General features: G+C 62.9%; 46 protein-coding genes and 1 pseudogene. 22 read left to right on the top strand and 25 right to left on the bottom strand.

The genetic code is table 11. The features are described from left to right. Window positions 1-135 precede the first annotated feature (135 nt). From purE to IAE33_RS04965, 4 genes are all read left to right on the top strand, one after another. Complete coding sequence (purE, locus tag IAE33_RS04950; RefSeq protein ID WP_028632858.1) at window positions 136-627, top strand: 5-(carboxyamino)imidazole ribonucleotide mutase; 492 nt, start codon at window positions 136-138, stop codon at window positions 625-627. Between the two features lie 10 nt (window positions 628-637). Beyond that, complete coding sequence (locus IAE33_RS04955; protein WP_201162589.1) at window positions 638-1,720, top strand: 5-(carboxyamino)imidazole ribonucleotide synthase; 1,083 nt, start codon at window positions 638-640, stop codon at window positions 1,718-1,720. Between the two features lie 108 nt (window positions 1,721-1,828). After that, a complete protein-coding gene (locus tag IAE33_RS04960; RefSeq protein WP_028632860.1) occupies window positions 1,829-2,074 on the top strand; it encodes a GlsB/YeaQ/YmgE family stress response membrane protein in 246 nt (81 codons plus the stop codon). Between the two features lie 42 nt (window positions 2,075-2,116). Continuing rightward, on the top strand, window positions 2,117-2,650 hold the full coding sequence (locus tag IAE33_RS04965) for a DUF3299 domain-containing protein (RefSeq protein WP_201162591.1): 534 nt from the start codon (window positions 2,117-2,119) through the stop codon (window positions 2,648-2,650). Window positions 2,651-2,788: 138 nt separating this feature from the next. Here the strand turns inward: IAE33_RS04965 and IAE33_RS04970 are convergent, their stop codons facing one another. Together IAE33_RS04970 and IAE33_RS04975 are read right to left on the bottom strand one after the other, a co-directional pair. After that, a complete protein-coding gene (locus tag IAE33_RS04970; protein WP_201162593.1) occupies window positions 2,789-3,685 on the bottom strand; it encodes a D-hexose-6-phosphate mutarotase in 897 nt (298 codons plus the stop codon). Window positions 3,686-3,756: 71 nt separating this feature from the next. Next, window positions 3,757-4,155, bottom strand: a complete 399-nt coding sequence (locus IAE33_RS04975; RefSeq protein ID WP_003253317.1) for an acyl-CoA thioesterase — start codon at window positions 4,153-4,155, stop codon at window positions 3,757-3,759. 362 nt (window positions 4,156-4,517) lie between these two features. On the opposite strand from IAE33_RS04975, the gene IAE33_RS04980 reads away from it, so the two are divergent. The 8 genes from IAE33_RS04980 to IAE33_RS05015 all read left to right on the top strand — a co-directional run bounded on the left by IAE33_RS04980 (window position 4,518) and on the right by IAE33_RS05015 (window position 14,986). Continuing rightward, a complete protein-coding gene (locus IAE33_RS04980) occupies window positions 4,518-5,807 on the top strand; it encodes an MFS transporter (RefSeq protein ID WP_201162595.1) in 1,290 nt (429 codons plus the stop codon). A 129-nt stretch (window positions 5,808-5,936) separates the two neighbouring features. Beyond that, window positions 5,937-6,935, top strand: a complete 999-nt coding sequence (locus IAE33_RS04985) for a phosphate ABC transporter substrate-binding protein PstS (protein WP_060480924.1) — start codon at window positions 5,937-5,939, stop codon at window positions 6,933-6,935. Window positions 6,936-7,070: 135 nt separating this feature from the next. Continuing rightward, window positions 7,071-9,359: an ABC transporter permease subunit gene (locus IAE33_RS04990; protein ID WP_201162597.1), complete on the top strand. Its 2,289-nt coding sequence runs from the start codon at window positions 7,071-7,073 to the stop codon at window positions 9,357-9,359. A 71-nt stretch (window positions 9,360-9,430) separates the two neighbouring features. Beyond that, window positions 9,431-11,047 (top strand): phosphate ABC transporter permease PstA, encoded by a 1,617-nt coding sequence (gene pstA, locus IAE33_RS04995; RefSeq protein ID WP_201162640.1) that lies wholly within the window; start codon window positions 9,431-9,433, stop codon window positions 11,045-11,047. Window positions 11,048-11,149: 102 nt separating this feature from the next. Beyond that, on the top strand, window positions 11,150-11,983 hold the full coding sequence (gene pstB / locus IAE33_RS05000) for a phosphate ABC transporter ATP-binding protein PstB (RefSeq protein WP_201162599.1): 834 nt from the start codon (window positions 11,150-11,152) through the stop codon (window positions 11,981-11,983). 152 nt (window positions 11,984-12,135) lie between these two features. After that, on the top strand, window positions 12,136-12,906 hold the full coding sequence (gene phoU / locus IAE33_RS05005) for a phosphate signaling complex protein PhoU (protein WP_201162601.1): 771 nt from the start codon (window positions 12,136-12,138) through the stop codon (window positions 12,904-12,906). 164 nt (window positions 12,907-13,070) lie between these two features. Further along, window positions 13,071-13,967, top strand: a complete 897-nt coding sequence (locus tag IAE33_RS05010) for a response regulator (protein ID WP_201162608.1) — start codon at window positions 13,071-13,073, stop codon at window positions 13,965-13,967. A 122-nt stretch (window positions 13,968-14,089) separates the two neighbouring features. Next, window positions 14,090-14,986 carry a M23 family metallopeptidase gene (locus IAE33_RS05015; protein WP_201162609.1) on the top strand — a complete coding sequence of 299 codons (897 nt, stop codon included), beginning with the start codon at window positions 14,090-14,092 and terminating at the stop codon, window positions 14,984-14,986. Window positions 14,987-15,020: 34 nt separating this feature from the next. Here IAE33_RS05015 and IAE33_RS05020 read toward each other — a convergent pair whose 3' ends face one another. From IAE33_RS05020 to IAE33_RS05040, 5 genes are all read right to left on the bottom strand, one after another. Further along, window positions 15,021-16,361 carry a hemolysin family protein gene (locus tag IAE33_RS05020; RefSeq protein WP_028632871.1) on the bottom strand — a complete coding sequence of 447 codons (1,341 nt, stop codon included), beginning with the start codon at window positions 16,359-16,361 and terminating at the stop codon, window positions 15,021-15,023. Between the two features lie 134 nt (window positions 16,362-16,495). After that, window positions 16,496-17,803 (bottom strand): phosphate regulon sensor histidine kinase PhoR, encoded by a 1,308-nt coding sequence (gene phoR, locus IAE33_RS05025; protein ID WP_268933242.1) that lies wholly within the window; start codon window positions 17,801-17,803, stop codon window positions 16,496-16,498. Between the two features lie 112 nt (window positions 17,804-17,915). Then, window positions 17,916-18,605, bottom strand: coding sequence for a phosphate regulon transcriptional regulator PhoB (gene phoB / locus IAE33_RS05030; RefSeq protein ID WP_003253341.1), 690 nt, complete (start codon window positions 18,603-18,605; stop codon window positions 17,916-17,918). 147 nt (window positions 18,606-18,752) lie between these two features. Further along, window positions 18,753-19,643: a 4-hydroxybenzoate octaprenyltransferase gene (ubiA, locus tag IAE33_RS05035; RefSeq protein WP_201162611.1), complete on the bottom strand. Its 891-nt coding sequence runs from the start codon at window positions 19,641-19,643 to the stop codon at window positions 18,753-18,755. After that, entirely contained in the window at window positions 19,643-20,200 is a 558-nt protein-coding gene (locus tag IAE33_RS05040; RefSeq protein ID WP_201162613.1) for a chorismate--pyruvate lyase family protein, read from the bottom strand. The genes ubiA and IAE33_RS05040 overlap by 1 nt, the downstream gene beginning before the upstream one ends. 139 nt (window positions 20,201-20,339) lie before the next feature. On the opposite strand from IAE33_RS05040, the gene IAE33_RS05045 reads away from it, so the two are divergent. The 4 genes from IAE33_RS05045 (at window position 20,340) to IAE33_RS05060 (ending at window position 22,678) form a co-directional block, all read left to right on the top strand. After that, complete coding sequence (locus tag IAE33_RS05045; protein WP_028632875.1) at window positions 20,340-20,507, top strand: rubredoxin; 168 nt, start codon at window positions 20,340-20,342, stop codon at window positions 20,505-20,507. A gap of 15 nt (window positions 20,508-20,522) precedes the next feature. Continuing rightward, window positions 20,523-21,671, top strand: a complete 1,149-nt coding sequence (locus IAE33_RS05050; protein ID WP_201162615.1) for an NAD(P)/FAD-dependent oxidoreductase — start codon at window positions 20,523-20,525, stop codon at window positions 21,669-21,671. A 186-nt stretch (window positions 21,672-21,857) separates the two neighbouring features. Then, the gene (locus IAE33_RS05055) at window positions 21,858-22,157 is read left to right on the top strand and encodes an HU family DNA-binding protein (RefSeq protein ID WP_028632877.1); all 300 of its coding nucleotides are present in this window, start codon (window positions 21,858-21,860) and stop codon (window positions 22,155-22,157) included. 146 nt (window positions 22,158-22,303) lie between these two features. After that, the gene (locus IAE33_RS05060) at window positions 22,304-22,678 is read left to right on the top strand and encodes an SCP2 sterol-binding domain-containing protein (RefSeq protein WP_060480916.1); all 375 of its coding nucleotides are present in this window, start codon (window positions 22,304-22,306) and stop codon (window positions 22,676-22,678) included. Window positions 22,679-22,712: 34 nt separating this feature from the next. Here IAE33_RS05060 and IAE33_RS05065 read toward each other — a convergent pair whose 3' ends face one another. The 6 genes from IAE33_RS05065 to exbB form a co-directional block, all read right to left on the bottom strand. Beyond that, entirely contained in the window at window positions 22,713-24,116 is a 1,404-nt protein-coding gene (locus IAE33_RS05065; protein WP_028632879.1) for an aminoacyl-tRNA deacylase and HDOD domain-containing protein, read from the bottom strand. Between the two features lie 78 nt (window positions 24,117-24,194). Beyond that, complete coding sequence (gene recG / locus IAE33_RS05070; protein ID WP_201162617.1) at window positions 24,195-26,273, bottom strand: ATP-dependent DNA helicase RecG; 2,079 nt, start codon at window positions 26,271-26,273, stop codon at window positions 24,195-24,197. A 3-nt stretch (window positions 26,274-26,276) separates the two neighbouring features. Then, window positions 26,277-27,203, bottom strand: a complete 927-nt coding sequence (locus IAE33_RS05075; RefSeq protein WP_028632881.1) for a hydrogen peroxide-inducible genes activator — start codon at window positions 27,201-27,203, stop codon at window positions 26,277-26,279. A 94-nt stretch (window positions 27,204-27,297) separates the two neighbouring features. Then, window positions 27,298-28,029 carry an energy transducer TonB gene (locus tag IAE33_RS05080; protein ID WP_201162619.1) on the bottom strand — a complete coding sequence of 244 codons (732 nt, stop codon included), beginning with the start codon at window positions 28,027-28,029 and terminating at the stop codon, window positions 27,298-27,300. Next, window positions 28,026-28,454 carry a TonB system transport protein ExbD gene (gene exbD / locus IAE33_RS05085; RefSeq protein WP_028632883.1) on the bottom strand — a complete coding sequence of 143 codons (429 nt, stop codon included), beginning with the start codon at window positions 28,452-28,454 and terminating at the stop codon, window positions 28,026-28,028. Before exbD ends, IAE33_RS05080 begins: the two co-directional genes overlap by 4 nt. 3 nt (window positions 28,455-28,457) lie before the next feature. Next, a complete protein-coding gene (gene exbB, locus IAE33_RS05090; protein ID WP_060480912.1) occupies window positions 28,458-29,423 on the bottom strand; it encodes a tonB-system energizer ExbB in 966 nt (321 codons plus the stop codon). 165 nt (window positions 29,424-29,588) lie between these two features. On the opposite strand from exbB, the gene IAE33_RS05095 reads away from it, so the two are divergent. Then, complete coding sequence (locus tag IAE33_RS05095) at window positions 29,589-30,452, top strand: NAD-dependent epimerase/dehydratase family protein (RefSeq protein ID WP_201162621.1); 864 nt, start codon at window positions 29,589-29,591, stop codon at window positions 30,450-30,452. 186 nt (window positions 30,453-30,638) lie between these two features. On the opposite strand, the gene IAE33_RS05100 is transcribed toward IAE33_RS05095, so the two are convergent. The 5 genes from IAE33_RS05100 to IAE33_RS05120 all read right to left on the bottom strand — a co-directional run bounded on the left by IAE33_RS05100 (window position 30,639) and on the right by IAE33_RS05120 (window position 35,315). After that, the gene (locus IAE33_RS05100) at window positions 30,639-31,370 is read right to left on the bottom strand and encodes a hypothetical protein (RefSeq protein ID WP_028632886.1); all 732 of its coding nucleotides are present in this window, start codon (window positions 31,368-31,370) and stop codon (window positions 30,639-30,641) included. A 55-nt stretch (window positions 31,371-31,425) separates the two neighbouring features. Continuing rightward, window positions 31,426-31,806: a RidA family protein gene (locus IAE33_RS05105; RefSeq protein WP_009684531.1), complete on the bottom strand. Its 381-nt coding sequence runs from the start codon at window positions 31,804-31,806 to the stop codon at window positions 31,426-31,428. Window positions 31,807-31,829: 23 nt separating this feature from the next. Continuing rightward, window positions 31,830-33,938 carry a bifunctional GTP diphosphokinase/guanosine-3',5'-bis pyrophosphate 3'-pyrophosphohydrolase gene (gene spoT, locus IAE33_RS05110; RefSeq protein WP_201162623.1) on the bottom strand — a complete coding sequence of 703 codons (2,109 nt, stop codon included), beginning with the start codon at window positions 33,936-33,938 and terminating at the stop codon, window positions 31,830-31,832. A gap of 59 nt (window positions 33,939-33,997) precedes the next feature. After that, on the bottom strand, window positions 33,998-34,261 hold the full coding sequence (gene rpoZ, locus IAE33_RS05115; protein WP_012312123.1) for a DNA-directed RNA polymerase subunit omega: 264 nt from the start codon (window positions 34,259-34,261) through the stop codon (window positions 33,998-34,000). Window positions 34,262-34,442: 181 nt separating this feature from the next. Further along, window positions 34,443-35,315, bottom strand: a complete 873-nt coding sequence (locus IAE33_RS05120) for a LysR family transcriptional regulator (RefSeq protein WP_201162625.1) — start codon at window positions 35,313-35,315, stop codon at window positions 34,443-34,445. 443 nt (window positions 35,316-35,758) lie between these two features. Between IAE33_RS05120 and IAE33_RS05125 the strand changes: the two genes are divergently transcribed. Further along, complete coding sequence (locus tag IAE33_RS05125; RefSeq protein WP_201162627.1) at window positions 35,759-37,300, top strand: APC family permease; 1,542 nt, start codon at window positions 35,759-35,761, stop codon at window positions 37,298-37,300. Window positions 37,301-37,342: 42 nt separating this feature from the next. Here IAE33_RS05125 and gmk read toward each other — a convergent pair whose 3' ends face one another. Both gmk and IAE33_RS05135 read right to left on the bottom strand, forming a co-directional pair. After that, window positions 37,343-37,963 (bottom strand): guanylate kinase, encoded by a 621-nt coding sequence (gene gmk / locus IAE33_RS05130; protein WP_201162628.1) that lies wholly within the window; start codon window positions 37,961-37,963, stop codon window positions 37,343-37,345. 12 nt (window positions 37,964-37,975) lie between these two features. Then, window positions 37,976-38,839, bottom strand: a complete 864-nt coding sequence (locus IAE33_RS05135; protein WP_028632891.1) for a YicC/YloC family endoribonuclease — start codon at window positions 38,837-38,839, stop codon at window positions 37,976-37,978. 226 nt (window positions 38,840-39,065) lie between these two features. Between IAE33_RS05135 and rph the strand changes: the two genes are divergently transcribed. Beyond that, window positions 39,066-39,788 carry a ribonuclease PH gene (rph, locus tag IAE33_RS05140; RefSeq protein WP_028632892.1) on the top strand — a complete coding sequence of 241 codons (723 nt, stop codon included), beginning with the start codon at window positions 39,066-39,068 and terminating at the stop codon, window positions 39,786-39,788. Window positions 39,789-39,867: 79 nt separating this feature from the next. Here the strand turns inward: rph and IAE33_RS05145 are convergent, their stop codons facing one another. After that, window positions 39,868-40,647, bottom strand: coding sequence for an exodeoxyribonuclease III (locus IAE33_RS05145; protein WP_003253401.1), 780 nt, complete (start codon window positions 40,645-40,647; stop codon window positions 39,868-39,870). Window positions 40,648-40,727: 80 nt separating this feature from the next. On the opposite strand from IAE33_RS05145, the gene pyrE reads away from it, so the two are divergent. Further along, complete coding sequence (gene pyrE / locus IAE33_RS05150) at window positions 40,728-41,369, top strand: orotate phosphoribosyltransferase (protein ID WP_028632893.1); 642 nt, start codon at window positions 40,728-40,730, stop codon at window positions 41,367-41,369. Window positions 41,370-41,448: 79 nt separating this feature from the next. Here the strand turns inward: pyrE and argB are convergent, their stop codons facing one another. Together argB and IAE33_RS05160 are read right to left on the bottom strand one after the other, a co-directional pair. Beyond that, window positions 41,449-42,357, bottom strand: coding sequence for an acetylglutamate kinase (argB, locus tag IAE33_RS05155; protein ID WP_028632894.1), 909 nt, complete (start codon window positions 42,355-42,357; stop codon window positions 41,449-41,451). Window positions 42,358-42,387: 30 nt separating this feature from the next. Continuing rightward, window positions 42,388-43,758, bottom strand: a pseudogene (locus tag IAE33_RS05160) (phosphomannomutase/phosphoglucomutase); the annotation flags it as partial. Window positions 43,759-43,777: 19 nt separating this feature from the next. On the opposite strand from IAE33_RS05160, the gene IAE33_RS05165 reads away from it, so the two are divergent. Then, window positions 43,778-43,918 (top strand): hypothetical protein, encoded by a 141-nt coding sequence (locus tag IAE33_RS05165; protein WP_201162631.1) that lies wholly within the window; start codon window positions 43,778-43,780, stop codon window positions 43,916-43,918. On the opposite strand, the gene dut is transcribed toward IAE33_RS05165, so the two are convergent. Both dut and coaBC read right to left on the bottom strand, forming a co-directional pair. Further along, window positions 43,900-44,355 carry a dUTP diphosphatase gene (gene dut / locus IAE33_RS05170; protein ID WP_028632896.1) on the bottom strand — a complete coding sequence of 152 codons (456 nt, stop codon included), beginning with the start codon at window positions 44,353-44,355 and terminating at the stop codon, window positions 43,900-43,902. The genes IAE33_RS05165 and dut overlap by 19 nt on opposite strands. A gap of 5 nt (window positions 44,356-44,360) precedes the next feature. Next, a complete protein-coding gene (coaBC, locus tag IAE33_RS05175; RefSeq protein WP_201162633.1) occupies window positions 44,361-45,572 on the bottom strand; it encodes a bifunctional phosphopantothenoylcysteine decarboxylase/phosphopantothenate--cysteine ligase CoaBC in 1,212 nt (403 codons plus the stop codon). Between the two features lie 126 nt (window positions 45,573-45,698). Between coaBC and radC the strand changes: the two genes are divergently transcribed. Further along, the gene (gene radC / locus IAE33_RS05180; RefSeq protein WP_201162635.1) at window positions 45,699-46,379 is read left to right on the top strand and encodes a RadC family protein; all 681 of its coding nucleotides are present in this window, start codon (window positions 45,699-45,701) and stop codon (window positions 46,377-46,379) included. The last annotated feature ends 105 nt before the right edge of the window (window positions 46,380-46,484 follow it).

Consider the following 46,484-nt stretch of genomic DNA (forward strand, 5'->3'; position numbering starts at 1 on the left):
CCTGCTTACGGTATACTGCGCGGCCTTCTGACCGGATGCGTCCGGTCCTGATCAGCAAACAAGCCACGCCGGTCGTCCCGCGTGGCTTGTTGTTTTTTGACGCGCCTGCGGGCGCACAAGCGAAGAGGCTCGACGATGAGTGCACTGGTTGGCGTGATCATGGGCTCCAAGTCCGATTGGTCCACCCTTAGCCACACCGCCGATATGCTGGAAAAACTCGGCATTCCCTACGAGGTGAAGGTGGTTTCCGCCCACCGTACCCCGGATCTGCTGTTCCAGTACGCTGAAGAGGCCGATGGCCGTGGCATCGAGGTGATCATCGCCGGTGCCGGTGGTGCCGCGCACCTGCCAGGCATGTGCGCCGCCAAGACCCACCTGCCGGTGCTGGGTGTACCTGTGCAGTCGTCGATGCTGTCGGGTGTCGATTCGTTGCTGTCGATCGTGCAGATGCCCGCTGGCGTCCCTGTCGCCACCCTGGCCATTGGCCGGGCCGGTGCAGTCAACGCTGCCCTGCTGTCGGCCAGCATCCTCGGTGCCAGGCACCCGCAGTTCCACGCCGCGTTGAAGCAGTTCCGCACGGAACAGACCGACACCGTGCTGGACAACCCAGACCCGCGTCAGGCTTGAGGCCCAACCCATGAAGATCGGTGTTATCGGTGGCGGCCAGCTGGGCCGTATGCTGGCTCTGGCGGGTACCCCGCTGGGCATGAACTTCGCCTTCCTCGACCCGGCGCCAGATGCCTGCGCCGCGCCGCTGGGCGAGCACCTGCGGGCAGACTACGGCGATCAGGAGCACCTGCGCCAGCTGGCCGACGAGGTCGACCTGGTCACCTTCGAGTTCGAGAGCGTTCCGGCCGAGACCGTGGCGTTTCTTTCGCAGTTCGTGCCGGTGTACCCCAGCGCCGAGGCGCTGCGCATCGCCCGTGACCGCCTGTTCGAAAAGAGCATGTTCCGTGACCTGGGCATCCCCACCCCGGCCTTCGCCGATATCCTGTCGCAGGCAGACCTGGACGCGGCAGTTGCCAGCATCGGCCTGCCGGCGGTGCTGAAAACCCGCACGCTGGGTTACGACGGCAAGGGCCAGAAGGTGCTGCGCACGCCCGAAGACGTCGTGGGTACGTTCGCCGAACTGGGCAGCGTGCCCTGCCTGCTGGAAGGCTTCGTGCCGTTCACGGGTGAAGTATCGCTGGTCGCCGTGCGCGCCCGCGACGGCGAAACGCGCTTCTACCCGCTGGTGCACAACACCCACGAGAGCGGCATCCTGCGCTTGTCGGTGGCCAGCCAGGTGCACCCGTTGCAGGCGTTGGCCGAGGATTACGTTGGCCGCGTATTGCAGCAACTGGACTACGTCGGCGTCATGGCCTTTGAGTTCTTCGAGGTGGACGGTGGCCTCAAGGCCAATGAAATCGCACCCCGGGTACACAACTCCGGCCACTGGACCATCGAAGGTGCCGAGTGCAGCCAGTTCGAGAACCACCTGCGTGCCGTCGCCGGCTTGCCGCTGGGCTCCACCGCCAAGGTGGGGGAGAGCGCGATGCTCAACTTCATCGGCGAAGTGCCTGCTGTGGATAAAGTGATCGCCATCGATGATTGCCACCTGCATCACTATGGCAAGGCGTTCAAGGTCGGGCGCAAGGTCGGCCACGCGACCCTGCGTTGCAGCGACATGGCTACCCTGGAGCGCAAGATCGCCGAAGTGCAAGCACTGATCGGCGAGTGATCACGCGCAGGTATCGAACTTCTGCAGGCGTCAGGCCCTCTGAAGAGGCAACACGTCAACGCGCACCCATGCGTTGACGTGCTTCATCTTCACTGCAGAGGGATTGCCATGGGCATCATCGGAACCATCTTCATCGGCCTCATCGTCGGCCTGCTGGCCCGCTTCCTCAAGCCGGGTGACGACAGCATGGGCTGGATCATGACCATCCTGCTGGGTATCGCAGGCTCGCTGCTGGCCACGTATGGCGGCCAGGCGCTGGGTATCTACCAGGCCGGGCAAGCGGCTGGCTTCTTCGGTGCACTGGTCGGTGCCATCATTCTTCTGGTGATCTACGGATTCATCAAGAAACGCTGAATTCTGGTTAGAATGCTCGGCAATTCTTCCGAGTTGCCGAGCATGCGTGCGTTTTTCCTCTTCCCCCTGTTGCTGGCCAGTGCCCTAGCCCATGCCGAGCTGCCCGAGACCGATTGGCTGGAGCTGATGCCCAAGTCGGACCAGAAGGCGCTCGAAGCGATGCCCGAAATCGACCACAACTCACCCGAAGCCATGGGGACCTTCACGGCCAAGGGCGGGATGAAGCAGAGCAAAGGCCTGCCTGCGGTGATGTATTCCACCAAGACCGTAGCGGCCATGAATGGCAAGGACATACGCCTGGGCGGTTACCCGGTGCCGTTGGAAAGCGACGCCAAGGGCAACAGCACGCTGTTTTTCCTGGTGCCATACCCTGGCGCGTGCATCCATGTACCGCCGCCCCCACCCAACCAGCTGGTGCTGGTGCGCTACCCCAAGGGGTTGAAGATCGACGATATCTACACACCGTTGTGGGTCAGCGGCAAGCTGAAGGTGGAAAAGGTCAGCAATGACCTTGCCGATGCCGCCTACGCCCTGGATGCGGGGAAAGTAAGAGTGGTGGTAGATGCGGACCTTTGATTGCCTGTGCGGGCCTCTTCGCGGGTAAATCGGATCGCCGCACCGCCGCTCCCACAAGCGCTTCATTCATTTCAAGTCTGATGCGGTAAGGGTGGGAGCGGGTTTACCCGCGAAGAGGCCCGCAGCCCACTGCAATATTCAGATCACTTCGCAACCGACCCTGAAGCCCAGCGAATGGCTCGCCCCCGGCTGCAACGTCACCACGTCATCCCACACATTGGCTGTTTCGATACACAGCATCCGCTGCCAGCCGTCATCGGCCATGTCTGGCAGTTCCCTGGCTCGGTCCGTCCAGGGGTTCCAGATAACGGCAGAACGTGAGCCGCTGCTAGTCAGGTTGATGCGCCGGTTCCATTGCGGGTCGACGATACTCAGCGTGTTCGGGGTGCCCAGGTAGATGCGGTCGGTTTCACCGGTAAACGTCAGGGCGCCTTGCTGTTGACGCTGCTCCCAGTCGGCCAGGGTTTCGATATACCCCAACCCTTCGACGCCTTCTACACGCGCCTGGCGTACATCGCTGACGGCAAGGTAGCTGTGCAGGGCCTGGCTGATGGTCACCGGGGTACTGCCAGTGTTGCGGCTTGTGAGCGTGAGGCCAAGGTCATTGCCCAACTGCACCACCAGTTTCAGCTCTACCTTGTGGGGCCAGCCGGGGAGCTGCCCCTGCGCTTCGGGCAATTGCAGCTCGATGCGCAGGCCCTCACCCGCTTCCTCGATACCCAGCAATTGCCAGTCGCGGGTGCGCGCCAGGCCGTGGGCAGGGGCTTGTTCACCCTGGTACATGGCCTGAACGGCAGTGGGATTTCGCTGCAGGTTGCCGAACCATGGCCAGCACACCGGCACCCCGGCGCGTACCGACTTACCCTGTCGGAAGATGGCCTGGTCGCTCAGCCACAGCAGCGGCGGTTCGCCGAGCCGCTGGTAGCTGAGGATCTGTGCGCCCTGCTGGGCGATCAGGAGTTCGGCGTGGTCACTGCTGATCCGCCAGCAGCTCAGTTCGCCATGTTGCTCGGTTACGACCTGGAAGGTAGCCATTGCATTCATCTCGTTGATTGCCAGTGGGCCTTGGACCCGGGCACAGGCAACGAGTTTACCGCCGGCAGGGCTCAGCGACGAGGGACGGAGCGGGTACGGCCACTGCCGTCGATGGCGACGAATACGAAGACGGCTTCGGTGACCTTGCGCCATTCGCTGGACAACGGGTCGTCACTCCACACCTCGACCATCATCTGGATCGAGCTGCGGCCGATCTCCAGGGTCTGGGTATAGAAGGACAGCTGCGCACCGACGGCGACCGGTACCAGAAACGCCATGCGGTCGATGGCCACGGTGGCAACGCGCCCACCGGCCACGCGGCTGGCCATGGCGGTGCCGGCCAGGTCCATCTGCGCGACCAGCCAGCCGCCGAAGATGTCGCCGAAGCCGTTGGTTTCGCGCGGCAGGGCCGTGATCTGCAAGGCCAGGTCGCCTTGGGGGATTGGATCTTCTTGTTCGAGCTCAATCATGCGGTGGGGCCTCTGACCCGTGACGCTTTTCGTTGGTGTGGCGCAAAGGCCGGGTAGACGATTCAGCTGACAACATACTACGCCGATTTCGTATAACGGGGCGGCCGTAGGGAAACTCTGCGAAACCGCCTGAGTATAGTGACCGGCGTTTTCGCACAACATCCCACGCTAGCAGCACACTTTTCCTACGAAACGCCAGTATATAGAGCATCATCCCAAGCGACGACCGTGCATTCGTGAATATCTGTATGGTTTTTGTATCGCTTTCGGCCTGGCCAGGCAATTTGCTATCTTCGCCTGTCCCCACATCAAGAAGCTGCATGCCAAGCGGCCCGCACGCCTTATAAAGAGAACGCCCCGCAATGACTTCCGTGCCCAGTAGTATCGAGCAGGCCCCACGGCCGCTGACCCGCAATGACTACAAGACCCTTTCGCTGTCTGCATTGGGCGGGGCGCTGGAGTTCTACGACTTCATCATTTTCGTGTTCTTCGCCACCGTGGTGGGCAAGTTATTCTTCCCTGCCGACATGCCGGAGTGGCTGCGCCTGATGCAAACCTTCGGCATCTTTGCCGCAGGTTACCTGGCGCGCCCGCTGGGCGGCATCATCATGGCCCACTTCGGCGACCTGCTGGGGCGCAAGAAGATGTTCACCCTGAGCATCTTCATGATGGCCTTGCCCACGCTGATCATGGGCCTGTTGCCTACTTATGCGCAGATTGGCTTGTGGGCGCCGATTCTGCTGTTGCTCATGCGCGTCGTGCAGGGTGCAGCCATTGGTGGCGAGGTGCCTGGCGCCTGGGTATTCGTGTCCGAGCACGTACCCGCCCGCAACACTGGCTATGCCTGCGGCACGCTCACCGCCGGCCTGACGGCGGGCATTCTGCTCGGTTCGCTGGTGGCGACGCTGATCAACAGCGTGTACAGCGTGGAGGAAGTCGCCGATTACGCCTGGCGAATCCCGTTCCTGCTCGGTGGCGTGTTCGGCCTGTTCTCGGTTTACCTGCGCCGTTGGCTGCATGAAACCCCGGTATTCGCCGAGATGCAGCAGCGCAAGGCACTGGCCGAAGAGCTGCCACTGCGCGCCGTACTGCGCGACCACCGCGGCCCGATCCTGCTGTCGATGCTGCTCACCTGGCTGCTGTCAGCCGGCATCGTGGTGGTCATCCTGATGACACCAGCGCTGCTGCAGAGCCTCTACCACATCAGCCCCACCGACTCGCTCAAGGCCAACAGCCTGGCCATCGTGCTGCTCAGCGTCGGCTGTATCGGCGCGGGCAGCCTGGCTGACCGGTTTGGCGCGGGCCGGGTGTTCGTGGTCGGCAGCCTGCTGCTGCTGGCCAGCTCCTGGACGTTCTACCACAGCCTGCCCACCCGGCCTGAGCTGCTGTTCCCGCTGTATGCGCTGACCGGCCTGTGCGTGGGGGTGATCGGCGCGGTGCCGTATGTGATGGTCAAGGCGTTCCCGGCCGCTGTGCGTTTCAGCGGCCTGTCGTTCTCGTACAACGTGGCCTACGCGATCTTCGGCGGGCTCACCCCGATGGCGGTGACCGGCTTGCTGAAAGTCAGCCCGATGGCGCCTGCCTATTATGTAGCGGTGTTGTGCGGGGTAGGGCTGGCAGTGGGGGTGTATCTGCTTGCCAACAAGCGCTGATGAAGGGGCAGGTTGCAATGATGGCATTTCATCCAACTGTCACAATCGGGTCATATGCTGTTCATGCGAGCTGCTGATACTGGGCCCCGTTCCACTGCTGCATACCCCTATTCCTGCTAGGAGCAAGGCATGAAACTGAAGCGTTTGATGGCGGCCCTCACCTTTGCCGCCGCTGGCGTTGCAACCGCCAACGCGGTAGCTGCTGTCGACCCTGCAATCCCGACCTACACCAAGACCACCGGTGTTTCGGGCAACCTCTCCAGCGTTGGTTCCGATACCCTCGCGAACCTGATGACCTTGTGGGCCGAGGCCTACAAAAAGGAATACCCGAACGTCAACATCCAGATCCAGGCTGCTGGCTCCTCCACCGCGCCACCTGCGCTGACCGAAGGCACCGCCAACCTCGGCCCGATGAGCCGCAAGATGAAGGACGTGGAGCTGCAGGCGTTCGAGCAGAAGTACGGCTACAAGCCAACTGCCATCCCTGTGGCTGTCGACGCCCTGGCCGTGTTCGTGCACAAGGACAACCCGATCAAAGGCCTGACCATGGCCCAGGTTGACGCAATCTTCTCCTCCACCCGCCTGTGCGGCGCCAAGGCTGACATCAAGACCTGGGGCGACGTGGGTGTAACCGGCGACCTGGCCAACAAGCCAATCCAGCTGTTCGGCCGCAACTCGGTTTCCGGCACCTACGGCTATTTCAAGGAAGAAGCCCTGTGCAAAGGCGACTTCAAGCCTAATGTGAACGAGCAGCCTGGCTCGGCTTCGGTGGTGCAGTCGATCAGCTCGTCGCTGAACGGCATCGGCTACTCGGGTATCGGCTACAAGACCGCCAGCGTGAAGACCGTAGCCCTGGCCAAGAAAGAAGGCGGGGAGTTCATCGAAGACAACGAGACCAACGCCCTGAACGGCAGCTACCCGCTCTCGCGCTTCCTGTACGTCTACGTCAACAAGGCGCCGAACAAGCCGCTGGCGCCGCTGGAAGCCGAGTTCGTCAAGCTGGTGCTGTCGCAGGCCGGTCAGCAGGTGGTGGTGAAGGACGGCTACATTCCGCTGCCCGCCAAGGTGGTCGACAAGACCCTGGCTGACCTGGGCCTGTCCCACGCCGGTAATGTTGCCAAGCAGTAATTGACCGATGAAGGGGCCGGGGTAAACCGGCCTCTTTCACCACTCCCAGCCCGAAGCCAGGCTTACTGTGCGTCGGGCTTCCGTGCGTCATCGCATTGTCATGTTTTTGTCATACGGGACCGCTAGGGTGTGCCCATGAATGATCTGGCCAACTCCACAATGACCCAAAATTCCCAGCCTGTGCGCATTGATTTCAATACGCCGGAGCTTCAACGCAAGCGGCGCATTCGCGCTTTGAAGGACCGCCTGACCCGCTGGTACGTACTGGTGGGCGGGCTTGCTGTGCTGGCCGCCATCACGTTGATCTTCTTCTACCTGGCCTACGTGGTGCTGCCGTTGTTCCAGGGCGCCGAGCTGACCAAAAAGCAAGCCCTGGCGCCGGCCTGGCTGCAGCAGGATGCCGGCAAGCCGCTGATGATCGCACTTGAAGAGCAGAACCTGGTTGGAATGCGCGTTTCGGACAAAGGCCAGGCGCTGTTCTTCGACACCAAGACGGGTAATGAACTCAAGCGTGTGGACTTGCCCGTGCCCACCGGCACCCAGGTTACATCCATTGGTGCCGACCAGCCGGGCAGCCCGGTGGTGGTATTGGGCCTGTCCAACGGCCAGGCGCTGGTGTTCCACCACAGCTACAAGATCACCTACCCGGACAACCACAAGACCATCACCCCCGGCATCGACTACCCGTATGGGGAACAGCCCTTTGTGCTGGACGAGCAGGGCCGTGGGCTGGACCACGTCAGCGTCAACGTCAATGGTGATACCCTGCTGCTGGCCGGCTCGACCGGGGCCCAGTTGCAGGTACTGGCGCTGACCCGTAGCGAAAACATGATGACCGGTGAGGTCACCACCGAGCAGAACCGTATCGCCCTGCCGCAAATGACCGAAACGGTGAAGAACATCTTCATCGACCCCCGTCAGCAGTGGTTGTACGTGATCAACGGCCGCGCCAGCGCGGACGTGTTCAGCCTGCGCGACAAAAGCCTGAATGGCCGCTACAAGCTGTCTGAAAACGCCGGCACCGAAGTGACCGCGACCACCCAGCTGGTCGGTGGCATTTCGCTGATCGTGGGTAACTCAGAAGGCGGCCTGGCCCAGTGGTTCATGGCCCGCGACCCGGATGGCGAGTCGCGTTTCAAACAGATTCGGACGTTCCAGATGGGCACGGCGCCTATCGTGCAGATTGACGCCGAGGAGCGCCGCAAGGGCTTCATCGCCCTGGATGCAGACGGCAAGCTGGGCGTGTTCCACAGCACCGCACACCGCACCTTGCTGGTGGAACCCGTAGCCCCTGGCGCGGGTATCCTCGCCCTGTCGCCCCGGGCCAACCGCATCATCATCGAAGAAGCGGGCAAGCTGCTGCCGCTGAGCCTGCGCAACCCGCACCCAGAGGTATCCTTCAGCGCGCTGTGGGGCAAGGTGTGGTATGAAAACTACGATGAGCCCAAGTACGTATGGCAGTCGACGGCTTCGAACACCGACTTCGAGCCCAAGCTCAGCCTGTCTCCGCTCACCTTCGGTACGCTGAAGGCGGCGTTCTACGCCATGATCCTGGCGGCCCCGCTGGCCATCGCTGCTGCCATCTATACGGCCTACTTCATGGCCCCGGGCATGCGCCGCAAGGTCAAGCCGGTGATCGAGCTGATGGAAGCCATGCCCACGGTCATTCTCGGGTTCTTCGCCGGCCTGTTCCTGGCGCCGTACCTGGAAGGTCACCTGCCAGGCGTGTTCAGCCTGTTCCTGCTGATGCCGCTGGGCATCTTGCTGGCAGGGTTCACCTGGAGCAGGCTGCCCGAGTCCCTGCGCCTGCGTGTGCCCGATGGCTGGGAAGCCGCGATCCTGATCCCGGTCATTCTGCTCACCGGTTGGTTCGCCCTGACCATGAGCCCGCACCTGGAAAGCTGGTTCTTCGGCGGCGACATGCGGTTGTGGATCACCAACGACCTGGGCATCACCTACGACCAGCGCAACGCCATGGTGGTGGGCATCGCCATGGGCTTTGCGGTTATCCCGAACATCTACTCCATTGCCGAAGACGCCGTGTTCAGCGTGCCACGCAGCCTCACCCTGGGCTCGCTGGCCCTGGGTGCCACGCCCTGGCAAACCCTGACCCGCGTGGTCATCCTCACCGCCAGCCCGGGTATCTTCTCGGCGCTAATGATCGGTATGGGCCGGGCGGTAGGCGAAACCATGATCGTGCTGATGGCCACTGGCAACACCCCAGTGATGGAAATGAACCTGTTCGAGGGCATGCGCACCCTGGCGGCCAACGTGGCCGTGGAGATGCCGGAGTCGGAAGTCGGCGGTAGCCATTACCGGGTGCTGTTCCTGGCCGCCCTGGTGCTGCTGATGTTCACCTTCGTCATGAACACCTTGGCCGAGCTGATTCGCCAGCGTCTGCGCAAGAAATACTCGTCGCTTTGATAGAAAGGTAGCGATCCGTGAAAAAGGATTCCCTCAAAGGCTGGTTCAAGAGCGGCGCCCCCGGCGTATGGATGAGCGGCGGCGCGGTGGCCATGGCGGTGATCATGACCGTCGGGCTGCTGGCGGTCATTGCCGTACGCGGGCTGGGCCACTTCTGGCCGGCAGACCTGGTTCAGGCCACCTACAAGGTGCCGGGCCAGGTGCAGCAGACGGTCATCGGCGAGGTGGTGCAGCAGGAAGAAGTGCCGCGTGCGCGCCTGAAGGGCGCCGGCCTGCCGGTGCCCGACCAGGGCCCGGAGTTCATGACCCGCGAGTTGATCAAGGTAGGTAACCGCGACCTCAACGGCAGCGACTTCACCTGGGTGGTGGGCGAATGGCTGGTCGATGAAAAACGCCCGTCCGAGCTGATGGCCCTTGAGCGTCGCGAGTGGGGCAACTTCTACGGCTACCTGGTCAGCGTCAAGGAAGAAGGCCGCGTGGTCGCCCAAGGGCCCGCTGCCTGGGGTGAGCTGCAGGCTCGCTTGCAGCGCGCCAACACGCTCAACAGGCAGCTGCAGGCGCTGGAAAAGAAAGACATCGGCGCCATCAACCATGGCCTGGAACGTCTGCGCCTGCAGGCCCGCAAGCTTGAGCTGGAAGGCAAGCTGGACGCCGCGGCCCAGGCTGACATGGACGCAGACCGGGCCGAGCTGAACAGCCGCTACAAGGCCGTGGAAGAGCGCCTGACCGGCCTGCACCAGGCCTTCGCCCGCGACAGCCTGGTGGCGCGTGATGGCAATGGCCGGGAGGTTGAAATCAACCTGAGCAAGGTGGTGCACGCCATCCAGCCCAACGCCATGTCCGGCTTCACCAAGCTGGGCACCTACTTCGGTAAAGTCTGGGAATTCCTCAGCGACGACCCGCGTGAAGCCAACACCGAAGGCGGGATTTTCCCGGCTATCTTCGGCACCGTGATGATGACCCTGATCATGGCGGTGATCGTCACCCCGTTCGGTGTACTTGCGGCGGTGTACCTGCGTGAGTACGCGCGCCAGGGCCCTGTGACGCGCCTGATTCGCATCGCGGTGAACAACCTGGCCGGTGTGCCGGCGATCGTCTACGGTGTGTTCGGGCTGGGCTTTTTTGTCTACGTGCTGGGCGGGTCGATCGACCGCCTGTTCTTCCCAGAGGCCCTGCCGGCACCTACCTTGGGTACGCCCGGCCTGCTGTGGGCATCGCTGACCCTGGCGCTGCTGGCGGTGCCAGTGGTGATCGTGGCCACGGAAGAAGGGCTGGCACGCATCCCGCGTACGGTACGTGAAGGCTCGCTGGCGCTGGGCGCCACCAAGGCCGAGACGCTGTGGAAGATCGTCCTGCCCATGGCCAGCCCGGCCATGATGACCGGCATGATCCTGGCGGTGGCACGCGCTGCCGGTGAAGTCGCGCCGCTGATGCTGGTAGGTGTAGTGAAGCTGGCGCCCTCGCTGCCGGTGGATGGCAACTATCCATACCTGCACCTGGACCAGAAGATCATGCACCTGGGCTTCCATATCTACGACGTGGGCTTCCAGAGCCCCAACGTGGAGGCGGCCCGCCCGCTGGTGTACGCCACCGCGCTGTTGCTGGTGCTGGTGATTGCGTCGCTGAACCTTTCGGCAGTGTGGATTCGTAACCACCTGCGCGAGAAGTACAAGGCGCTCGACAGCTAATTCAAGCCTTAAGCCACAAGCGGCAAGCTTCAAGCTGATTGCCGCTTTGCTCAAACTTGCAGCTTGCAGCGCGAAGCTTGCAGCTTCGAATGGAGTGAGACGATGCAACACGATAATCACGCCCACGGCATCGACATGTCTGCCTTGGGCCGCGACAAGCAGAGCCTGCGCCTGGCCGAAGAAACGGTCGCCATCGAAGTACCGGGCCTGAGCCTGTTCTACGGTGACAAACAGGCCCTGTTCGATGTCAGCCTGAACATCCCCAAGCAGCGCGTCACCGCCTTCATTGGCCCGTCAGGCTGCGGCAAGTCCACGCTGCTGCGCACCTTCAACCGCATGAACGACCTGGTCGACGGTTGCCGGGTAGAGGGTGCAATCAACCTCTACGGCAACAACATCTACCGCAAGGGCGAAGACGTGGCCGAGCTGCGTCGCCGGGTGGGCATGGTGTTCCAGAAGCCCAACCCGTTCCCCAAGACCATCTACGAGAACGTGGTGTACGGCCTGCGCATTCAGGGCATCAACAAAAAGCGCGTGCTCGATGAAGCCGTGGAGTGGGCGCTGAAGGGCGCTGCGTTGTGGGATGAGGTGAAGGACCGCCTGCACGAATCGGCGCTGGGTTTGTCCGGTGGCCAGCAGCAGCGCCTGGTGATTGCCCGTACCATCGCCGTCGAACCCGAGGTACTGCTGCTCGATGAACCTTGCTCGGCGCTGGACCCGATCTCGACGCTGAAAGTCGAAGAGCTGATCTACGAACTGAAAGCCAAGTACACCATCGTCATCGTCACCCACAACATGCAGCAGGCCGCGCGGGTATCGGACTACACGGCGTTCATGTACATGGGCAAGCTGGTGGAGTTCGGCGACACCGACACCCTGTTCACCAACCCTGCGAAGAAGCAGACCGAAGACTACATCACCGGTCGCTACGGCTAGCAGCGGCAAGCAGCAGCTAGCTGCAAGCGGCAAGCGGCAAGCGGCAAGCGGCAAGCTGCAAGTCAAAGCGGCTGCGGCTAGCACTGAGCTAGTGAACAACACGAACTACTTGAAGCTTGCAGCTTGAAGCTTGCAACTTCGCGGAGCGACCCATGATCAACAAAGAAAGCCTTACCCACCATATCTCTCAGCAGTTCAACGCCGAGCTCGAAGAAGTGCGCAGCCATCTGCTGGCCATGGGCGGGCTGGTGGAAAAGCAGGTCAATGATGCCGTGACGGCCCTCATCGAGGCGGACTCCGGGCTGGCCCAGCAAGTGCGCGAGGTGGATGAGCAGATCAACCAGATGGAGCGCAACATCGACGAAGAGTGCGTGCGCATTCTGGCCCGTCGTCAGCCCGCTGCCTCCGACCTGCGCCTGATCATCAGCATCTCCAAGTCGGTGATCGACCTGGAGCGCATCGGCGATGAATCCACCAAGATCGCTCGCCGGGCCATCCAGCTGTGCGAGGAGGGCGAGTCGCCCCGTGGCTACGTCGAAGTGCGACACATCGGTGACCAGGTGCGCAACATGGTGCGCGATGCCCTGGATGCCTTTGCCCGGTTTGATGCCGACCTGGCCTTGTCGGTGGCTCAGTACGATAAGACAATCGATCGCGAATACAAGACGGCGCTGCGCGAGCTGGTGACCTACATGATGGAAGACCCGCGGTCGATCTCCCGGGTACTCAGCGTGATCTGGGCGCTGCGCTCGCTGGAGCGCATCGGCGACCACGCGCGTAACATCTCCGAACTGGTCATTTACCTGGTACGCGGCACCGATGTGCGCCACATGGGCCTCAAGCGCATGACTGCAGAAGTGCAGGGCAGCGCGGCGGTGGATGGCGAAAAAGCTAATGTTCCGGGTGAAACGGACGATAAATAAGGTTGCTCCCGAGCATCGACGCCCGGCCTCTGCCGGGCGTTTTCGTTTGTGGTCGTAGGGCCAGCAGGGCCGTGGCGAACCGTTGGAAAAGTCCCGACGTTGGATAGGCAGTAGCAAGTGGCCAGCAATTGGCAGTAGGCTAGTCGGGATCAGAAGGAGTATCGATGAGTAAAGTGAATGTGCTGGTCGTGGATGACGCCCCGTTTATCCGCGACCTGGTCCGCAAGTGCCTGCGCAATGCCTTCCCCGGCATGACCATAGATGACGCTGTGAATGGCCGCAAAGCCATGGCTCTGCTGGGCAAGGAGCCTTTCGACCTGGTGCTCTGCGACTGGGAGATGCCAGAGATGTCTGGCCTTGAACTGCTCACCTGGTGTCGCCAGCAACCGGAGCTTAAACACCTTCAGTTCATCATGGTGACCAGCCGCGGCGACAAGGAAAACGTGATCCAGGCGATCCAGGCAGGGGTTTCCGATTTTGTCGGCAAGCCGTTCACCAACGAACAACTGCTGACCAAGGTGAAAAAGGCCTTGGCCAAGATCGGCAAGCTCGACAGCCTGATGGCGCCTGCGCCGGCACGCTCCAGCGGGGCATTCGCCAACGACTCGCTCAACGCTCTCACTGCCGGTAGACCTGAGGCGGTGAAGGTTACCGCGCCAGCGCCAGCCAAGCCGATGCCCAGCGCAGCCAGGCCTGCAGCCGCTGCACCTGCCGCTGCACCCAGTGGCCGCGGGCAGGGCCAGCTGCGCCTTGCCAGCGGCGCTCAGCCTTGTGTGATCAAGGCGCTGAGCCTGAAGGAGGCGCTGCTGGTGGTGCGGCGCAGTGAAACCCTGCCCCAGGTGCTCGAAGGGGCCGTGCTGGACCTGGAGCAAGGCGAGAACGCCGAGGTCGCCCGCTTGAACGGCTACCTGCACGCGATCGTTGCATTCGAGCCGAAACCTGACAGCGACTGGCTGCAACTCACGTTCAAATTCGTCGACCAGGACGCCCAGAAGCTCGACTACCTGTCGCGGCTGATTGCCCGCGGCACTGCCCAGAAACACTTCACCCCGGGCGCGTGACGCACGGTTCGGCGGGTGGCGGGCTTCGCCAAGGGGCTTGTGCCATCCGACCAGCTGCAATGGTCATGGCGTCACCCGCTGCTAGGCTTCGACAGATCGCCAACTGTCAAAAAGCCACTATCATGCCTGCACGCCTGCTGCTTGTTTGCGCGTTGCTCCTGGCCTCGGCGTCGAGCCTGGCGGTGACGCTGCACCCTGTCACCGATGCATCGGGTGCGGTGTCTTATGCCGACCGCCCAGGGCCTGGGGTGAAGCCCATGCTGCCGGACGAATCCATGATCGAGATCCAGCCCGAAGACGTGCGCCTCAACGCCATCGTGTTTCAGGGCGGGGTCAGTTTTTCGGCGCGCAACGAGCTGCCGGTAGCGGTGCAGGTAGAGCTGCGCCTGGACAACCTGGTGAACGCGCAGGGTGGCAATGCACCGCGAATCGTGCGGCGTGTGCTGCCGCCGCGGTCAACGCAAATGCTCAGCGTGCTGCGGGGCCGGCCCGGTACCCTGCTCAATTATCGCTCCACCCTGCTGCAGGCCATGGGCGACCCCGGGGCACGCCCGCAGGGCTATCGCTATGCTTTCCCCTGGGTGGGTGGGCCCTTTCGCATAAGCCAGGGGCCAAACGGGCGGGTCAGCCATTTCGGGCCAAAGGGGCGCTACGCCATGGATATCGCCATGCCTGAAGGCACCACTATCGTGGCTGCGCGGGAAGGGGTGGTGGTGAGCCTGCAGAACAGCCAGAGCGGGCGGGGCGAGAACCCGTCGGGCAACTTTGTGCGGATCCTGCACCCGGACGGGACGATGGGCGTGTACCTGCACCTGATGCGCGGCTCGGTGGTGGTTACCCCTGGCCAGCGGGTGCGGCAGGGGCAAGTGCTGGCCAGATCAGGCAACACCGGCAACAGCACCGGCCCGCACCTGCATTTTGTGGTGCAACGCAACGTGGGGCTGGCTGTGGAATCGATACCCTACCGGTTCGACAAGCCCATCAGCGGGTCGCCTGACTACACCGCAGGCAACCCGTGAGGGCATAAGGGGCTGACGCACAGCCCGGTTAGCTTCAGTCCAGCTTGAGCACCTTGGCCAGCACGATCTTCGGCCCTTTCATCTTCTTGATGATGATGCGCAACCCTTCGACCTCCAGCACTTCTTCCTCTTCGGGCACCCGCTTGAGCGTTTCATAGATCAACCCGGCCAGCGTCTCGGCCTCGATATGGTCCAGGTCCACACCCAGCAGGCGTTCCACCTTGAACAGCGGGGTGTCGCCACGTACCAGCAGCTTGCCCGGCTGGTAGGCCAGGATGCCGCGTTCGGTCTTGCGGTGCTCGTCCTGAATGTCGCCGACCAGCACTTCCAGAACGTCCTCCATGGTCAGGTAGCCGATGACCTTGCCGTCGGCCTCTTCCACCAGCACAAAGTGGGCACCACCCTTGCGGAACTGCTCCAGCAACTGGGACAGCGGCATGTGCCGCGAGACGCGCTCCAGCGGGCGAGCCAGGTCTTCCAGGTCGATGGTTTCTGGCAGCTGTTCCAACTCGGCCAGCTCCAGCAGCAGGTCCTTGATGTGCAACAGGCCGGTGAATTCCTCGCGCTCGGCATCGTACACCGGGTAGCGGCTGAACTTGTGGCGGCGTATCAGCCCCAGAATCTGCTTCAGCGGGGCATGGGCATCGATGCTGACCATGTCCTCGCGGGAGTTGGCCCAGTCCACCACCTCCAGCTCGCCCATTTCCACGGCCGAGGCCAGCACGCGCATGCCCTGGTCGCTGGGGTCCTGGCCACGGCTGGAGTGCAGGATCAGCTTGAGTTCTTCACGGCTGTAATGGTGTTCGTGGTGGGGCCCGGGCTCACCCTGGCCGGCAATGCGCAAAATGGTATTGGCGCTGGCGTTGAGCAGGTAGATGGCCGGGTACATCAGCCAGTAGAACAGGTACAGCGGCACCGCCGTCCACAACGACAGCAACTCAGGCTTGCGGATGGCCCAGGACTTCGGCGCCAGCTCACCGATCACGATGTGCAGGTACGAAATCACGAAGAAGGCGACAAAGAACGACACCGCCTTGATCAGCTCGGGCGTATCCACGCCCATGTAGGCCAGCAACGGCTCGAGCAGGTGGGCAAAGGCCGGCTCGCCCACCCAGCCCAGGCCCAGCGAGGCGAGGGTGATACCCAGCTGGCAGGCCGAGAGGTAGGCGTCGAGCTGGTTGTGCACTTTGCGAAGGATGCTGCCGCGCCAGCCGTGCTGCTCGGCAATGGACTCCACACGCGTGGCACGCAGTTTGACCATGGCGAACTCTGCCGCAACGAAGAAGCCGTTGAGCAGTACCAGGAGCAAAGCAAAGATGATCATGCCGAAATCGGCGAACAGAGAGGTGAGGCTGATACCAGGGGAAGGGTCCATGATGGAGTTTTTACGGAGTCCGTCTTTGAGGTAGGAAGAAAAATGCCGGCTCCAGCCGACACTGGAGGTCCAATGTAGCGGCTGGTGCTGCAAAAGCAAAGGGTGACGGGTCATCTGCCTGTGAGGCAGCCGCATCAGCCTTTGTCGCTGGCCAATTGTACCGGCGCAAAATGACAGGTGAAGGTGCTGCCGTGGCCAGGCACGCTGCTGATCTCAAGCTTCCCGCGGTGGCGCATCAGCACATGCTTGACGATCGCCAGGCCAAGTCCGGTGCCGCCGGTGTTGGAGGCACGGCTGGAGTCCACGCGGTAGAACCGCTCCGTCAGGCGAGGCAAGTGCTTGGCGTCGATGCCCACCCCCGAGTCCTGCACCGACAGGTGCGCACCCTGGGCATCGACCCACAGGCGGATACGGATGTTGCCTTCGTCCTGGGTGTACTTGACGGCGTTGAACACCAGGTTGGAAAACGCGCTGCGCAGCTCCGATTCGCTGCCTTTGAGCCGCACCCCTGGCGTTGCGTCCAGGGTAATGCGCTGGTTGCGCCCGCCGGACAGTGCCTGGGCATCGTTCCTGATCGCGGCGAGTAGGGCATCGACCGCCACGGGCTGGTTGTCTGAGGGGTAGTCGGTGGCCTCCAGCTTGGCCAGCAGCAGCAGGTCGTTGAGCAGGGTCTGCATGCGCGAGCCCTGTTGGCTCATCTGCTGCAAAGCGCGGCGCCAGCGTGGGTTCACGTCTTCGACGTTGTCCAGCAGGGTTTCCAGGTAGCCGGTGATCACAGTCAGTGGCGTGCGCAGTTCGTGGGAAACGTTGGCGACGAAATCCTTGCGCATCTGTTCAAGCTGATGAATACGGGTCACATCACGCACCAGCATGAGGTGTTCGTTGTTGCCGTAACGGGTGATGTGCAGCTGCACCCGCATGCGGTCGTTGATCGGTGAAGGGATTTCCAGGGGCTCAAGGTAGTTTTCGGCCTCGAAGTACTCCTTGAAGCGCGGGTGGCGCACCAGGTTGGTCACCTGCTGGCCGCCATCCTGGGGGGTCTTGAAGCCCAGCAGGGTTTCGGCAGCACGGTTCCACCATTCAAGGTTGCCGTGGCTGTCGAGCATGATCACGGCGTCGCGCAGCGCCGCGGTGGACTCCTGCACCCTGTCGATCACAGCCTGCAGCCTGCCGCGTACACGCTGATCGCGGCGCTGCAGGTGGTAGATGCTGTCGAACACTTCGCCCCACAGGCCGTAGCCATCGGGGGGAGCCTCATCGGGCTGATGGTTGCGCAGCCAGTCGTGCAGGCGCAGCAATTGCTTGAGCGTCCAGCCCAGGTAGAGCGCAAGGCCGATGGCCAGGCTCCAGCCGTAGTAGCCACTGACCAGCCCGCCGATCAGGCAGAGCGTCATCAGCAGCAGCAGGTGGCGAATCAGCGTCGCGTGCCAGTTCTGGTTCAATTTGGGGGGAATCCTTCGGATCCGGCGGCACGTTGCGAGCTTCAAGCTGCAAGATGAAGCGGATCTGTGATGCTGATAGTCCTTTTTCTAGCTTGAAACGAATGGCTTGCAGCTAGCTCTTGGTGGAGAAGCGGTAGCCGGTACCGCGTACGGTTTGTACCAGATTTTCGTAGGCCTCACCCAGGGCTTTGCGCAGGCGGCGGATATGCACATCGACGGTGCGTTCTTCCACATACACATTGCCACCCCAGACCTGATCGAGCAGTTGGCCGCGGGTGTAGGCACGTTCCTGGTGGGTCATGAAGAATTGCAGCAGGCGGTATTCGGTAGGGCCCATTTCAGCGGGCTTGCCATCGATAGTGACGCGGTGGCTGATGGGGTCGAGCAGCAGGCCGCCGACTTCAATCGGTGCTTCGCTGTCGCTCGGGCCGGTGCGGCGCAGCACGGCCTTGAGGCGCGCCACCAGCTCACGCGGCGAGAATGGCTTGGTGATGTAGTCGTCTGCACCCACCTCCAGGCCCTGGATCTTGTTGTCCTCTTCACCTTTGGCGGTGAGCATGATGATCGGGATGTCACCGGTCAGCTCATCGCGCTTCAGGCGCCGGGCGAGCTCGATACCCGAGGTACCGGGCAGCATCCAGTCGAGCAGGATCAGGTCTGGTTTGCGATCGACGATGATCGCGTGGGCCTGTTGCGAGTTTTCTGCCTCCAGGCAGTCGTAACCGGCCATTTCCAGGGCGACGGCAATCATCTCGCGAATAGGCGCTTCGTCGTCGACGATCAGAATGTTTCTGCCAACCATGCTCAAAACCTCTCCTGGATTCGCTGTCTTGGCCCCGCATTAGATAACGGAATTATTGCAGCTGTGTGACAGGGTATTGGCGGTTCTGACTACATTCCATGACTGGGCCAGGGCGGGCGGGGCCGTAGCGGTGAGCGGCCCACGCTTTCAGCGCAGCGCATAATCCAGCACCACGCCGATAAAGATCAGCATGCCCGCCCAGTGGTTGTGCAAGAACGCCTTGAAGCAGGACTCGCGGTCCAGCTTGCGGGTAGACCAATATTCCCAGGCAAAGCACACAGCCGCGCCCAGCAAGCCCAGTTGGAACCAGCCGCCCAGGTCGAACTGGCTGCCCGCCAGCAACAGGCACCCCAGCGACAGCATCTGCAGGCTCAGGATGATCACCCGGTCGGCATCGCCGAACAGGATGGCGGTTGATTTCACCCCTATCTTCAGGTCGTCATCACGGTCGACCATCGCGTAATAGGTGTCGTAACCCACCGTCCACAGCAGGTTGGCGATGTACAGCAGCCAGGCGGCGGCCGGCAGTTGGCCACCGGCTGCGGTGAACGCCATGGGGATGCCCCAGGAATAGGCCGCGCCCAGCACCACCTGTGGGTAATAGGTGTAGCGCTTCATGAATGGGTAGCAGAACGCCAGTGCTACCGCGCCAAATGACAACCACACCGTGCGGCTGTTGGTGCACAACACCAGGGCAAAGCTCACGCCCACCAGTATCGCGAACAGCGCCAGGGCCTCGCGCGGCTTCACCCGGCCACTGGCCAATGGGCGGTCTGCGGTTCGTTTGACGTGCCCGTCGACCTTGCGGTCGGCGAAGTCGTTGATGCAGCAGCCCGCGGCCCGCATCAACACCACGCCCAGGCCGAAGATCAGCACGTTGGCCAGCGTCGGTGAGCCGTTGCCCGCGATCCACACCGCCGACAGCGTCGGCCACAGCAGCAGGTAAATGCCGATGGGCCGGTCCATGCGGCTGAGCTGTACGAAATCCCAGGCCCGGGGGTGCAGCCGGTTGAGCGACTTGAGCAGTTGCAGGTACATCAGCGGGCCTCCTGTTGCGCGGCTTGCCACAGCGCCGGCAGGAATACCTCCGCCACCAGCAGGTCCAGCCCGTCGCGTGAAAAGCGCGAACGACGGCCCCAAAGGCCATCGCAAGCAGCTTCGGCGGGTAGCCAGGCCCGGGGGTACCGGCAAACCTGAAGCGGGTGGCGCATGAACGCCTGGTCGCAGAACAGCAGCTCGCCGAGTGAGCGGGTGCCGAGGGTTTCCAGGTCCAGCCCGCCGCGTTCCAGGGCGCTGCGGCTGGCGACGCTGCGGGCAAACACCCACGGCTGGCCATGACCGCGCAGGAACACTTCGCGTACCCAGCCTTCGGCACCCTCGGCAATGCCCAGCGCCTGGCATTCATCCAGGCGCAAGGGCTGCCAGCCCTCGAACAGCGGGGTTACCGAAAAGTGGTCGGATGACAGGCGGGTCAGACGGCGGGTCAGTGACCCCTCATCCAGCAGCCAGTCCAGAATGGGCTGGTCGAGGGGAGTGGCCAGCTGTGAATACGGTAGCCACGCGACAGCGGCTGCTTGCGGGGAGGCGTACGACACGTCGGTCTGCTTGTAACAACCAAAGAGGCCGCGAGCTTAGCATGATTGCCCCGGCTGCTAGCATAATAGCCGGCCGTGCAGGCACCACCTGAGTGCCACCACGAACCTGACCAAGCCTGAACCGAGGAAACGCGTCTCTATGAAGAAGTGGCAATGTATTGTCTGCGGCCTGATCTACGACGAGGCTGCTGGCTGGCCTGACGACGGCATCGCCCCTGGCACCCGATGGGAAGACGTGCCGGAGGATTGGCTATGCCCGGACTGCGGCGTGGGCAAGGGTGACTTCGAAATGATTTCCATCGGCTGATAGAGGAAGCGGCACATGACGTCCCCTGTGGTGATCATCGGTACCGGCCTTGCGGGCTACAACCTGGCGCGTGAATTTCGCAAACTCGACGCTCAGACGCCGTTGCTGCTGATAACCGCGGACGATGGCCGTTCCTATTCCAAGCCCATGCTGTCTACCGGCTTCGCCAAGCAGAAAGACGCCGACGGCCTGTGCATGGCCGAGCCGGGGGCCATGGCCGAGCAGTTGAATGCCGAGGTGCGCACGCACACGCGCATCAGTGGTATCGACCCGGGTCACAAGCGCCTGTGGATGGGTGAAGAGGCTGTGACCTATCGCGACCTGGTGCTTGCCGTGGGCGCGCAAACCATTGCAGTGCCCGTTGACGGTGATGCAGGCGACCTGGTCTTCCCGGTCAACGACCTGGAAGACTACGCACGCCTTCGCGCGGCGGCCGCAGGGAAGCAGCGGGTGTTGATTCTGGGGGCTGGGCTGATCGGCTGCGAGTTTGCCAATGACATGAGCCTGGGCGGCTTCCAGGTCGATGTGGTGGCGCCGTGCGAGCAATTGATGCCGACCCTGCTGCCGCCTGCGGCGGCCAAAGCGGTGCAGGCAGGGCTGCAGCAGCTGGGTGTGCGCTTTCACCTGGGGCCGGTGCTGACGCGCTTGCAACGCTGCGACGGCGGCCTGCAAGCGCATCTTTCCGATGGCCTGGTGGTTAATTGTGACCTGGTGATTTCGGCCATCGGCCTGCGACCTCGCACCGACCTGGCCACGGCTGCCGGTTTGCAGGCTGGCCGCGGCGTCAGCGTTGACCGCTACCTGCGTACCTCACATGCCAACATCCACGCATTGGGCGATTGCGCAGAGGTCGATGGCATCAACCTGCTGTATGTCATGCCGCTGATGAGCTGTGTACGGGCCTTGGCACAGACCCTGGTCGGTAACCCCACAGCGGTCGCCTACGGCCCAATGCCCGTCACCGTCAAGACGCCGGCATGCCCGCTGGTGGTATCGCCCCCGCCAATGAGCCTGCGTGGGGCTTGGCAGGTAGAGGGCCAAGGCAGTGACATCAAGGCGCTGTGCCTCGACGCGGAGGGCAGCTTGCTGGGCTATGCCCTGACCGGCGCGGCCGTAACAGAGCGGCTGGCATTGAATCGTCAGCTCCCCCCTGTAATGGCGTGAATGGCCTATGTTTTGTCGCCAATGGCTTTTTCTGGCCCGCACAATGGCCGCGCTGATACTGGCGCGGCCCTGATGCTCGTGCCATTCTCACTCTCGTCTGCCGCAGATTAGAGCCTGCGGTGCCTTGAGCGCTGCTCCAAGGGCAGCACGGCATAACAACAAGAACTCCGTCAAAGAGGCTTTACCATGCGCAAACCAGATCTCGCCAACGTTATCGCCGAGAAGGCTGACCTGTCCAAGGACAAGGCCAACGAGGTGTTGAACACAATTCTCGAGCAAATCACCCTTGCCGTTAACACGGGCAATGTGACCTTGGTGGGTTTTGGCACCTTCGAGAAGCGCCACCGGGGCGCCCGCACCGGCAAAAATCCGCAAACTGGCGAGCCCGTGAAAATCAAGGCCAGCAACACGGTTGCTTTCAAGCCTGGCAAGGACCTGCGCGAGGGTGTGAACAGCCCTGCAAAACCCGCGAAGAAGAGCAAGTAACTGCGCTTGGCGCCTGTTGAACATGGCCTGACGGGCGCCTGAGGGCGCCCTTCTCATGAATGCAGGAAAATGTTCCGAAATGGATCAATTTGCTCAATAAAAGGATAAACTGCGGCGCTTAGTCACTTTTTATTCGAGGCGCGTTGATGAAGTTCCGCTTTCTTCTCTGGGCCATGGGGCTGTTGATGGCCAGGGCCAGCCGCAACAACCCTGCCTTCCAGCAGCAGCTCAAGGGCAAGGACCTGGTTTTCCAGATGCAAACGCTGGACGGCAAGGTGGCCCGGCACTTCATCGTCAGTAACGAGCGGGTCAGCAGCAAGGGCGGTTCATACCCGGAGCCGGCCTTCGCCATTGCCTTCAAGGACGCCGCCTACGGCTTTGCCACCCTGCAGGCCGCCAACAAGCAGTTGGCATTCATGCAGGGTATTCAGGACAAGCACATCCAGATCAAGGGTAACCCGGCGCTGGTAATGTGGTTTCAGGGCCTGATGAAATACCTGAAACCCAAAAAGAAACGCTGAAACACCAGGGGTCGCCTAGGCGGCCCCTGTCATTTTAGTGCGGCGTCTGGAACTGCGAAGCCAGTTCCCGCAGCAGGCTCTCGGCCTCAAGCACCTTGCTGACGACATCCTCGGCTTTTTCCCGCACCAGGCCCAGGCGCTCCAGCAATTCATCGGGTATTTCGTCCTGCGGCCCAGAGCCTATGCCCCGAGAACGCAGCAGCCGGGTGGCCAGAAACACCAGGTTGGGGAACGCGGAGTACTCCCCGTCATAGCCTGGGTCGTGCTGGAAGCGTAGCGCCGTCGACAGCTCATCGGGCATGTCCCACAGCTTCATCAGCCAGGCACCGATCTGCTCCCGGCTGATGCCCAGCAGGTGCTGTTCGACGTAGGTGTGGCACACGTGCGGGTTCACTTCCAGGTGGCGGCAGATCAGCGAAAAGTGCGGCGGGAACACATGGGCCAGCAGCAGGTAGCCAAAATTGTGCAGCAGCCCTGCCAGGTAGGTGAGCCCTGCTTCCGGGCGCTCGGCCCGAGGCATGGCGCGGGTGAGCCCTTCGATCACCGCAGCGGTATAGATCGATTGTTGCCAGTAGGGGGTCGCCTGCTGAGGCTGATCCTTGGGCAGGCTCAGGGTTTTGCCAAGCGCAAGGCCAAGGGCCAGGTTGATGACCAGGTCGAAGCCCAGCACGCGAACAATGGCGTCTTCCACCGAGCGTACCTTGCCCGGTGAGGCGTAATAGGGTGATGCCGCCCAGCTGACCACCTGTGCCGCCAGTGCCGGGTCGGTTTCAACCACGCCGGTGATGTCGTCGATGCTGGCGTTGGGGTCTACACGCAGCTTCATGATTTTCTGCGCGGTATCGGCCAGCGGTGGGATCTCGATGGTTTCTTCGAGGCGCTTCTGGATGCGTCGGGCGGTGAAGGCCTGGACGGCCTGGCTGATTTCCCGGGTATCGTCATCCGGGCGGTCGAGGTTAGGCCGGATGGCCTTTACGTCCTGGCCGAAGCTGCTGGCGCTGGCCTTGGCCAGCAGGCGCTTGAACGGCTCGCGCTCGATCTCCAGCAGCAGGCCGGTTTCACCGGACTGGATAAACACCTGCTCGACGTCGAGCAGGCTTTTTTCATACTGGCACGGCGAGCTGGTAAGTGCGGGGATGCCCGGCAGCACCTTGAGCTGGTGCTTGTCGAGCATCTGCCGCAAACGTGGCATGGGTACTGCGGTGAGCTTGCGACCGGTCAGCTCGGCCAGGCGGTTGAGGTCCAGCAACTGGCTCTGCGGGAACAGCACCATGAGTGCCCCGACCTCGTCATCCAGCAGTACAGCCTGTACGCAGGCGGCCGCAGGCGGTGGCGGGTGGGCCAACACCTCGCGGTAGGCAACGCCGAGCTTGTCGAGCAGCAGGCGTATGACCGAAGGCGTATGTGGGGCTGCGGTGTCCAGGGCAACTTGAGTCATGGTCCGTATCCACTGATTCTTTTAAACACGAAGTATAACCAGCCACGGCGCAAAACTGGATCCATTGTGGGACGCAGGTCACACCTGGCCATATTGCTGGCCGTGACGCAGCCAGCGATCGAGCAGCGGGCTGACATGCTCTGGCCAGCGTGCCACCAAGGCCTGGGCCGCGTCGCGCACCGCCGGCAGCAGGTCGGCATCACGCATCAGGTCGGCCACCTTGAATTGCAGCAGCCCGGTTTGCCGGGTGCCGAGCATTTCGCCGGGGCCACGCAGCTCCAGGTCTTTTTCGGCGATGATGAAGCCATCGTTGGTTTCACGCATGATGCCCAGGCGTTCGCGGCCGATCTGCGACAAAGGCGGGTGATACAGCAGTACGCAGTGGCTGGCGGCGCTGCCCCGGCCCACCCGGCCCCGCAGCTGGTGCAGCTGTGCCAGGCCCAGGCGCTCAGGGTTCTCGATGATCATCAGGCTGGCGTTGGGCACATCCACGCCGACTTCGATAACTGTGGTGGCAACCAGCAGCTGCAGGTTGCCGGCCTTGAACTCGGCCATGATCTCGGCCTTCTCGACAGGCTTCATGCGGCCATGAATAAGCCCGACACGGAGTTCGCCCAAGGCGCTGCCCAGCTCTTCATAGGTGCTTTCGGCGGCCTGGCAGGTCAGCTCTTCGGACTCTTCGATCAGGGTGCACACCCAGTAGGCCTGGCGCCCCTCCGCGCAGGCCGCACGTACCCGCTCGACCACTTCGAAGCGGCGGCTGTCAGCCACCAGCACGGTGTTGACCGGGGTACGGCCAGGCGGCAGTTCATCCAGCACCGAGGTGTCCAGGTCGGCGTAGGCGCTCATGGCCAGTGTGCGCGGGATGGGTGTGGCGGTCATGATCAGCTGATGGGGGCACAGCGTACCGGCAACACCCTTCTTGCGCAGGGCAAGGCGCTGCTGCACGCCAAAGCGGTGTTGCTCGTCGATGATCGCCAGGGCGAGGTTCTTGAATTTCACCTCTTCCTGGAACAGCGCATGGGTACCGACTACCATGGGTGCGCCGTTGGCGATCTGCTCCAGGGCACTGGCCCGCGCCTTGCCCTTGAGCTTGCCGGCCAGCCAGGCGACTTCGATGCCCAGCGGTTCAAGCCAGCGCTTGAAGGTGATGTAGTGCTGCTCGGCAAGAATCTCGGTGGGGGCCATGAGCGCCACCTGGTAACCCGCTTCCAGCGCCTGCAATGCTGCCAGGGCGGCGACCACCGTCTTGCCTGCACCCACATCGCCCTGTACCAGGCGCAGCATCGGCTCGTGCTGGCTCAGGTCATAGGCAATCTCGTTGGCCACCCGCTGCTGCGCGCTGGTTGGCTGGAAGCCCAGGTTCGCCAGGTATTTTGCCGGCAGGTGGCTAGGCTTGGGCAATACGGGGGCGCGCAGGCTGCGCAGGCTTTCACGCAGGCGCTGCTGCGACAGCTGGTGGGTGAGCAGTTCTTCGAACGCCAGGCGATGCTGAGCCCAGTGATGGCCCTCGGCAAGCTCATCCAGGTCAGCATCGGCTGGCGGGTTGTGCAGGTAGCGAATGGCCCCGTCCAGCGGTGCCAGCTGGTAGTCGCGGGCCAGCTCGTCGGGCAGCCAGTCTGGCAGGCTACGGGGGCCGAGCATGGCCAGGCTTTGCTGGCACAGCAGGCGCAGACGCTGCTGGGTGAGGCCTTCGGTGGACGGGTAGATCGGGGTCAGGGTCTGCTCAACCGGCGGTGGCGGCTCGTCGCCATTCAACGCCCTGTATTCGGGGTGGTAGATTTCCAGGCCGGAGGCACCGGGCCGTGCTTCGCCGTAACAGCGCAAATGGGTACCCCGCTTGAGGCCCTCCTTTTGCGCGTTGCTGAAGTGGTAGAAGCGCAGGCTCAGTACGCCGCTGCCGTCACCCAGGCGCACCACCAGGCTGCGGCGTTTGCCCATGGTCACATCGGCGCCGCTGACCACGCCTTCGATGACCGCATCCTGCCCCGGGCGCAACTGCCCGATGGGCACTACACGGGTGCGGTCCTGATAGCGCAGGGGCAGGTGGAACAGCACATCCTGCAGGTTTTCCAAGCCAACCTTGGCGAGCTTTTCCGCCATGGCATCGCCTACGCCCTTGAGTACCGTTACCGGTACCTTCGACAACTCACTCATGGCTCAGGCGGTTTGTTCGGCAGGGGCTTTGGCGACCGAGCACAGGCGGATCGAGTCGGCCAGAATCTCGATGGCCTTGGGCCGCGGGAAGCTGGCGCGCCAGGCGATGGCCACCGTGCGGAAGGGCGCAGGTGCGGTGAGTGGGCGCACTTCGATCACGCCGGGGGCATAGTGATGGCTGTGCACGGCCGAGAGCGGAAGGATCGACACGCCAAGGCCAGATGCCACCATATGGCGGATGGTTTCCAGCGAACTGGACTCGACCGTGGTGTGGCGGGCACCTTCGCCACCCTTGTTCAGGGTCGGGCAGGCTTCCAGTACCTGGTCGCGGAAACAATGGCCTTCGCCGAGCAGCAGCAGGCTCTTGTCGTTGAGCATGGCCGTGTCGATGGTTTTCTTGGCCGTCCAGGGGTGATCGGCTGGCATCAGGGCGCAGAACGGCTCGTCATACAGCGGCAAGGTCAGCACGTCGGCTTCGTTGAACGGCAGGGCGATGATCACTGCATCCAGTTCGCCGTTGCGCAGTTTTTCACGCAGCACATGGGTGAAGTTTTCTTCGATGTACAGCGGCATCTGCGGGGCCACTCGGTGCAGCTGCGGGATCAGGTGCGGGAACAGATAAGGGCCGACCGTGTAGATGGCGCCGACTTTGAGTGGTGCTGTGAGCTGGTTTTTACCGGCCTGTGCCAGCTCGCGAATGCCCTGGGCCTGCTCGAGTACCTTCTGCGCCTGGGCAACGATGCCTTCGCCGACCGGTGTCAGGCGCACCGCGCTTTTGCTGCGTTCGAAGATCAGCACGCCAAGCTCGTCCTCGAGCTTCTTCACACCGACCGACAGGGTGGGCTGGCTCACGTGACAACGTTCGGCGGCATGGCCGAAGTGCTGTTCCTGAGCGAGTGTGACGATGTAGCGGAGTTCTGTGAGGGTCATAACGTGCGTCCATGAAGTTGCGAGCCCAGCATAGCGGCTGCAATCGATAGACGCACGTTATCAGACTTGCTGATTTGTGACAGAAACAAAAGTATCAGCGGCGGTCCAGGGAGTACACAAACGGTGCCACGACTTCGATGGTGCCGTTGTTCAGCAATTCCGGCGGTGGCTTGGGTACCGTGCCGGCCCGGCGGATCATCTCCAGCGTTGCCCGGTCCAGCGAAGCACTGCCCGAGCCACCGGCCATGGCATACGACACGACCTTGCCCTCGGCATCCACTACAAAACGCAGGCGGTTGATGCCCTGCAGGCCGCGGCGACGTGCATCCTCAGGGTAACGCTTGTATTTCGCCAGGTGACGCAGCAGGTCGCTTTGCCAGGTTGGCAAGGCGTTGCTGTTGGACGCAATGCTCGGTGCCGGAGCCGCCGATTTCTGCGGTGGCGTGTTGCTGGGCGGTGCGTCCACGGTCTGTTCGGTTGGCGGCGCTTCCTTAGGCGGCTCAGGCTTTTTCTCAGGCTTGGGCGGTTGTGGCTTGGCCTTGGGCTTGGGCGGCTTGGGGATGGCGATCTTGGGTTTCGGGGCTTCCGCCAGCTTGGGCAATGGAGGCTCTTCGACCGGCGCCGGTGGCTGGGGTACCGCTTTGGGTGGGGGCGGTGGCGCAGGCTCGGGCAACGGCGCCAGCTCGACCATCATGGCTGCCGGTGGCAGCTCGATGGCCTGGGGCACCGACCAGTTGAGCATGAGCAGCACAGCGACGGCATGGACACCCAGCACAAGCGCCAGGCTGCCGCTGTAACGCGCCAGATTGTGCCGCGTCTTCGTCATTTCTTGGCTGCCGTCTCGAGACCTACCAGACCGACTTTCAGGTAGCCGGCCGCGCGCATGTTGTTCATCACTTCCATCAGGTCACCGTAGTCCACGCCCTTGTCGGCCTGGAAGAAGATGGTGGTCTCCTTGTCACCCTTGGTCTTGGCGTCGAGCATCGGGCCAAGCCGGTCGGGTGCTGGAACCTGATCGTCGCCGACATACAGCTTCTGGTCGGCCTTGACGCTGACGAACACCGGTTTCTCGGGCCTTGGCGCCGGCTTCGCCGTGGAGGCGGGCAGGTCGACCTTGATGTCGACCGTGGCCAGGGGGGCTGCGACCATGAAGATGATCAACAGCACCAGCATCACGTCGATGAAGGGGGTGACGTTGATCTCGTGGTTTTCGGCGAGGTCATCGCCACCTTCGTTAAGATGCAGGCCCATGGCTTACCCCACTTTCACCATGTGCGGGGCAGCGCGCTCGCCACCCTGGTGGTCCAGGTCACGGCTGACCAGCAGCAGTACCTGGGCGGAGGCGTCGGATACCTGTGCCTTGTAACCCGCGATGGAGCGGGCGAAGACGTTGTAGATGACCACGGCAGGAATCGCCGCTACCAGGCCCAGGGCCGTGGCCAGCAAGGCTTCGGCAATACCAGGTGCTACTACTGCCAGGTTGGTGGTCTGAGTCTTGGCGATGCCGATGAAGCTGTTCATGATGCCCCAGACCGTACCGAACAGGCCGACGAAGGGCGCGGTGGAGCCGATGGTTGCCAGTACCCCGGTGCCGCTGCTCATGTTGCGGCCGCTGGCGTGTACCAGGCGCTCCAGGCGGAAGCTGACGCGTTCCTTGATACCTTCTTTCTCGCGGGCGTTGGCTGACAGGCGCATTTCTTCGAGCGCGTCGTGGACCAGGGTGTGGGCCAGGGTGCCTTCCTTGTTGGAGACCTCGCTGGCCTCTTTCAGGCTGGCGGACTTCTTCAACTGGGCGATCTCGCCACGCAGGCGACGCTTGGCACCCAGCAGTTCGAAGCCTTTGGCGATCCAGATGGTCCAAGTGATGATGGACGCGATGGCCAGGCCGATCATGACCGCCTTGACCACCACGTCGGCGTTTTTGTACATGCCCCATGGGGACAGGTCGTGGGCCATGCCCAGCGAAGTATCTTCAACCAGGGCCTCGACGCTTGGGTCGACGGCAGCCGGGGCATCTGCAGCGTTAACCGGGGCCGCTTCGCCGGCCGGCGCGGCAGCGGTGTTTGCCGGAGCAGAGGCAGCGGCCGGTGCGGCGGCGGCATTGGCGTTAGGCTCATCGGCCATGGCCATCGGGGCCAGCACCAGGCTGAAGGCCAGCGCGGCGATGGCGCGCCAGGCGCGCGACTGGGTTGGCGAAGCGGAAGGTTGATTACGTGTCATGCTGGCCGGACCTGATGAAGATAAAGGTGGATGTTCTTCAAGGCCTCGAGGTAGGCCGAGAACAATTTGGTCGCCATTATTGCAAGTAATTCTTGTTAACAAAAGTAATCTTGTTGCTTTTTTCGCCTACGGTTGGGCGGATCTATCGGTCTAAGGGGGTTTCAGATGTCGGACCTTTCGGTCTTGATAGTAGGTTGTGGCGATGTCGGCGGCCGTCTGGCCCGGCAGATGTTGGCGCGTGGTTGGCATGTCAGTGGGCTGCGTCGCGCTGTGGGGCAACTGCCCCACGGGGTGGTACCTGTGGCCGCTGACCTGGCTGAGCCGGCAATACCGTCTGCCTGGCCAAGCCATGCACCGGATTACCTGGTGTACTGCGTGGCGGCCAGCCAGCATGACGAAGCCGGTTACCAGGCGGCCTACGTGCAGGGCTTGCGCCATGTGCAAGGCTGGTTGGCTGAGCGAGGGCAGCGCCCGCGTCGGCTGTTGTTCGTCTCCAGCAGCAGTGTATTTGCGCAGAAGGGCGGGGAATGGGTGGATGAGCAGTCGCCTACCAGCCCTGAAGGGTATTCGGGGCGGGTGATGCTGGAGGCGGAGCAGCTGGCCTTGGCGGGTGAGTGCCCGGCGAGTGTGGTGCGCCTGACCGGCATCTACGGCCCGGGCCGCGAGTGGCTGCTCAGCCAGGTTCGCCAGGGTTACCGGGTTGCCGAGCAGCCGCCGTTGTACGGCAACCGCATCCACGCCGAGGACGCTGCCAGCCTGCTGGCGTTCCTGTTGCAGGCCGATGCCGATGGCCGGGCGCTGGACGATTGCTACCTCGGCGTGGATGACGACCCTGCACCGCTGGCCGATGTGGTCGGCTGGCTGCGTGAGTACATGGGCGTTACACACTGGTCCGATGAGCAGCGGGTCCGGCGCACTGGCAGCAAGCGCTGCAGCAATGCCCGTGCGCGGGCCCTGGGTTGGGTGCCGGCATACCCCAGCTACAAAGAAGGGTACGCGGCTATTTTGCAGGGTTCGGTTAGCAACTAATCCGGCTCTTTGGGCTGCACATCACCCCCTGTGGGAGCGGGTTTACCCGCGAAACAAGCAGCGCGGTGGATGGCACCGGCTTCGCCGGTGTTCGCGGCTGAAGCCGCTCCCACACGGCCCTGGTACATCAACACGTTATGTACGGTTGCAGAACGGTAAGAGCAGCTTGCGGTGCGGCGCCCGGCCTCAGTTCTGCTCCAGCAGCCACTGCCGCTTGCCGGCCGCCAGTTGCGGCATTTCGTCCGGCTGCGCGCGGTTGACTGCCTGGGAAATCTCCAGCTGCTTGCCCGTGCGCTTGATGATGAACGGCGCACCTTGCTGGTTGCGCTCAAGCCACAGGCTGTCATTGCTGCCGCCCATGGTCGCGCAATCCCCCGCCAGGCACAGGGCGAAGCGATCCGGGCCGGGCAGCCCGGTAACGCTACCGGTATCGCTGAAGCGTACCGTGCCACCTGTGCCCTGGCCTTCGATGATCTTCCAGTCGCCGCCCAGATAGGCCTGATACAGCGCCTGCTCGAAGCTGCTACCCAGCTGCGCGTTGCCCGCAGCAGGTGCCTTGGCACGTACGAACGTCTGCTTGGCGCCCTGTGGGTCGACCGTTTGCAGTTCATCGCCATTCAAGGACAGCTGCTCGGTGGCACCGCCGTCGAAGGTGGCTACCCATTGCTTGTCATTGGCGCTGAGTTGCCCGTCGGCACCCTCAAAACCGTTGCTGTAACTGGCCCGCTGTTGGGCCACATCGAGCTTCCACTCGAATACCGGGCCATTGGCATCCAGGGCCTGGCGCAGGTTGTTGCCTTTGACGGCAGCGGTGATGGCCTGCTGGTTGATCCAGGTGCCATTGAAATCTTCAGGTTTGTGGCTGGCGCAGCCGCCCAGAAGCAGGGCTGCCAGCGTGAGAGGCAGTGCTAGACGCATGACGGAAAACCTTGCAGAAGAGGAGGGCGACAGGCAGAGCCTGCCGCCGCAAGCATCATTCGATGACCAGAATCGCGTCCATTTCGACCTGCGCACCTTTTGGCAGCGCAGCAACGCCGATGGCGGCACGGGCAGGGTATGGCTGCTCGAAGTAGCGGCCCATCACCTCGTTGACCTTGGCGAAGTGGCTCAGGTCGGTCAGGAAGATGTTCAGCTTGACGATGTCCTTGAACGAGCCACCGGCAGCTTCAGCCACTGCCTTGAGGTTTTCGAACACCTGCACGGTCTGGGCTTCGAAGCCTTCGACCAGTTCCATGGTCTTCGGGTCGAGCGGGATCTGCCCCGACATATACACGGTGTTTCCGGCCTTGATCGCCTGCGAGTAGGTGCCGATGGCGGCTGGGGCCTTGTCGCTGTTGATGACGGTCTTGCTCATGATGACTCCTTGCGGTTGGCGGGCTACGTACGCATGCGGGTGATGCGGACCACACCGGTCAAGGTACGCAGTTTCTTGATCACACGCGCCAGGTGCACGCGGTCGTGCACGCTGACCACCAGTTGGACCACGCTGATACGGCCGTCGCGTTCGTCCATGCTGATCTTCTCGATGTTGCCATCGGCCGCATTGACGCTGCTGGCCAGCAGCGCGATCAGGCCGCGCTGGTGCTCAAGCTCGACACGCAGCTCGACATTGAATTCGCCGGTGATGTCCTTGGCCCAGGAAAGCTGCACACATTTTTCTGGGTTATGGCGGATTTCGCTGATGTTCCGGCAGTTTTCCAGGTGCACCACCATGCCTTTGCCCGCCGACAGGTGGCCGACAATGGGGTCGCCAGGGATGGGCGTACAGCATTTGGCGTAGCTGAGCACCAGCCCTTCGGTGCCACGGATGGCCAGCGGGCCTTCGGGTGCGGGCAGTTGCTCGCCATCGGCGGACAGCAGCCTGCGCGCGACCACGTAGGCCATGCGGTTGCCAAGGCCGATGTCTTCCAGCAGGTCCTCGATCAGCTCCAGGCGATACTCCGCCAGAATGGCCTGGATACGCTCCTGCGCAATCTGCTCCAGGCTGCTGTCGAAGCCGGTGAGCACCTTGTTCAGCAAGCGCTCGCCCAGGCTGATGGACTCCGAACGGCGCTGTTGCTTGAGCGCGTGGCGGATATGGGTGCGCGCTTTGCCAGTGACCACGAAGTTGAGCCAGGCCGGGTTCGGGCGTGCACCGGGGGCGCTGACGATTTCAACCGTCGAGCCGCTTTGCAAGGGCTCGGACAGCGGTGCCAGGCGCCGGTTGATGCGGCAGGCGATACAGCTGTTGCCCACATCGGTGTGCACCGCGTAGGCGAAGTCCACCGCGGTGGAGCCTTTGGGCAGCTCCATGATGCGGCCTTTGGGCGTGAACACGTAGACCTCGTCCGGGAACAGGTCGATCTTCACGCTCTCGATGAATTCCAGCGAGTTGCCCGCACGTTGCTGCAGCTCGAGGATGCCCTTCACCCACTGCCTGGCCCGGGCGTGGTTGCCCTTGGGTTGCTCGTCCTCGTTGGACTTGTACAACCAGTGCGCCGCAATGCCGTTGTTGGCCATCTCTTCCATCTCCGCCGTGCGGATCTGGATTTCGATGGGCACCCCGTGCATGCCGAACAGGGTGGTGTGCAACGACTGGTAGCCGTTGGCCTTGGGGATGGCGATGTAGTCCTTGAACCGGCCCGGCAGCGGCTTGTACAGGTTGTGCACGGCGCCCAGCACGCGGTAGCAGGTGTCGACCTTGTCGACCACGATGCGGAAGGCATACACGTCCATGATCTCGTTGAAGGCGCGGCGCTTGCCACGCATCTTCTTGTAGATGCCATAGAGGTGTTTCTGCCGGCCGCTGACCTCGCCCTGGATACCGTCGGCGGCCAGGCAGTGGGCCAGCGATTGCTCGATCTTGGCGACGATTTCCTTGCGGTTGCCCCGCGCGCTCTTCACGGCACGGTTGATCAGCGACGAGCGCATCGGGTGCATGGCCTTGAAGCCGAGGTCTTCGAACTCTACGCGTACGGTGTGCATCCCCAGGCGGTTGGCGATGGGGGCATAGATTTCGAGGGTTTCCTTGGCGATGCGCCGGCGTTTTTCACCGGACAGCACTTCCAGCGTGCGCATGTTGTGCAGGCGGTCGGCCAGCTTAACCAGGATCACGCGGATATCGCGTGCCATGGCCATGGCCATCTTCTGGAAGTTTTCAGCCTGGGCTTCTGCCTTGGTCTCGAAGTTCATCTGGGTCAGCTTGCTGACCCCATCGACCAGTTCGGCCACCGTCTCGCCGAACTGCTGGCTGAGGGCTTCCTTGGCAATGCCGGTGTCTTCGATCACGTCGTGCAGCATGGCTGCCATCAGGCTCTGATGGTCCATGTGCATGTCGGCAAGGATACTGGCCACAGCCAGCGGGTGGGTGACGTAGGGCTCGCCGCTGCGACGGCGCTGCCCGTCGTGGGCCTGTTCTGCGTAGAAATAGGCGCGGCGAACCAGGTTGACCTGTTCGGGCCCTAGGTAGGTCGACAGCCGTTCGGCCAAGACTTCTATACCCGGCATGGGTTCACCTCCTGCCGAGGGAGAGGGCCTTGCGCCGTGCGACGTCGACCAGGCATCAATCAGACAGCCTCGTTCGACTCGTCCTCGAATGCGGCGAAGACCGGATCCTCGGTGACGATCTCTTCAGCAGCGATGAACTCGTTGGTGACGATGCCTTCGGCGATTTCACGCAGGGCAACAACGGTCGGCTTGTCGTTTTCCCACGCAACGCGTGGCTCTTTGCCGCCGGTCGCCAACTGGCGAGCGCGCTTGGTCGAGAGCATGACCAGCTCAAAGCGGTTATCCACGTGTTCCAGGCAGTCTTCAACAGTTACGCGGGCCATGGTCTTCCTCAGTAGCAAATGCGGTGGGCGTGCAGCCCAATAGTGGGCAGGCGGACTCGATAGTATAAAAATTCACCAGCCAATAGGGAAGCGCTGTTTTGCTCCGGCAACGCCTGAGGCCGCGGCTATTGCCGCGAAATGGCCGGGCCAGACACCGTCCTGCATGTGCCTGACGATAACCTCAGAGCATCGCGTCACGCAACCGCGGGGTCAGCTCTTCGAACAGGGTCTGTACCGAGCGCAGCGCGCGGCAGTCGGGCCTGGTCAACAGCCACAGTTGGGTATCGCAACCTGGCAGTGGGCCACTGAGGGCGTCCACCCCCGGCAACGTGTGCACCATGTAGTCGGGCAGTGCGGCCACACCCAGGCCGGCCGTTACCAGTTGGGCAATGGTCGACATGCCACTGCACTGGTAGCGCGGGCTCAGCCCGGGGTGGTGCTGGTTGCGCCAGACCACGGTTGGGTGGTCCTGCATGGAATCGTCTGGCGCAATCCACGGCACACTGTTCGTCGACTCGGCCAGGCCGTCGCGCCAATGGGGCTGGCCGCAGATCACATAGGAGGTGGACCCCAGGTTGCGACCCACCAGGTGTTCCGGCGGCGTGTTGGTCAGGCGCAGGGCAATATCGGCGTCGCGCCGGCTGAGGTTGGCAAATGTGTTGGAAGTGCCCATCTCCAGCGACAGGGCCGGGTAGTTGGGCATGAATTCGGCCAGTGCGGGCAGCAACAGGCTGTGCATGACCGCCTCGGTGCACGTCAGGCGTACGGTCCCGCTGACCACCTGCTCGCCACTGGTGAGGGCGATGCGTGCGGCATCCAGCGCCTGTTCCGCGCGCTCGGCCTGCTCGGCCAGTGCCTGGGCAGTGTCGGTTGGCAGGTAGCCTTTGCGGCTTTTCACGAACAGCGCGGTGCCTAGCGCCGATTCCAGCCGGCGGATGGAGCGGAACACCGTCGACACGTCTACCTTCAGCAGTTCGGCCGCCTTGGCCAGCGAGCGCCCGCGTTCCAGTGCGAGCACCAGGGTCAGGTCGGCATGGGTAATCTGATATTGCATTGGTGCACGCTCTGCTTGCCGAATTGCCAATGTCTGTTGCGTTTTGGCCATTTTATAGTGAAACGGCCCCCGGGAAGCAATGCACCCGATGCGGCAATCAATCCCCACGATGGGAACGTGACAATAACAACAGCAGCAACCATCGCCGCCCTCGAGGCGTCATCCGTAGCATCACATCGCCGCAGTAAACCCAAGGATGTACAGCCATGACGTCGGTCCCCCCGTGCGCCAGCCGTTCCCGCGAGATGAACGGCTTCCTGCAGGCAAGGCTTTTCAACGGTTCGCCTTCTAATCCTGCGCCTCTTCTTTACAATGGCGCCCCCGTTGCAGGCCAAGGCATGGGCCCCGGATGATCCGGCCCCGATCGCAGATTCTCGACGAGTGAGCGCGGGCCTTTGCAAAAGGCCTGTGAAAAACAATTCCAACACCGGCGGCTAATACTCATGAGCAACTACACAGAAGCCGGCCGCCCACCCGATGTGGCAGCCGATGCGGGTAAACAGGCCCAGGGCAAGGGCCTGGCAAAAGGGCGGCTGGGGCTGCTCGCCAGCGTGGTTCTGGGCATCTCGACCATTGCGCCCGTCTATACGCTGACTGGCGCCCTTGGCCCTACCGTGCGCGAGGTGGGCGCCCACTTGCCTGCCGTGTTCATCGTCGGCTTCCTGCCCATGCTGCTGGTGGCGCTGGGGTATCGTGAGCTGAATTCGGCAGAGCCTGACAGTGGCACCTCGTTCACCTGGTCGGCACGGGCGTTCGGCCCCATGATCGGTTGGATCGGCGGTTGGGGGCTGGTGGTGGCAACTACCATCGTGCTGTCGAACCTGGCCGGCGTGGCGGTGGACTTCTTCTACCTGTTCCTCGGCCAGATCACCGGCAACCACGACCTCGCCGCGCTCGCGGACCACCTGCTGATCAACATCGTCACCTGTTGCGTGTTCATCGCGCTGGCAGTGTGGATCTGCTGCCGCGGCATGGCCACGACCATGACGGTGCAGTACGGCCTGGTGGCGTTGCAGCTGCTGGTACTGGTCGGCTTTGCCTTCGCGGCGTTCGGTGAAACCACCGCGCCGCCGCCGCTGGAATTCGATTTCGCCTGGTTCAACCCGTTCGGCGTCGAATCGTTCTCAGCCTTCGCGGCCGGGCTTTCGCTGTCGATCTTCATCTTCTGGGGCTGGGATGTGTGCCTGACCGTCAGCGAAGAGTCGGTAGGCAGTGAAGAAGTACCGGGCAAAGCCGCCACCTGGACGGTGCTGCTGATTCTGGGTTTGTACCTGCTTACCGCCATTGCCACCCTGCAGTTTGCCGGCATCAGCGAACAGGGCCTGGGCCTGAACAACCCGCGCATTCAGGAAAACGTATTCGCCCACCTGGCAGGGCCGGTGATGGGGCCGCTGGCCATTCTGATGTCCGTGGCGGTGCTGGCCAGCACCGCGGCGTCATTGCAGTCGACCTTTGTGTCGCCGGCGCGCACCTTGTTGGCCATGGGTTACTACGGTGCGGTGCCACAGAAGTTCGCCAAGGTCTGCCCCCGCTCCCAAACCCCGCGGTACGCCACCATTTGTGCGGGTGTAGCAGCGGGTCTGTTCTACGTGACCATGCGCACCCTCAGTGAAAACGTGCTGGCGGACACCATCACCGCGCTGGGCATGATGATCTGCTTCTACTACTCGCTGACCGCCTTTGCCTGCGTCTGGTACTTCCGCCGCAGCCTGTTCGACAGCCTGCGCCACTTCTTCATGCGTGGCCTGTGCCCGCTGGTGGGTGGGGTAATCCTGTCGGTGATCTTCGTGCGCACGGCCATCGACAGCGCTTCACCGGATTTCGGCAGCGGCTCGCATGTCGGTGGGTTGGGCCTGGTGTTCGTGATCGCCGCCATCATCTCGGTGCTGGGCATCGTGCTGATGCTGTTGTCGCGGCTGCGGGCACCGGCCTACTTCCTGGGGGCGACGCTGCGCCAGCAGGCCACGCTTTCTATCCCGGAATGATGCGCAAGGGGCGCTGTGCGCCCCGGCCCGTGGACGCCGGCTTCAGCCAACCAGCTCGGTCAGCAGGGCCCCGTGGCGCTGTTGCTGGTTTTTCAGCAGCAGGCGATTGGCGCGGAACACCGCTTTAAGGTCCAGTAGCGCAGTTGCGAAATCGTCATTGATGATGACGTAGTCGTATTCGGCGTAGTGCTGCATCTCGCTGACCGCTTCTTTCATGCGCCCGGCGATGATCTGCTCGCTGTCCTGCCCACGGTTATCCAGGCGATGGCGCAGGGCCTCCTGGCTGGGCGGCAGGATGAACACCGACAGCGCGTTGGGCATGAGCTTGCGCACCTGCTGGGCGCCTTGCCAGTCGATTTCCAGAATCAGGTCATAGCCCTGGTCGAGTGTTTGTTGCAAGGCGCTGCGGGACGTGCCGTAGAAGTTGCCGAACACTTCGGCATGCTCCAGGAAGTCGCCCTGGTCGATCAGCGCCCTGAATGCGTCGTGCGCCACGAAGTGGTAATTGACCCCGTGCTCCTCGCCCGGGCGCATGGTGCGGGTGGTGTGCGAGACCGAGACGCGGATGTGCGGGTCTTCTGCGGTCAGGGCAGTGACCAGGCTGGTCTTGCCGGCGCCCGAAGGGGCCGAAACGATGTAGAGGGTACCGCTGCAGTGGTTCATGGTCGGGTGGCCTTACTCGATGTTCTGTACTTGTTCACGCATCTGTTCGATCAGCACCTTCAGGTTGACCGCTGCTTGCGTGCTGCGTGGGTCGAAGGCCTTGGAGCCCAGGGTGTTGGCTTCGCGGTTGAGCTCCTGCATCAGGAAATCCAGGCGCCGGCCGGCAGCGCCACCGCCCTTCAGTACGCGGCGCACTTCGGTCACGTGGGTGCTGAGGCGGTCGAGTTCCTCGGCCACATCACTCTTCTGGGCCAGCAGTACCATCTCCTGCTCCAGGCGTTGCGGGTCCAGTTCGGCCTGCAGATCGCTGAAACGGTCGAGCACCTTCTGACGCTGGGTGGCCAGCATCTGCGGCACGAGTGCGCGCAGGGTGGTCACCTCGTTGGCCATGCTGTCCAGGCGTTCGTTGATCAGCCTGGCCAGCTCCACACCCTCGCGCTGGCGCCCGGCCTTCAGTTCGGCCAGGGCTTCATCGAACAGCGCCATGGCTTCGGCATTGAGGGCCTGGGGGTCGCTGGTATCGGCCACCAGCACGCCTGGCCACGACAGCACCTCAAGCGGGTTGAGCGGGGCCGGCTGCTTGATCAGGCCTGCGACCTGCTCGGCGGCGGCAACCAACTGGGCCGCGCGCTGGTGGTCGACCTTCAGTGGTTTGCCGGCGCTGTCTTCGTTGAGGCGCAAGGTGCACTCCACCTTGCCCCGTGACAGCCCCTGGCGCAGGCCCTCACGCACACCGCCTTCCAGGTCGCGCAGGGCATCTGGCAGGCGCAGGTGCGGTTCAAGGTAGCGGTGGTTGACCGAGCGCAGCTCCCAGACCAGGGTGCCTTGGCTGCCGGCGCGCTCGACGCGCGCAAAGGCGGTCATGCTGTGCACCATGGGAGTACCTCGCATAGATGGATAACGTTGGAAGCCCGCAGGCTGCAAGGCGCAGGATTGTAGCGCAATGGGGCCTCGCCGCCCAATCCGGCCATGTTAAAGAGCGGCCGCCAGAGCGCTCGGAAAAGGCGACGGGCAGTGCCAGGCGCGACGATAGGCATGTCGTGCGCAGGCCACGGGCTCTATAATGCCTGTCAGATTCTAAGCCCCAGTACAGGTATCCCAGATGAAACGTCCAAGTGGTCGCGCCGCCGATCAGCTCCGCTCGATCCGCATTACCCGCAACTACACCAAGCACGCCGAAGGGTCGGTACTGGTCGAGTTCGGTGACACCAAGGTCATCTGCACGGTCAGCGTGGAAAACGGCGTGCCGCGCTTCCTCAAAGGCCAGGGCCAAGGTTGGCTGACCGCCGAATACGGCATGCTGCCGCGCGCTACCGGTGAGCGTAACCAGCGCGAAGCCAGCCGTGGCAAGCAGGGTGGCCGCACCCTGGAAATCCAGCGCCTGATCGGCCGCTCGCTGCGCGCTGCGCTGGACATGAGCAAGCTCGGTGACATCACGTTGTACATCGATTGCGACGTCATTCAGGCCGACGGTGGTACCCGCACCGCTTCAATCACCGGTGCGATGGTTGCCCTGTGCGATGCCCTGGCCGTGATCAAGAAGCGCGGCGGCCTGAAGGCCGGCAACCCGCTCAAGCACATGATCGCCGCGGTGTCGGTGGGCATGTATCAGGGTGAGGCTGTGCTTGACCTGGACTACCTGGAGGACTCGGCGGCCGAAACCGATTTGAACGTGGTCATGACCAGCGCAGGTGGTTTCATTGAAGTGCAGGGTACCGCTGAGGGTGCGCCGTTCCAGCCTGCAGACTTCAACGCCATGCTGGCGTTGGCGCAGAAGGGTATGGATGAGATCTTTGCCCTGCAGCAGGCGGCTTTGGCTGACTGACGCTTGAACCAGGCGCCGCTCCTACACAGGCCCGTAGGAGCGAGCGCAGCTCGCGATGAAGCCACCCCGCTATCAGCCGTCAGATAGTCAGCGTCCAGTCATAATCGACGATCAGCGGCGCGTGCTGTGAGAAGCGCGGCTGACGCGGCAGGCGGGCGTTACGCACGAAGCGACGCAGGCCTGGGGTAAGGATCTGGTAGTCGAAGCGATAGCCCAGGTTGAGCATCTCGGCCTGTTCGTTGTCTGGCCACCAGCTGTACTGGTCGCCTTCGCGGCTGACTTCGCGCAGGGCGTCTACATAACCCATCTCGCCCGTGATCGCATCCATCCAGGCGCGTTCCGGCGCCAGAAAGCCCGGTGACTGCTGGCTGTCGCGCCAGTTCTTGATGTCGAGCTTCTGCTGCGCCACATAGAACGAGCCACAGTAGATGTACTCGCGGCGCTTGCGGCGCTGCTTGTCCAAATACTTGGCGAAGTCGTCCATCAACTTGAATTTCTGGTTCAAGTCTTCGTCCCCGTTCATGCCCGAAGGCAAAAGCAGGCTGGCAATACTGACTTTGTCGAAATCTGCTTGCAGATAACGCCCGTAGCGGTCGGCTGTCTCGAAGCCCAGGCCGGTGATGACTGCCTTGGGCTGCATGCGCGAGTAGAGCGCCACGCCACCTTGGGCAGGCACCTCCGCATCGCAGGCATAAAGGAAATAGCCATCGAGCTGGAAAGCTGGGTCGTCGAGTTCAAAGGCCGAGGCGCGGGTATCCTGAAGGCAGATGACGTCGGCATTCTGGGCTTGTAGCCAGCTGAGCAAACCACGCTCGGCCGCAGCCTGAATGCCATTAACGTTCACACTGATGATCCGCATAAATGGCCCCAAAAATCTCGTGCGTGTATGATACCCGAGCTCAACCCATTTAGCTAAATCCGTGGTGTCCGGGACTTTTCATGCAGCCGTATCAGCGCGACTTCATCCGTTTTGCCATCGATCGCGGTGTACTGCGTTTCGGTGAGTTCACCCTTAAGTCGGGGCGTACCAGCCCGTATTTCTTCAATGCCGGCCTGTTCAGCAGCGGTTCCGCCCTGGCTCAGCTGGGGCGTTGCTATGCAGCGGCCATCGTCGACAGCAAGATCCCCTTCGACGTCCTGTTCGGCCCCGCCTACAAAGGCATCCCGTTGGCGGCAGCCACCGCCGTGGCCCTGGCCGAGCAGCACCAGCTGGACGTGCCCTGGTGCTTCAACCGTAAAGAGGCCAAGGACCATGGCGAGGGCGGCAGCCTGGTAGGGGCACCGCTGGCCGGTGACGTCCTCATCATCGACGACGTGATCACCGCCGGTACCGCCATTCGCGAAGTCATGCAGATCATCAACGCCCAGCAGGCCAAGGCCGCAGGCGTGCTGATCGCGCTCAACCGCGAAGAGCGCGGCAACGGTGAGCTCTCGGCGATCCAGGAAGTCGAGCGCGACTTCGGTATCCCGGTGGTCAGCATCGTGTCGCTGACCCAGGTGCTGGAGTTCCTGGCCGATGATCCGCAGCTCAAGCAGCATCTGCCGGCGGTCGAAGCCTATCGGGCGCAATACGGGATCTGACCCGGCGCCCGGCAACTAAAAAGGCGACCTCGGTATGAGGTCGCCTTTTTTGTGTCGCCAGTTCAGGCCCTGTCGCCCGTTACGAGCGCGCCTTGTGGTTGGTAATCAGGGTGCCCACGCCGCTGTCGGTGAAGATCTCCAGCAGCACGGCATTCGGCACGCGGCCATCGATGATGTGCGAGCTGTTCACGCCGCCCTGCACGGCATCGAGGGCACATTTGATTTTCGGCAGCATGCCGCCGTAAATGGTCCCGTCGGCGATCAGTTCATTGACCTGCTCGGTGGTGAGGCCCGTCAGTACCTGGCCCTGCTTGTCCATCAGGCCGGCGATGTTGGTCAATAGCATCAGCTTCTCGGCCTTCAGCGCCTCCGCCACCTTGCCAGCCACCAGGTCGGCGTTGATGTTGTACGACTCACCGTTGCTACCCACGCCAATCGGCGCGATAACCGGGATGAAGTCGCCCCTCACCAGCATGTTCAGCAGGTCGGTATTGACGCTGACCACTTCACCCACATGGCCGATGTCGATGATTTCCGGGGTGGTCATCTCAGGGGTCTGGCGGCTGACGGTGAGCTTGCGCGCACGGATGAGCTCTGCGTCCTTGCCGGTGAGGCCGATGGCGCTGCCGCCGTGACGGTTGATGAGGTTGACGATGTCCTTGTTGACCTGGCCGCCCAGCACCATCTCCACCACGTCCATGGTCGCCGAGTCGGTCACGCGCATGCCGTCGATGAAGTGGCTCTCGATCGACAGACGCTTGAGCAGGTCACCAATTTGCGGGCCGCCACCGTGCACCACTACCGGGTTGATGCCCACAGCCTTCATCAGCACGATGTCGCGCGCGAAGCCGGTCTTGAGCTCCTCGCTTTCCATCGCGTTGCCGCCGTACTTGATCACCAGGGTCTTGCCGACGAAGCGGCGGATGTAAGGCAGTGCTTCGGACAAAACCTCGGCTACATGGGAAGCGGCATCGCGATCGAGGGTCATGCAGGGCTCCTGTGAAGGACAGATAGTCGGTCAGAACGGCAGTTGCAACGCAGGCTCAACCCGCAGCAACTGAGTGCGGAAAACATCCTTGATACGTTGCAGTTCGGCTTCGCTGTCGGCCTCGAAACGCAGCACCAGCACCGGCGTGGTGTTGGAGGCGCGGACCAGGCCCCAGCCCCTGGGGTAGTCCACCCGCACCCCATCGATGGTGGTCAGGCTGGCTTCGCCCCAGTCGGCGTCGCGTTGCAGTGCATCAATGATGCTGAATTTACCCTCGTCGGTCATATCAATGTTGATTTCCGGCGTGGAAATATCGTTTGGGAAGGCGGCGAACAGGTCCTCGGCGCTTTGCTCGGCCTTGCTGAGAATTTCCAGCAGGCGTGCGGCGCTGTAGATGCCATCGTCAAAACCGTACCAGCGCTCCTTGATGAAGATATGACCACTCATCTCGCCGGCCAGTAACGCGCCGGTCTGTTTCATCTTCTTCTTGATCAACGAGTGGCCGGTCTTCCACATTAAGGCGCGGCCACCCTGCTGTTCGATCAGGGGCGTCAGGCGACGGGTGCATTTGACGTCGAAGATGATCTCGGCGCCCGGGTTGCGGGCCAGCACGTCCTGGGCGAACAGCATCAACAGGCGGTCGGGGTAGACGATGCTACCGGTATTGGTGACAACGCCTACGCGGTCGCCGTCACCGTCGAATGCCAGGCCAATATCGGCCCCGGTCTGCCTGACTTTGGCAATCAGGTCCTGCAGGTTCTCGGGTTTGCCAGGGTCGGGGTGGTGATTGGGGAAGTTGCCATCCACCTCGCAGAACAGCGGGATCACATCGCAGCCCAAGGCTTCGATCAGCTGTGGCGCAATGACGCCAGCCGCGCCGTTGCCGCAGTCCACTACTACCTTAAGCCTTCTGGCCAGCTTGACGTCGTCGAGGATCTGCCGGGCATAACGGGGCAGGATGTCCACCTGCTCCAGGCGGCCGGTGGCAAAGCTCAGGTCGTGGGTTTGCAGGCGAGTGAGCAGTGCCTGGATCTGCTCGTTGGCCAGCGTGTCGCCGGCAATGACGATTTTGAAGCCGTTGTAGTCCGAGGGGTTGTGGCTACCGGTGAGCATCACGCCCGAGCGGCCGGCCAGTACATTGGTTGCGTAGTACAGGGCGGGGGTGGGCACCAGGCCGATATCGCTGACCTGGCAGCCGGCATCCACAAGGCCCTTGATCAATTGCTCCACCAGCACTGGGCCAGACAAGCGCCCGTCGCGGCCTACGCACACTTGCGGCTCGCCCTCTGCCAGGCTCTGGGCGCCGATGGCGCGGCCAATCCAGTAGGCGGTTTCGGCATGCAACGTCTTGCCGACCACGCCGCGGATGTCGTAGGCGCGGAAGATGCTCTGGGGCAAGGTGGCGGGGACCAAATCGGCCATGTCGTTCATCGCTGGGTACTCCATCAGTCAGAAACGCTGTGGGCTGGCGCAAATAGAACGCTTGGACGAAGGTTTCGCCAGAGAGTTCGCCATCCTTGGCCATAACGGTCAGCTGCTGGCTCAGTGGCTGCCAGAGTGACCAAAGCCGCCAGCGCCCCGCTGGCTTTCGTCGAACGCCTCGACGATGTCGAAACGCGCCTGTACCACCGGCACCAGCACCAACTGGGCGATACGCTCGCCGACCGCGATGGTGAACGGGGTAGTGCCACGGTTCCAGCAGGACACCATCAGCTCGCCTTGGTAATCCGAGTCGATCAGCCCCACCAGGTTGCCCAGCACGATGCCGTGCTTGTGGCCCAGGCCCGAGCGAGGCAGTACCAGCGCCGCGAGCCCAGGGTCGCTGATGTAAATCGACAGGCCGGTGGGGATGAGCACGGTCTGGCCTGGTTCGAGCACGGTGTCCTGCGCAAGCAGGGCGCGCAGGTCGAGGCCGGCGGAGCCTGGGGTGGCGTAGCTGGGCAGCGGGAATTCGCTGCCCAGGCGTGGGTCGAGAATCTTGGCTTGAAGTGCGTGCATGTAACTTACTGAACCTGGTTGAGCCGTTCGGCGATGAAGGCGACCAGTTGCCGGGCGATCTTGCCCTTGCTGGTCTGCGCGAAAAGGGTCTGGTGCTGTTGCCGGTCGATCACGGTCAAGGCGTTTTCTTCGCTGTTGAAGCCGATGCTGGGGTTGGCCACATCATTGGCGACGATCAGGTCGAGGTTCTTGTCCTTGAGCTTGCGCGTGGCGTAGTCGAGCAGGTGCTCGGTTTCGGCAGCGAAGCCGACGCTGAACGGGCGGTCGGCACGGCCGGCGATGGTGGCAAGGATATCGGGATTGCGCACCATCTGCAGCAGCATGCCGTCGCCGGTCGTAGGGTCTTTCTTGAGTTTTTGCGGGGCAACCACCTCTGGCCGGTAGTCTGCAACCGCCGCGGACGCGATGAACAGGTCGCACGGCATGGCGGCTTCACAGGCTGCGAGCATGTCCCGCGCGCTCACCACGTCGATACGGCTGACACGGTCAGGGGTGGGCAGGTGCACCGGGCCGTTCACGAGGGTGACCCTGGCCCCGGCTTCTGCAGCCGCCTCGGCCAGGGCAAAGCCCATCTTGCCGGAGCTATGATTGGTGATATAGCGCACCGGGTCGATGTTTTCCTGGGTGGGGCCCGCCGTGATCAGCACGTGCTTGCCGGTCAGTGCCTGGCGCTTGAAGCTTTCGGCCGCGCACCAGGCCAGGTCGGTGGCTTCGAGCATGCGGCCCAGGCCGACGTCGCCACAGGCCTGGCTGCCCGATGCGGGGCCGAACACCTGAATGCCCCGGCTCTTCAGCAGCTCGAGGTTGGCCTGGGTGGCCGGGTCGCGCCACATCGCCTGGTTCATGGCCGGGGCAACGGCAACGGTGGCATCGGTGGCCAGTACCAGGGTGGTCAGCAGGTCGTCGGCCATGCCTTGGGCCAGGCGCGCCATCAGGTCGGCAGTGGCCGGCGCGATCAGCACCAGGTCGGCCCATTTGGCCAGTTCGATGTGGCCCATGGCGGCTTCGGCGGCCGGGTCCAGCAGGTCCATGTGCACGGGGTGGCCAGACAACGCCTGCAGGGTCAGCGGGGTGATGAATTCGGCACCACCGCGGGTCATGACGACGCGCACCTGGGCGCCGTGCTCAAGAAGTCGGCGAATCAGTTCGGCGCTTTTGTAGGCGGCGATGCCACCACCGACGCCGAGAACGATGCGCTTGCGATACAGCCGCTGCATAGGCTTGCCTTTTTCCGGTGAAAGCGGGCGGCGACAGGAACTGCGTGCGGCAGAACGTCGCATGTACGAAGCGAAATAGATTAACACAGGGCCGAAATGGCCCGCAGCAAGGGCAGGGGGCGGGGGATGAATATCAGGGAGTGGCCGACTGAAGAAAGGCCGCGGGAGAAGTTGCTGCAGCGTGGGGCTGCGGTGCTGACGGATGCCGAATTACTTGCCGTGCTGCTGGGTTCTGGCGTTGCCGGGCGCAATGTCCTGGACCTTGCGCGGGGGCTGTTGGTGCGTTTTGGCGGGCTGAGGCAGTTTCTGGAGGCCGATCGCGAAACCGTACTGCGCGAGCCGGGTATCGGGGCCGTGAAGTATGCGCAGCTGCAGGCGCTTCTGGAGATTGGTCGACGGCACCTGGATGAGAGCATCGAGCGCGCTTCGGCGCTAGAGGGGCCAGTGGCGGTACGGCGTTATCTCAAGGCCATGCTGCGGCATGAAGCCAGTGAAGTGTTTGGCTGCCTCTTTCTGGACACCAAACACCGCCCGCTGGCGTTCGAGATCCTGTTCAGAGGCACCATAGACCGCGCCAGTGTCTACCCGCGCGAAGTGGTTCGAAGGGCTTTGCTGCACAATGCGGCGGCATTGATCCTGTGCCACAACCACCCTTCCGGCATCAGCGAGCCGAGCCAGGATGACGTGCACCTGACCCTGTCGCTCAAGCGGGGTTTGGCACTGATCGACGTGCGGGTGCTGGACCACATCATCATTGGCGACGGGGAGCCGTTATCGATGGTGGAAGAGGGCTGGATGGTGGCCTGATGGTGCCCATTCGCGGCTGTTTCGTGTTCGCCGTATCAGGGTCTGCGCCTATACGATCGAGCGCCGCCCGCGCGGCGCATCGCGAGCTGCGCTCGCTCCTACGCT

The sequence above is a fragment of the Pseudomonas sp. S60 genome (assembly GCF_016647865.1).
GTDB lineage: Bacteria > Pseudomonadota > Gammaproteobacteria > Pseudomonadales > Pseudomonadaceae > Aquipseudomonas > Aquipseudomonas parafulva.

Coding starts and splice junctions, on each gene's coding strand:
- IAE33_RS05075 (WP_028632881.1), bottom strand. CDS start 27,203: ATGACCCTCACAGAACTCCGCTACATCGTCACACTCGCTCAGGAACAG.
- IAE33_RS05100 (WP_028632886.1), bottom strand. CDS start 31,370: ATGCGTCTAGCACTGCCTCTCACGCTGGCAGCCCTGCTTCTGGGCGGC.
- IAE33_RS04985 (WP_060480924.1), top strand. CDS start 5,937: ATGAAACTGAAGCGTTTGATGGCGGCCCTCACCTTTGCCGCCGCTGGC.
- exbD (WP_028632883.1), bottom strand. CDS start 28,454: ATGGGCCTGCATCTTAACGAAGGTGGCGATGACCTCGCCGAAAACCAC.
- rph (WP_028632892.1), top strand. CDS start 39,066: ATGAAACGTCCAAGTGGTCGCGCCGCCGATCAGCTCCGCTCGATCCGC.
- IAE33_RS05060 (WP_060480916.1), top strand. CDS start 22,304: ATGAAGTTCCGCTTTCTTCTCTGGGCCATGGGGCTGTTGATGGCCAGG.
- phoB (WP_003253341.1), bottom strand. CDS start 18,605: ATGGTTGGCAGAAACATTCTGATCGTCGACGACGAAGCGCCTATTCGC.
- rpoZ (WP_012312123.1), bottom strand. CDS start 34,261: ATGGCCCGCGTAACTGTTGAAGACTGCCTGGAACACGTGGATAACCGC.
- IAE33_RS04955 (WP_201162589.1), top strand. CDS start 638: ATGAAGATCGGTGTTATCGGTGGCGGCCAGCTGGGCCGTATGCTGGCT.
- IAE33_RS05080 (WP_201162619.1), bottom strand. CDS start 28,029: ATGACGAAGACGCGGCACAATCTGGCGCGTTACAGCGGCAGCCTGGCG.
- recG (WP_201162617.1), bottom strand. CDS start 26,273: ATGAGTGAGTTGTCGAAGGTACCGGTAACGGTACTCAAGGGCGTAGGC.
- pstA (WP_201162640.1), top strand. CDS start 9,431: ATGAGCGGCGGCGCGGTGGCCATGGCGGTGATCATGACCGTCGGGCTG.
- IAE33_RS05125 (WP_201162627.1), top strand. CDS start 35,759: ATGAGCAACTACACAGAAGCCGGCCGCCCACCCGATGTGGCAGCCGAT.
- IAE33_RS05020 (WP_028632871.1), bottom strand. CDS start 16,361: ATGGACCCTTCCCCTGGTATCAGCCTCACCTCTCTGTTCGCCGATTTC.
- IAE33_RS04970 (WP_201162593.1), bottom strand. CDS start 3,685: ATGGCTACCTTCCAGGTCGTAACCGAGCAACATGGCGAACTGAGCTGC.
- IAE33_RS05135 (WP_028632891.1), bottom strand. CDS start 38,839: ATGGTGCACAGCATGACCGCCTTTGCGCGCGTCGAGCGCGCCGGCAGC.
- pyrE (WP_028632893.1), top strand. CDS start 40,728: ATGCAGCCGTATCAGCGCGACTTCATCCGTTTTGCCATCGATCGCGGT.
- gmk (WP_201162628.1), bottom strand. CDS start 37,963: ATGAACCACTGCAGCGGTACCCTCTACATCGTTTCGGCCCCTTCGGGC.
- radC (WP_201162635.1), top strand. CDS start 45,699: ATGAATATCAGGGAGTGGCCGACTGAAGAAAGGCCGCGGGAGAAGTTG.
- exbB (WP_060480912.1), bottom strand. CDS start 29,423: ATGACACGTAATCAACCTTCCGCTTCGCCAACCCAGTCGCGCGCCTGG.
- dut (WP_028632896.1), bottom strand. CDS start 44,355: ATGCACGCACTTCAAGCCAAGATTCTCGACCCACGCCTGGGCAGCGAA.
- phoU (WP_201162601.1), top strand. CDS start 12,136: ATGATCAACAAAGAAAGCCTTACCCACCATATCTCTCAGCAGTTCAAC.
- IAE33_RS05045 (WP_028632875.1), top strand. CDS start 20,340: ATGAAGAAGTGGCAATGTATTGTCTGCGGCCTGATCTACGACGAGGCT.
- IAE33_RS04975 (WP_003253317.1), bottom strand. CDS start 4,155: ATGATTGAGCTCGAACAAGAAGATCCAATCCCCCAAGGCGACCTGGCC.
- IAE33_RS05055 (WP_028632877.1), top strand. CDS start 21,858: ATGCGCAAACCAGATCTCGCCAACGTTATCGCCGAGAAGGCTGACCTG.
- coaBC (WP_201162633.1), bottom strand. CDS start 45,572: ATGCAGCGGCTGTATCGCAAGCGCATCGTTCTCGGCGTCGGTGGTGGC.
- pstB (WP_201162599.1), top strand. CDS start 11,150: ATGCAACACGATAATCACGCCCACGGCATCGACATGTCTGCCTTGGGC.
- IAE33_RS05010 (WP_201162608.1), top strand. CDS start 13,071: ATGAGTAAAGTGAATGTGCTGGTCGTGGATGACGCCCCGTTTATCCGC.
- IAE33_RS05165 (WP_201162631.1), top strand. CDS start 43,778: ATGTCGTTCATCGCTGGGTACTCCATCAGTCAGAAACGCTGTGGGCTG.
- spoT (WP_201162623.1), bottom strand. CDS start 33,938: ATGCCGGGTATAGAAGTCTTGGCCGAACGGCTGTCGACCTACCTAGGG.
- IAE33_RS04960 (WP_028632860.1), top strand. CDS start 1,829: ATGGGCATCATCGGAACCATCTTCATCGGCCTCATCGTCGGCCTGCTG.
- IAE33_RS05015 (WP_201162609.1), top strand. CDS start 14,090: ATGCCTGCACGCCTGCTGCTTGTTTGCGCGTTGCTCCTGGCCTCGGCG.
- IAE33_RS05145 (WP_003253401.1), bottom strand. CDS start 40,647: ATGCGGATCATCAGTGTGAACGTTAATGGCATTCAGGCTGCGGCCGAG.
- argB (WP_028632894.1), bottom strand. CDS start 42,357: ATGACCCTCGATCGCGATGCCGCTTCCCATGTAGCCGAGGTTTTGTCC.
- IAE33_RS05105 (WP_009684531.1), bottom strand. CDS start 31,806: ATGAGCAAGACCGTCATCAACAGCGACAAGGCCCCAGCCGCCATCGGC.
- IAE33_RS04980 (WP_201162595.1), top strand. CDS start 4,518: ATGACTTCCGTGCCCAGTAGTATCGAGCAGGCCCCACGGCCGCTGACC.
- IAE33_RS05050 (WP_201162615.1), top strand. CDS start 20,523: ATGACGTCCCCTGTGGTGATCATCGGTACCGGCCTTGCGGGCTACAAC.
- IAE33_RS04990 (WP_201162597.1), top strand. CDS start 7,071: ATGAATGATCTGGCCAACTCCACAATGACCCAAAATTCCCAGCCTGTG.
- IAE33_RS04965 (WP_201162591.1), top strand. CDS start 2,117: ATGCGTGCGTTTTTCCTCTTCCCCCTGTTGCTGGCCAGTGCCCTAGCC.
- IAE33_RS05065 (WP_028632879.1), bottom strand. CDS start 24,116: ATGACTCAAGTTGCCCTGGACACCGCAGCCCCACATACGCCTTCGGTC.
- IAE33_RS05095 (WP_201162621.1), top strand. CDS start 29,589: ATGTCGGACCTTTCGGTCTTGATAGTAGGTTGTGGCGATGTCGGCGGC.
- IAE33_RS05120 (WP_201162625.1), bottom strand. CDS start 35,315: ATGCAATATCAGATTACCCATGCCGACCTGACCCTGGTGCTCGCACTG.
- purE (WP_028632858.1), top strand. CDS start 136: ATGAGTGCACTGGTTGGCGTGATCATGGGCTCCAAGTCCGATTGGTCC.
- ubiA (WP_201162611.1), bottom strand. CDS start 19,643: ATGTACCTGCAACTGCTCAAGTCGCTCAACCGGCTGCACCCCCGGGCC.